Consider the following 43,422-nt stretch of genomic DNA (forward strand, 5'->3'; position numbering starts at 1 on the left):
TGGGGTGTGTGGTCAACGGTCCCGGTGAGGCGCGGGAGGCGGATCTCGGGGTGGCCTCGGGCAACGGCAAGGGGCAGATCTTCGTGAAGGGCGAGGTCATCGCGACCGTCCCGGAGTCGAAGATCGTGGAGACCTTGATCGAGGAGGCCATGAAGATCGCCGAGCAGATGGAAGCCGAGGGCATCCCCTCCGGCGAACCCGAGATCTCCGTCAGCTGACCCGCCCCGGGCGGTGGCCCCGGGCCGCCCGCCGATCGGGCGGCACCGGGGTTTTCCGGCGGGTACAGTGCCAAGACCAGCAACCGTATTGGTGAGGCCGCTCCGCACGTGTTGACGCAGACCGCCACCCGGGTCCTCGACCCGGGCGACCTCGACGCCGCCCTCGCGATACTCGACCGCGAGCCGGTGGCCAACGCCTTCGTGGCGTCCCGGGTGCATGTCGCGGGCCTCGACCCCTGGCGCCTCGGCGGCGAGATGTGGGGCTGGTACGAGGACGGCATGCTGGTCTCGCTGTGCTACGCGGGCGCCAACCTGGTCCCCATCTGCGCCACCCCCCAGGCCGTGCGCGCCTTCGCCGACCGGGCCCGCAGGGCCGGCCGCCGCTGCTCCTCGATCGTCGGCCCCGCCGAGCCCACCGCCCTGCTGTGGAAGCACCTCGAACCCCACTGGGGACCGGCCCGCGAGGTCCGCGCCCACCAGCCCCTGATGGTCACCGACCGGCTGCCCACCGAGGCCGAGCCCGATCCGTACGTCCGGCGCATCCGCAAGGACGAGATGGAGACGATCATGCCCGCCTGCGTGGCCATGTTCACCGAGGAGGTCGGCGTCTCCCCGCTGGCCGGGGACGGCGGACTGCTCTACCAGGCCCGGGTCGCCGAACTCGTGGCCGCCGGACGCTCCTTCGCCCGGATCGACGAGGACGGCCAGGTCCTCTTCAAGGCCGAGATCGGCGCCGCCACCCCGGGGGCCTGCCAGATCCAGGGCGTGTGGGTGGCCCCCGAACACCGCGGCAAGGGCCTCGCCGCCCCCGGCATGGCCGCCGTGCTGCGCTACGCCCTCGCCGAGGTCTCCCCGGTGGTCAGCCTCTATGTCAACGACTTCAACGAGGCCGCCCGCGCCACCTACCGCAGGACCGGCTTCCAGGAGACCGGCTCCTTCATGAGCGTGCTCTTCTGACCCGGCCCCCGCAGGTACCCCCGACCCCGGCGAAACCCCTGCTGGCCAGGGTTTTGGCGGGGTAGTCTCCCCGGCATGCTGCGCATCTGCACACCCGGACGGCCCTCCGACATCCTCATCGGACCGCTGGACCTCGCCGCCCGCGTGGACGAGGCGCTCGCGGTCCAGGCCGAGGCCTTCGGGCTCGGCCCGGAAGAGGTCAACGTGCGGCGCCAGATCGTGCTGCGCCACCTCACCTTCCCCGGCGCCCGCGCCCTCGGCGCCACCACCGAGGACGGCACCCTGGTCGGCTTCGTCTACGGGATGCCCAACGACCGCCTGCACTGGTGGTCCACCGTCGTCGAGCCCCACCTCAGCACCCAGGGCCACCAGGGCTGGCTCGACCACTCCTTCGTCATCACCGAGCTGCACGTCCACCCCGGCCACCAGAAGCGGGGCGCCGGACGTGCGCTGATCACCCGGATCACCGACACCGCGGACGAACCCCGCTCGATCCTCTCCGCCATCGACGTCGAGAGCCCGGCCCGCGCCCTGTACCGCTCCCTCGGCTACCAGGACCTCGCCCGGCGGGTGCACTTCCCGAGCGCGCCCCGGCCGTACGCGGTGATGGGCGCGCCGCTGCCGCTGCGCAGGCCCTGAGGCGCGAGGGCGGGCCACCGGGCGTACCGCGGGCGGGTTATGGATTTCCACCGGCCCCCGCCGCCCGGCTAACCTCTCGCCATCACCCTTTCGTAGCAGGAGATCACCATGGCCCAGGTCCAGCGCATGTCCCAGTTGATGATCAAGACGCTGCGCGACGACCCGGCGGACGCCGAGACGCTGAGCCACAAGCTGCTGGTCCGCGCGGGCTATGTGCGCCGGACCTCCGCCGGCATCTGGAGCTGGCTGCCGCTCGGCAAGCGGGTCCTGGACAACATCTCCCGCATCGTGCGCGAGGAGATGGACGCCATCGGCGCCCAGGAGGTGCTGCTCCCGGCCCTGCTGCCCAAGGAGCCCTACCAGGAGTCCGGCCGCTGGGAGGAGTACGGCGACCTGCTCTTCCGCCTCCAGGACCGCAAGGGCGCCGACTATCTGCTCGGCCCCACCCACGAGGAGATCTTCACCCTCGTGGTCAAGGACCAGTGCACGTCCTACAAGGACCTGCCGGTGATGCTCTACCAGATCCAGACCAAGTACCGCGACGAGGCCCGCCCCCGCTCCGGGGTGCTGCGCGGCCGCGAGTTCCAGATGAAGGACTCGTACTCCTTCGACGTCAGCGACGAGGGGCTCGAGGAGTCCTACCGCCTGCACCGCGAGGCCTACCAGAAGATCTTCGCCCGCCTCGGCCTCGACTACCGCATCGTCTCCGCGGTCTCCGGCGCGATGGGCGGCTCCGCCTCCGAGGAGTTCCTCGCCCCCGCGGCCGCCGGCGAGGACACCTTCGCGGACTGCCCGCACTGCGACTACGCCGCCAACACCGAGGCCGTCACCTTCGCGCTCACCCCGGCCGAGGGCGAGCACGGCGCGGTCGAGGAGCTGGACACCCCGGACACCCCGACCATCGAGACGCTCGCCGAGCACCTCGGGGTGCCCGCCGCGGCGACCCTGAAGAACCTCCTGGTCAAGGTGGACGGGGAGATCGTCGCCGTCGGCGTGCCCGGCAACCGCGAGGTCGACCTCGGCAAGCTCGGCGAGCACCTGGCGCCCGCCGAGGTCGAACTGGTCACCGCCGAGGACTTCGTGGGCCGCGAGGACCTGGTGCGCGGCTATGTCGGACCGCAGGGCCTGGAGAAGGTCCGCTACCTCGCCGACCCGCGCGTCGCCCCCGGCACCGCCTGGATCACCGGTGCCAACAAGGAGGGCAAGCACGCGAAGAACGTCGTCGCGGGCCGGGACTTCGAGGTGGACGAGTACGTAGACGTGGTCGTGGTCGAGGAGGGCGACCCCTGCCCCCAGTGCGGCACCGGCCTCGTCCTCGACCGCGCCATCGAGATCGGCCACATCTTCCAGCTCGGCCGCAAGTACGCCGACACCTTCCAGCTCGACGTCCTCGGCAAGGAGGGCAAGCCGGTCCGGGTCACCATGGGCTCGTACGGCATCGGCGTCTCGCGCGCGGTCGCCGCGCTCGCCGAGCAGAGCGCCGACGGGCAGGGCCTGTGCTGGCCCCGCGAGGTGGCCCCGGCCGAGGTGCACGTGGTCGCCGCGGGCAAGGCGCTGCAGACCGAACTCGCCCTGGAGGTCGGCGAACGGCTCGGCGCGGCCGGGCTGCGCGTCCTGGTCGACGACCGCGCGGGGGTCTCGCCCGGCGTGAAGTTCACCGACGCCGAACTGATCGGCGTGCCCACCATCCTGGTCGCCGGCCGCCGCTCCGCCGAGGGCATCGTCGAGCTCAAGGACCGCCGTACGGGGGAGCGGGAGGAGCTGACGGTGGAGGAGGCTGTGGGGCGGCTTACTGCTTGAGGGGTGGGTACGGGGGCGGGGTGCGTGGGGTGTGGAGTGCCGGGGGGTGTGGAGCGCCGGGGGGTGGGGGGAACGGGGCCGATGACAGGTGACAGCTGACGGATGACAGATAGTGAAATCCGTCATCTGTCATCCGTCACTTGATATCCGTCACCTGTGATCCGCCACCCGTCATCCGCCAACTGCCGGCTGTCACCCGTCGGCTGTCACCCGTCAGTTGCTCCCGCTCTCGCGCCCCCGACCCTCGCGCTCTCGCTCCCGCGCGCCCGACCCTCGCACCCCCGCCCCCGGCACCTCCCCGCCCTCGCACCCCGACTCACAACCACCCCGACTCACAACCACCCCGCGAACTCCATCAGCAACTCGCTGTCCTGCTCCCGCCCCACCCGCCGTGCCCGCACGCCCGACTCCACCGCGCGGAACAGGGTCCAGCCGCGCAGCCGTTCCTGGTCGAGCTCCAGGGACTCGGCGAGCCGCTTGACCCGGCGCCGGGTGGTCGCGGGGCCCGAGGGCGAGGCGATCAGGTCCTCCACCCGGTCGCGGACCAGCCGGGCCAGGTCGAAGGCGCACTCGCCGACCACAGGGTCGGGGCCGACCGCGAGCCAGGGGGAGCGTTCGGCGCCGAGTACCTTGCTCTGCCGGAAGGTGCCGTGCAGCAGGTGCTCCTGCGGCGGGGCGGTGAGCAGCTCCTGCCGGGCGCCCAGCGCGGCGTCCACCAGCGGGGCGAGGTCGGGATCCGCGCGGGCGTCCGCCGCCATGGCCTCGGCCTGCCGCCCGGTGCGCGCGGCCACCGTCTCGAAGCGGTGTCCCTCGGGCGGCGGCACCCACAGGCGGCGCAGGGTGCCCGCCGCCTCCAGCATCGACTTGGCCTCGGGCAGGGTCCGTACCGACACATCGGGGTGCAGCCGCTCCAGGAGCAGGGCGCCGTTCTCCTCGCCGCCGGGACCGTCGTCGAGGAGCCGTACCGCGCCGAGGCCGCCCCAGTGGGCGAGGGCGGCGCGTTCCGCCTCGGGGCGGGCGCGCGGGGGCGCCAGCTTCAGGACCGCGGGGGAGCCGTCGGCCCGGCGGACGAAGACCACCAGGCTGCTGCGGCCGCCCGGCACCTGCACCCGCTCGGCGGTCGACTCCCGTGCGGCGACGGCCTGTTCGGCCAGTGCGGGCAGGCGGTGGAGCCAGTCGGCGATCTCCCCGGCCCCGGAGGCCGGTGTCTCGCCCAGTGCTCTGACGAGGCGCTGCGGCGGTGCGAAAGCCATGCGCGAGTCGTTTCCTTCCCCTGCCGCCGCCCGGCGGTCCTACGTCTGCGGCGCCTGCCCGGCGGTCGCGGTGCCGTCCGACACCTTCTTCGCCGGCCGCTCGGAGAGACCAGGGAAGGCTACGCTCCCGTCCCGCCAGCGCGCTGCCCGCACCGCTGCCTCGCGCAGCGCGCGCGCCGCCTCCTTGCGCTCCTCGCCGGGCACGGCGCGCACCAGGTCCGAGTAGACGGCGGCCACCCGGTCCTCCAGCTCCGCGGCGAGCCGCCGGGCCGCGGCCGCGTCGGTGACCGGGAAGGGCAGCGCGTACCCCGCGGCGGCCGGCCGGGGCGCCGCGCCCAGGTCGCGCACGCTGCGGCGCAGCGCGTCCCGCCGGGCGCGATGGGCCTCGTAGCCCTCGCGGGCCTGCGCCTTGCCGTCCTTGCCGATGCGCCCGCCGACGACGCCGTAGCCGTACACCGCCGCGTGCTCGGCGGCGAGCGCGGCCTGCACGGCGCGCAGCCGGGCCTGCTCGGCCTTGTCGTCCGCGACCGCCCGCGCCCTCCGGTCCGCCGCCCCGGCCCTGCCGTCCGCCGCCTCCGTCCCGCCCGCCGAGGCGCGCTCCGCGATCACCGGCCCTTCGCCCGAGAGCCCGTCACGAGGCGCCATGGGGGTCACCGTCCCTTCGTCAGGAAGAAGTCCGCCGCGCGTCAGGAGGCGCGTGTCGTCAGGAAGCACGTGTCGTCAGGAAGTACGTGTGGACGGCGCCGCAGGCCGCCACCGAGGCGAGCAGCCGGGCGGTCTCGCCGGGGGCGGCGGTCAGCGCGGCCTCCCTGCGTTCGGTGAGGGTCTTCTCGTTCCGGGCGAGGAAGGCGAGCGCGTCCGCCTCCTTCTCCGGTACGCCGGCTTCCGGAGAAGGGGAGCCCATCGCGGCGGACGGGCGCGGGGTCGCGGCCTCGGCGCCCGCCTGCGCGCCGCCGCCGAACGCGGACACATGGCGGGCGACCTCGGTGCGCAGCGGGGTCAGCCGCGCGGTCAGCCGCGGATGGGCGGCGATCACCGCGTCGTACTGGTCGAGGAGGAGGGCGCTGTCGCGTGCCGCGCGGGCGCGGGCGCGCTGGTCGGCGTCGGCCGCGCGGCCCTTCTCGGTACCGGATCCGGTGGAGCAGCCCGCGAGCAGCAGGAGGCCCGTGCCGCCCGCGCAGACGAGGAGGGACCTTCGCCCCGGTCCGGGGCCGGTGGCTGACGGCTGCCCGGGACGGGCGGGTGGCGACTCGGGGTGCGGCACGGCGTACGTCCTCGGGAGTTCGCACAGCGGACTGCTGCTGGTGTGATTGCGTGATCACCGTACCGTCGGATTCGCGCCGCCACCGCCATCGGCTCGTCCATCCGGCGACACCCGCCCGAGCGGCCGAAGCGGCCCGGAGGATGGCCGCGACACCCCCGGCGAACCGATACCCTTGACCGACACGCGACCTTCCCACAACAGCACACGCGGCCGAGGAGTCACCCGGATGAGCACCACCCAGAGCGAGAGGCTGCGGGAACTCCTGGAGCCCCTCGTCACCTCCAAGGACCTGGATCTCGAGGAGATCACGGTGACCCCGGCGGGAAAGCGGCGTGTGCTGCGCATCGTGGTCGACTCCGACGAGGGCGTGCTCCTGGACACCTGCGCCGAGCTGAGCCGTGAGATCTCCGACCGGCTCGACGCGGACGACGCCATGGGACAGGGCGAGTACGTCCTGGAAGTGACCTCCCCCGGAGCCGACCGCCCGCTGACCGAGCACCGGCACTACGCCCGCGCGACCGGGCGCCTGGTGAAGTTCCAGCTGGCCGAGGGCGGCGAGCTGACCGCCCGGATCCTGACGGCGGACCGGGACGGTCTCGACCTGGAGGTGCCCGGCGTCAAGGGCCGCAGGCCCACCGCCCGCCGGCTCGCCTTCGAGGAGATCGCCAAGGCGCGCGTGGAGATCGAGTTCAACCGCAAGAGCAGCAGCGCAGCGGGCGCCACCGGCGCCGGGGACGCAGAGGCAGAGGAGGCGTAGCCGTGGATATCGACATGAGTGCTTTGAGGGGCTTGGTCCGGGAGAAGGAGATCTCCTTCGACCTGCTGGTCGAGGCGATCGAATCGGCCCTCCTGATCGCCTACCACCGGACCGAGGGCAGCCGCCGCCGCGCCCGCGTGGAGCTCGACCGCAGCACCGGGCATGTGACGGTCTGGGCCAAGGAGGAGGACGAGGAGCTCGAAGAGGGCCAGGAGCCCCGCGAGTTCGACGACACCCCCTCCGGCTTCGGCCGCATCGCCGCGACCACCGCCAAGCAGGTCATCCTGCAGCGGCTGCGCGACGCCGAGGACGACGCCACCCTCGGCGAGTACGCAGGCCGGGAGGGCGACATCGTCACCGGCGTGGTGCAGCAGGGCCGCGACCCGAAGAACATCCTGGTCGACATCGGCAAGCTGGAGGCCATCCTGCCCGTGCAGGAGCAGGTCCCCGGCGAGGACTACCAGCACGGCATGCGGCTGCGCTCGTACGTCGTCCGGGTGGCCAAGGGGGTGCGCGGGCCCTCGGTGACGCTCTCGCGGACCCACCCGAACCTGGTGAAGAAGCTCTTCGCGCTGGAGGTGCCGGAGATCGCCGACGGCTCCGTCGAGATCTCCGCCATCGCGCGCGAGGCGGGCCACCGCACCAAGATCGCGGTGCGCTCGGTGCGCTCCGGACTGAACGCCAAGGGCGCCTGCATCGGCCCGATGGGCGGGCGGGTGCGCAATGTCATGGCCGAGCTGAACGGTGAGAAGATCGACATCGTCGACTGGTCCGAGGACCCGGCCGACATGGTGGCCAACGCGCTCTCCCCGGCCCGGGTCTCCAAGGTCGAGATCGTCGACCTCGCGGCGCGTTCCGCCCGGGTGACGGTGCCGGACTACCAGCTGTCCCTCGCCATCGGCAAGGAGGGGCAGAACGCCCGCCTCGCCGCGCGGCTGACCGGCTGGCGCATCGACATCCGGCCGGACACCGAGCAGGCGGCGGCCCCGGAGGACGCCCGGTAATTCCCGGGCGGCAGGGCGCCCCGGCGCCGTATCGTGCCCCCGGATCGCAGAGATCCGGTCATGTTGCCGCAGACACCCGTTCGATTCTTCCCCCGATCGGGTGGGGTCGGTCCCAGGAGGTAGACTTAACGATGTCTGGCCGGACGCACACCCGGGCATGCCCCGAGCGCACCTGTCTGGGGTGCCGGGAGCGAGCGGCCAAGAGCGATCTGCTGCGGATCGTGCTGAGCGGGGAGCAATGCGTCCCCGATCATCGCGGTACGCTGCCCGGCCGGGGCGCGTATGTGCACCCCGCCCCGGTCTGTCTCGACTCGGCGATCCGTCGCCGGGCGTTCCCCCGGGCCTTCAGGGTCAAGGGGCCGCTCGACACCGCGGCCCTCCGCCGGGACATCGAGGACAGCAGCCGCTCGGCCGCCGAAGACGGTGGCTGACCGGCTACACCGCACGACGTGCCGTACGGAATCCCCTGTGCGGTCCGGTACCTCGCGAGTCGGAAGTAGGTCGAGATTGCGATGAGCACTCGATGAGTACGCGATGAGTACGCCCATGAAGTAGCGACGGTCCGGCGTAACCCGGACCTAAAAGGAGCGAAGTGGCTAAGGTCCGGGTATACGAACTCGCCAAGGAGTTCGGCGTGGAGAGCAAGGTCGTCATGGCCAAGCTCCAAGAACTCGGTGAATTCGTCCGTTCGGCGTCCTCGACGATCGAGGCGCCTGTCGTACGCAAACTGACCGACGCATTCGAGCAGGGCAGCGGTTCCGGCAAGTCCGGCAAGCCCGCCCCCCGCAAGACCTCCGCGCCCGCCGCCAAGCGCGCGGACAGCACCCCGACGCCCGCCGCGCCCTCCCCGGCGCAGGCGGCCCGTCCCGCTGCCCCGAAGCCGGCGGCAGCGCCCCAGCCTGCGGCGGCCGAGAAGCCGGCCCCCGGCCCCCGGCCGACGCCGGGTCCCAAGCCGCCCGCGGCGCCCAAGCCCGCGGCAGCCGCACCGGCCGCCTCGGCCGGTGCCCCGGAGTTCACGGCCCCGCCCGCCGCACCGTCCTCCGGTCCCGCGGCAGGTGCCCGTCCGGGCGCCCGCCCCGGTGCGCCGAAGCCCGGTGCCCGTCCGGCCGCTCCCGGCCAGGGCGGCGGTCAGGGCCAGGCGCCCGGCCGCGGTGAGCGTCCCGCCTCCGGCGGTGCCCCGCGTCCCGGTGGCCAGGGTGCCCGTCCGGGCGGCCAGGCCCCGCGTCCCGGCGGTGCCCGCCCCGCGGGTCCCCGTCCGGGCAACAACCCCTTCACCTCCGGCGGATCCACCGGCATGGCGCGCCCCCAGGCGCCCCGTCCCGGCGGTGCGCCGCGTCCCGGCGGCCAGGGTGCTCCCGGCGGAGCCCCCCGCCCGCAGGGCCAGGGCGGTCAGGGTGCGCCCCGTCCGCAGGCCGGCCCCGGTGCCGGTCGTCCGACCCCGGGCGGCATGCCCCGCCCGCAGGCCCCGCGTCCCGGCGCCGGCCCCGGCGGTCCCGGCCGTCCGAACCCCGGCATGATGCCGCAGCGTCCGGCTGCCGGTCCCCGCCCCGGCGGCGGTCCCGGTGGCGGTCGCGGTCCCGGCGGCGGTGGCCGTCCGGGCGGCGGTGGCGGTCGTCCCGGCGGCGGTGGCGGCTTCGCCGGCCGTCCCGGTGGCGGTGGCGGTGCCGGTCGTCCCGGTGGCGGCGGCGGTTTCGCCGGTCGTCCCGGTGGTGGCGGCGGCTTCGGCGGCGGCGGTGGCCGTCCCGGCTTCGGTGGCCGTCCCGGCGGTCCCGGTGGCCGCGGTGGCACGCAGGGCGCCTTCGGCCGTCCCGGCGGTCCGGCGCGTCGTGGCCGCAAGTCGAAGCGGCAGAGGCGCCAGGAGTACGAGGCCATGCAGGCCCCGTCGGTCGGCGGCGTGATGCTGCCCCGCGGCAACGGCGAGACCATTCGCCTGTCGCGCGGTGCCTCGCTCACCGACTTCGCCGAGAAGATCAACGCCAACCCGGCCTCGCTGGTCGCGGTGATGATGAACCTCGGCGAGATGGTCACGGCGACCCAGTCCGTCACGGACGACACGCTGGAGATGCTGGCGTCCGAGATGAACTACACCGTCCAGATCGTCAGCCCCGAGGAGGAGGACCGCGAGCTTCTCGAGTCCTTCGACCTGGAGTTCGGCGAGGACGAGGGCGGCGAGGCCGCGCTGGTCTCCCGTCCGCCGGTGGTGACCGTCATGGGTCACGTCGACCACGGCAAGACCCGCCTGCTCGACGCCATCCGCAAGACCAACGTCATCGCGGGCGAGGCCGGCGGCATCACCCAGCACATCGGTGCCTACCAGGTCACGACCGAGGTCAACGCGGAAGAGCGGAAGATCACCTTCATCGACACCCCGGGTCACGAGGCGTTCACCGCCATGCGTGCCCGCGGTGCCAAGTCGACCGACATCGCGATCCTCGTGGTGGCGGCCAACGACGGTGTGATGCCGCAGACGATCGAGGCCCTGAACCACGCCAAGGCGGCCGAGGTGCCGATCGTGGTCGCGGTCAACAAGATCGACGTCGAGGGCGCCGACCCGACCAAGGTGCGCGGTCAGCTGACCGAGTTCGGCCTGGTGGCCGAGGAGTACGGCGGCGAGACCATGTTCGTCGACATCTCCGCCAAGCAGGGTCTGCACATCGACAGCCTCCTGGAGGCCGTCGTCCTGACCGCGGACGCCTCGCTCGACCTGCGGGCCAACCCGGAGCAGGACGCGCAGGGCATCGCGATCGAGGCCCACCTGGACAAGGGCCGCGGTGCCACCGCGACCGTCCTGGTCCAGCGCGGCACCCTGCGGGTCGGCGAGACCATGGTCGTCGGCGACGCCTACGGCCGTGTCCGCGCCATGCTCGACGACCTCGGCAACAACGTCGACGAGGCCGGTCCGTCCACCCCGGTCCAGGTCCTGGGTCTGACCAACGTCCCGGGCGCCGGCGACAACTTCATCGTCGTCGACGAGGACCGTACGGCCCGTCAGATCGCCGAGAAGCGTGCCGCCCGTGAGCGCAACGCCGCGTTCGCCAAGCGCACCCGCCGGGTGTCCCTGGAGGACCTGGACAAGGTGCTCAAGGCGGGCGAGGTCCAGCAGCTCAACCTCATCATCAAGGGCGACGCCTCCGGTTCGGTCGAGGCCCTGGAGTCCTCGCTGCTCCAGCTGGACGTCGGCGAAGAGGTCGACATCAGGGTCCTGCACCGCGGTGTCGGTGCGGTCACCGAGTCGGACATCGACCTGGCCATGGGCTCCGACGCCATCGTCATCGGCTTCAACGTGCGCGCCGCCGGGCGTGCCACGCAGATGGCCGAGCGCGAGGGCGTGGACGTCCGGTACTACTCGGTCATCTACCAGGCGATCGAGGAGATCGAGGCGGCCCTCAAGGGCATGCTCAAGCCGGAGTACGAGGAGGTCGAGCTCGGCACGGCGGAGATCCGCGAGGTCTTCAAGTCGTCCAAGCTGGGCAACATCGCGGGTGTGCTCATCCGCTCCGGCGAGGTCAAGCGGAACACCAAGGCCCGCCTGGTCCGCGACGGCAAGGTCATCGCGGAGAACCTCAACATCGAGGGCCTGCGCCGCTTCAAGGACGACGTCACCGAGATCCGGGAAGGCTTCGAGGGCGGTATCAACCTCGGAAACTTCAACGACATCAAGGTCGACGACGTCATCGCGACGTACGAGATGCGCGAGAAGCCGCGCGTCTGACGCGGCCGGGCCCACCGCCCGGGACACGGTCCGCCCTCGTGGCGGCCGGGTCCGGGGCGGCGTCCGGGAGCGTGCTGCGTGAAGCGGTCCGGGGCCGGTCGGCGGGGAGGAAACTCCGTCGATCGGCCCCGGCCGCTGCGTGTACGGTTTGGCTGTCCCTGCCGAGGAAGGCAGGGCGCCGATCCCGTACCGGCGGGTCATCCGGGCTTCTATGTATGTGGGGACTCTGTCCTTCGATCTGCTGCTCGGCGACGTACGGTCGCTGAAGGAGAAGCGTTCCGTGGTCCGCCCGATCGTCGCCGAACTCATCCGCAAGTACGCGGTGAGCGCGGCCGAGGTCGACCACATGGATCTGCACCGCAGGGCCGTGATCGGCCTTGCCGCGGTGTCCGGTGACGCCGGACACCTGACCGAGGTACTCGACCGGTGCGAGCGACTTGTCGCGGGGCGCCCGGAGGTGGAACTGCTGTCCGTGCGGCGGCGCTTCCACGGCGAGGACGACTGAACCGGCCGCTCGGCCGGAGACCGGGGCGGGCGCGAGCCACCCGGTCGAAGACCCAGGAAAGAAGAGGGAGACGGACCAGTGGCCGACAACGCGCGGGCGAAGAGGCTGGCGGACCTCATCCGGGAGGTGGTGGCCAACAAGCTCCAGCGGGGCATCAAGGACCCTCGGCTCGGATCGCATGTGACCATCACGGACACCCGGGTGACCGGTGACCTGCGGGAGGCGACCGTCTTCTACACCGTGTACGGGGACGACGAGGAGCGGGCCGCCGCCGCGGCGGGCCTGGAGAGCGCCAAGGGCGTGCTGCGCAGCGAGGTGGGCAAGGCGGCCGGGGTGAAGTTCACCCCGACCCTCGCCTTCGTCGCCGACGCGCTGCCGGACAACGCCCGCACCATCGAGGACCTCCTCGACAAGGCCAGGGCCTCCGACGAGAAGGTCCGCGAGGCCTCCGCCGGAGCCCGGTACGCGGGGGAGGCGGACCCGTACCGCAAGCCCGGCGACGAAGACGCCGAGAACGCCGAGGACGGTGCCGCCACGGACGACGGGGACGGCGACAGCTCTTCATGAGGCAGCAGACCACCAGGACGCCCGACGGCCTTGTCATCGTCGACAAGCCGTCGGGCTTCACCTCGCACGACGTCGTGGCCAAGATGCGGGGCATCGCCCGCACCCGCCGCGTCGGGCACGCGGGCACCCTCGACCCGATGGCGACCGGCGTGCTGGTCCTCGGCGTGGAGCGGGCCACCAAGCTCCTCGGCCACCTCGCGCTGACCGAGAAGGAGTACCTGGGCACCATCAGGCTCGGCCAGGACACCGTCACCGACGACGCCGAGGGGGAGATCACCTCCGCCGCGGACGCCTCCGGGATCACCCGGGACGCGGTGGACGCCGAGGTGGCGAAGCTGACCGGGGAGCTGATGCAGGTCCCGTCCAAGGTCAGCGCCATCAAGATCGACGGCAAGCGCTCCTACAAGCGGGCCCGGGAGGGCGAGGAGTTCGAGATCCCGGCCCGTCCGGTGACCGTCTCCTCCTTCCTCGTCCACGACCTGCGCGAGGCCCGCGCCGAGGACGGCACCCCGGTCACCGACCTCGTCGTCTCGGTGACCTGCTCCTCGGGTACGTACATCCGCGCGCTCGCCCGCGACCTCGGCGCGGCGCTCGGCACCGGCGGGCACCTCACGGCGCTGCGGCGCACCCGGGTCGGGCCCTACCGCCTCGAGGCGGCGCGCACCCTGGACGCCCTCCAGGAGGAGCTGACCGTGATGCCGGTCGCCGAGGCCGCGGCCGCCGCCTTCCCGCGCTGGGACGTCGACGCCCGCCGCGCCGAACTCCTCGGCCACGGTGTCCGGCTGGACATGCCGGAGAGCTACGCGGGCCGCGGACCGGTCGCCGTCTTCGGGCCCGAGGGCCAATTCCTGGTCCTGGTCGAGGAGTTGAAGGGCAAGGCCAAGAGCCTCGCCGTCTTCTCCTGAACCGGTGGCCGCCGCCTGCCCGCCGCGGCGGGCGGCAACCCCGTTGAGCTGCCGGTTCACCCCATCGTGCAGGCGCTCGGAGCGAACCGGGGGAGCGCCGGGGGCGCGTTCGCCCGGATCCCTGTCCCGCTGATCATCCGCCGCCTACCGTCGAGGGCGTCGGGGGCGCACGGCGGGGAGGACATATGGCGGAACGGGACGCGCGGACGGCCGAGGAGAGCGATCTCGGCGGGGCCCTGGTGCGGATCTGCGACCTGGCGGGGCGGGTCCGCGGCATGGGCTTCGCCGCGGACGCCGACGGCACCGTGCTCACCAGCCACGAGGCGGTCGACGGACTGCCCCGGCTGGTGCTGCACGCCCCCGGCGACCGCGTCTGCGTGGTGACACCGGAGGCCGTCACCGAGGTCCCGGGTTCCGACCTCGCCCTCATCCGCACCGAGGGCCTCGACCTGCCCCCGCTCCCGGTGACCGTGCGCGACTCCATCCCCGCGGGCTCCTACGTGCGGATCGCCGCCGAGGGCTGGCGCGAGGCCCGGGTGCTGGGGCGGGCCCCGGTCACCTACACCTCCACCGACCGCTTCCACCTGGTCACCGGCGCCGTCGAACTGGCCGTCGGCACCGAGGGCAGCGACGCGCTCCGGCTCGGCGGGCACGCCGCCGGGGGCCCGGTCCTGGACGCCGCCACCGGCTCGGTGCTCGCCGTCCTCGGCAGCGCCCTGCAGGCCGGGCACGGCGCCGCGGGCTTCGCGGTCACCCCCCGGGACGCGGCCGCGGGCGAACCGGGCGGCCCGATCGCGCGGCTGCTGGCCCGCAACGCGGCCACCGTGCCCGGCTTCGGCGCCGACCTCAACCTCGCGGGCGTCCTCCAGCTGACCGCCACGGCCACCGGCTCGGACGGCCCCCGCCCCTGCCCGCTGCATGTCGAACGCCCCCTGGTGGCACAGGAGTTCCGGGACTTCCTGGCCGGTGACCGGGCCGTCCTCGGCCTGGTCGGCGCCCCCGGCAGCGGACGTACCACCGAGCTGGCCGCCCTCGCCGCGCAACGCGCCGGCGGCAGCAGCCCGGGCCCCACCCTGTGGCTGCGCGGCGCCGATCTGCGCGCCGACGACGAGTCGATCGCGGAGGCGGTCGCCCGCGCGCTGAACCGGGCGGCGCGCATCCTCGCCGCCTCCGCCGCAGCCGCCGCGTCCCCCGCACCCGGCGCGGAGGCCGACCACCCGGACCCCACCGGTACGGACCCCCAGGAGCGCGGCGCCCTCCGGCCCGCGACCGCCCCACGCGGCACCGAACCGACGGGCCCCGCCGCCCCGGGCCGGACGGCACGCACCGGCGCCCCGGGCGGCCGGGAGGACGGCCAGGGCAGAGCGCGGCCCCGCGCCGCCGCCCGGACGCCCGAGGCCGAGCGCGCCCCCGAGGGGCTGAGGGGGCCGACCGGGCACCGACGCGCCTTCGGGGACATCTCGCCGGACCGGGTGGCCCGGCTGGCCCGCGACGCCGGGCGCCCGCTGCTGCTCCTGCTCGACGGCCCCGAGGAGATGCCGGCCGCCCTGGCGCAGCGGCTCGCCGACTGGAGCGCGGCCGGCTCCGGCTGGCTGCGCGACACCGGCGCCCAACTCGTCGTCGCCTGCCGCGCCGAGCACTGGGAGCAGGCCGGTGCGCACTTCCCGGCCCGGCAGCTGTACGGCCGGGGCACCGGGCAACTCCCCGCCTGCGTACGGCTCGGCCCGCTCACCGGGACCGAGGCGAGCCGGCTGCGCGCCCTGCACGGGCTGGACGCCTCGGCCCTCGACCCGGCCGGGGCACGCCATCCGCTCGCCCTGCGGCTGCTCGCCGACGTACGCCGGGCCATGCCGGGACAGGCGCCCGGCAGACCCACCGGCGAGGAGATCCTCGGCGCCCACCTCGACCTGGTCTGCCTGCGGATCGCGGCCCGGCTCGCGCAGCGGCAGCAGCCCACCGGGGGCCGCGCGGTGGCCCGGCTCGCCGCCCGTGTCTCCGGGCAGGTGCACGAGGCCGCCCGCCGGTGCCTGGCCCCCGGGCAGGGCGAGCTGGACCGGGCCGGCTTCGAGGAGCTGTTCCCCTGGTCCACCGGCTGGGCCGCCGCCGTCCTCGCCGAGGGCCTGTTCGTCCCGGCGGGGGAGGGCTACCGCTTCGCCGACGAGGAGGTCGGCGACTGGATCCAGGGCACCCACCTCGACCTGGACGCCGCCCTGCGGGCCCTGGTCCACGCTCGCCGCACCCGGCCGGAGGAGGCCCCCGCGCCCAGGTCCGCCGTACCGCAGCAGCGCAGACGCCGGAGCCAGCGCAGGCGGCCCCCGCAGCCGGAGCCTCCGCTCCCGCTGCCCCGGCACCGGATCGGGCCCGTGGTGCAGGCCATGCTGCTGCTCGGCCGGGAGCGCGGCCCGGCCCGACTCGGCGCCCACCTCGCGGAGTTGATCGAGGCCACCGACGAGTTGACCCAGGTCGGCGAGCACGGCGAGGCGGCGGCGGGCGACGCCGTCTGGTGGTCCGCGCGGCTGCTCGCCGAGGCGCTGACCCGCTCCCCGGACGCCCGCCCCCATCTGAGCGTGCTGCGGATGCTCGCGGGCCGGGTGGTGGTCTGGCGCACCGAGGGCCGCCGGACGCCCGGCGACTTCGGGCCCGATTTCTGGGCCGCTCTCGCGCTGCCCGAGGAGGAGCGCTTCGACCTGCTGCGCCGCCTGGTCGTCGCGGACGGCGCGCCCGGCAGCGACACCCGCTACCTGGACGCCGTCGCCGCCCTGCTGCGCGCCGACCCCGTCTCCCGCCAGCGCAGGCTCACCGACTGGTTCGGCGACGAACGCAAGCTCGCCGCCACCCCCGCGGCCACCGTCGCCGCCGCGGCCCAGGCCCTGCTGCACACCCACCGCGGGCTCGCCCTGGACGAGCTGGTCGAGGCGCTGGTGGACTGCGCCCACGTCCGCGCGGACGAACTGCTCGCCACCCTCGCCCAGGAGGAACCCTCCGCCCTGTGCCGCGCCGTCGACCGCTGGGCGCACGACGAGCGCCCGGCCCGCCAGGTCGCCGCGTCCGCCTACGGCACCCTGGTGGCCCGGCACGCCCGCCTGGACGCCGACCGCGAGCTGCTGCGCCTCGCCGCGCTCGCCCTCCTGGAGCGCGCCGGCGACCGCACCCTGCACGGCAGCGCCCTCGCCCTGCTCGTCCGCGACCCGCTGACCCGCGGCCGGTATCTGCCCGAGGCGCTGCGGCACTTCGCCACCGGCCAGGCCCGGCTGCCCTTCGAGGCCCTGCTGCTCGCGCTGCCCACCGACCCGGAGGCGGTGCTCGCCTCCTGCCGCACCCGGCTGCTGCGCTCCGGCGGCCGGGCGGAGGCCACCGAACTGCTCACCGCGCTCGCCGAGGTGACCTCGCCCGCCTCCTCACGCCGGGTCGCCACCCTCGTCCGGGAGGTGCTGCGGCGCCGCCCCGAGCTGGCGCCCGCGGTCGCCGCCTATCTCGAACAGCGCCTGGAACAGGGCGACTCGGCACGCTCGGTGCTGCTGCCCCTGGTCACCGAGGTGCTCCGGGAGGAGCCCGCCGAGGTGCGGGCCGAGATCGCCGCGACGGCCGGCAGCCACGGCACCGCCGCCTCACGCGCCCTGCGCGCGGAGCTCCTGGAGTTCCTGATCGAGGGCGAGCACGACCCCGAGGTCCTGGTCCGGCTGCTCGGCGCGCTCGCCGAGAGCGCCGAGGACCGCGGCGATCCGGCCACCCGCGAGCTGGTGCACCGTACGGGGCTGCGGATGGCCCGCAGTCCCCAGGGCGCGGCCCGGCTCGACCGGGGGCTGGTGGAGCTGGCCCGCCGGGTGCCCGGTTTCGCCGCCCTGCTCGCCCGGTGGCTCGGCGAGGCCCCGGGCAACTGGTCGCCGCTGCTCGGCCCGGGCGCCCGCCGCACCATCGAGAACCTGGCGGCGGAGCCGGTCGCCGTCTGACCTCCCGGCCGGGGCCTCGCCGCCGTGGCCGGAGGTACCGGACATCGGCTGACACACCGGGCCCATCGCCGCCCGGCGGGGCGCCCGCTACCCGTATCCGCCGCTCGTCCCGTGTGCGGCGCGCCTCACCGCCCCATGCCGATGCGGGCCGTCACCCCTCGGCATGGCACTCTTAGAGCTGCGGAAAGGCAACCGCCACAACCACTGACACGGGTTCGAGGAGAGGTCACAGTGCAGCGCTGGCGTGGCTTGGAGGAGATCCCCGAGGACTGGGGGCGCAGCGTCGTCACCATCGGGTCCTACGACGGGGTGCACCGCGGTCACCAGCTGATCATCGGCCGCGCCGTGGAGCGCGCGCGGGAGCTGGGCGTGCCCTCGGTGGTCGTCACCTTCGACCCGCACCCGAGCGAGGTGGTGCGCCCCGGCAGCCACCCGCCGCTGCTCGCCCCGCACCACCGCCGTGCCGACCTGATGGCCCAGCTGGGCGTGGACGCCCTGCTGATCCTGCCGTTCACCACCGAGTTCTCCCGGCTGTCGGCCGCCGACTTCGTGGTCAAGGTGCTCATCGACCGGCTGCACGCCAAGTGCGTCGTGGAGGGCCCCAACTTCCGCTTCGGGCACAAGGCCGCGGGCAATGTCGACTTCCTGCGCGAACTCGGCGCCACCTACGACTACGAGGTCGAGGTCGTCGACCTCTTCGTCACCGGCGAGGCGGGCGGCGGCAAGCCCTTCTCCTCCACCATGACCCGGCGCCTGGTCGCCGAGGGCGAGGTGGCGGGCGCGGCCGAGATCCTGGGCCGCCCGCACCGCGTGGAGGGAGTGGTGGTCCGCGGCGCCCAGCGCGGCCGGGAACTCGGCTTCCCCACCGCCAATGTCGAGACCCTGCCGCACACCGCGATCCCCGCCGACGGGGTCTACGCGGGCTGGCTCCAGGTCGAGGGCGAGGCGATGCCCGCGGCCATCTCGGTGGGCACCAACCCGCAGTTCGACGGCACCGAGCGCACCGTGGAGGCGTATGCCATCGACCGCGTCGGCCTCGACCTGTACGGGCTGCACGTCGCCGTCGACTTCCTCGCCTTCGTACGCGGCCAGGCCAAGTTCGACTCGATCGGCGCCCTGCTCGAAGCGATCTCCGCCGATGTGCGGCGCTCCCGCGAACTCCTCGCGGGAGCGAGCGCGCCCCGGCACTGACCCCCGGGGCCCTGAGGGGGCGCCTCAGTCCGCCTTCCGCCCCGCGCCCTTCCCGCGGGCCGCGGCCCAGTGGCAGGCGACCTGCTCGGCGCTGCCGCCCGCGAGCACCGGCAGCTCCTCGGTACGGCAGGCTCCCGCCACCCCGGCCCGCTCGGCCTCCCCGCTCGCGAGGATCTGGCAGCGGGCGTGGAAGCGGCAGCCGCCGGGGATCCGGGAGGGGTCCGGCGGCTCCCCGGTGAGCACCACCGGCTCGCCGTCGGCCTCCGGGAGCACCGACAACAGCGCCTGGGTGTACGGGTGCTGAGGGGCCGTCAGGACCTGTTCGACGGCGCCGGTCTCCACGATGCGGCCCAGGTACATCACCGCCACCCGGTCCGCGATGTTCCAGGCGAGACCGAGGTCGTGCGTCACCACCAGTGCGGACAGGCCCAGTTCGTCCCGCAGGCTCAGCAGCAGGGCCAGGATCTCGCCGCGTACCGAGGCGTCCAGGGAGGCCACCGGCTCGTCGGCGACGAGGAGTTCGGGCTCCAGGACCAGCGCCCCGGCGATCACCACGCGCTGGCGCTGACCGCCGGACAGCTCGTGCGGATAACGCAGGAAGAACCGCTCCGGGGGACGCAGGCCCGCCCGGGACAACGCCCCCGCCACGGCGGCCTGTTCGTCGCCCCGGTAGCCGTGGATGCGCAGCCCCTCGGCCACCGCGTCGTACACCGTGTGCCGCGGATTGAGCGAGCCGCTCGGGTCCTGGAGGATCAACTGCACGCGTTTCCGGTAGGACTTGAGCGCGCGCCCCGAGTAGTCCAGGGCCTGCCCGGCGAAGGTGACCTGCCCGCCGGTCGGCGGCACCAGGCCGAGCAGCGAGCGCGCGAGGGTGGTCTTGCCGCAGCCGGACTCGCCGACCAGGGCGACGATCTCGCCGGGTGCGATGTCCAGGTCGACGCCGTCCACGGCGCGCGCCCGGGCCGCCCCGCGCCGCCCGGGGAAGGCGATGTGCAGCCCGGAGGCCGTGAGCAGGGGGCCGGTGGTGGTCGTCATGAACCGCTCCTCGCGTCCTCGGCGGCGCCCACGTGCACGCAGGCCGCCTGCCTGCCGGGTCCCGCGACCCGCAGTTCCTGGTCCTGGCCCGCGCAGACCTCCAGCGCCACCGGGCAGCGGGGGTGGAAGGTGCAGCCGCCGGGCAGCGCCGACGGGTCCGGCGGATCGCCCGGCAGTCCGCGCGGGGCGAACCGCGAGCCCGGGTCCCCGATGCGCGGGAAGGCCGCCGAGAGCGCCTTGCCGTAGGGGTGCTCGGCCGCCTCGTAGACCTCCCGGGCCGGGCCCTCCTCCACGATCCGGCCCGCGTACATCACCGCGAGCCGGTCGCAGGTGTCGGAGAGCACCGCCAGGTCGTGGCTGATCATGATCAGGCCGACGTCCTGCTCGCTGACCAACTGCTCGATCAGGCGCAGGATCTGGGCCTGGATCATCACGTCCAGGGCGGTGGTCGGCTCGTCCGCGATGATCAGCGCCGGATCGCAGGCCAGCGCCATCGCGATCATCACCCGCTGGCGCTGACCGCCGGAGAGCTCGTGCGGATAGGCCTGGGCGCGCGCGCCGGGCAGGCCCACCAGTTCCAGCAGTTCGCGCGCCTTGCGGCGGGCGCCCGCCGGGGTGGCCTGCTTGTGCAGCACGATCGGCTCGGCGATCTGGTCGCCGATCCTGTGCACCGCGTTGAGCGAGTGCATCGCCCCCTGGAAGACGATCGAGGCGCCCGCCCAGCGCACCGCGCGGACCCGGCCCCACTTCATGGCGAGCACGTCCTCGCCGCCGAGCAGCACCTGCCCGGTGGCCTTCGCGCCGGGCGGCAGCAGCCGCAGCAGGGCGAGCGCGAGGGTGGACTTCCCGCAGCCCGACTCGCCCGCGATGCCGAGCTTCTGGCCCGCGGCCAGGCTCAGATCGACCCCGCGGACCGCGGCCGCGCCGCCCGCGTACGTCACCTTCAGGTCCTTGACCTCCAGCAGCTGCCCGCCCTTGGTGAGCGTCATCGGGCCACCCCCAGCCGGGGATTGAGTACGGACTCCACGGCCCGGCCGCAGAGCGTGAAGGCCAGCGCGACCAGGGCGATGGCGAGGCCCGGCGGCACCAGGTACCACCAGTGACCCGAGCTGACCGCACCGGCCTGGCGGGCGTCCTGGAGCAGCCCGCCCCAGGAGGTGAGCGAGGGGTCGCCGAGGCCGAGGAAGGCGAGGGTGGCCTCGGTGAGGATCGCGCTGGAGATGCCGAGCGTGGTCTGCGCGAGCACCAGCGGCATCACATTGGGCAGGACGTGCCGGGACATGATGTGCCGGTGGCCGCCGCCGAGCGCCTTGGCGCGCTCGATGTAGGGCCGGGACTCCACGGCGAGCGTCTGCGCCCGGACAAGGCGCGCGGTGGTCGGCCAGGCCGTCACGCCGATGGCGACGATGACGGTGAGCAGCGAGCGCTCCATCACGGTGGCGAGGGCGACCGCGAAGACCAGCGCCGGCATCACCAGGAACCAGTCGGTGACCCGCATGATGACGGTCGCGTACCAGCCCTTGAAGTGGCCCGCGGTGATGCCCACCAGCGCGCCGATGGCGACCGAGAGTGCCGCCGCGAGCAGGCCCACCAGCAGCGAGACCCGGGAGCCCCAGAGCACGAGACCGAACAGGCTGCGCCCGAACTGGTCGGTGCCGAAGGGGAATTCGGCGCTGGGCTCCTCCATCGGGCGGCCCGGCGCGTCGGTGACGCTCTGCACGTCGGAGCCGACGGTCCAGGGCGCGGTGAGCGCGACGGCCGCGAAGAGCAGCAGCAGACCGAGTCCGGCGAGCCCGGCCCGGTGGCGGCGGTACTCCCGCCAGAAGCGCGCCGCCGACTGCCGCCTGCGCCGCCAGGCGAGCGCCCGCGCGCTGCCGAGGCGGGGCGGGGCGCTCTTCTCCTCCCCGAGCGGGGGCCCCTCGGGGACCCGCTCGTCGGGGGCGGTGGATTCGGTCGTCATCGGGCCACCCTCGGGTCGAGCAGCGGGTACAGGAGGTCGGCGAGGGTGTTCATGATGATCACCGCGGCCGCGAAGAAGAAGAACAGGCCCTGCACCAGCGGCAGATCGGGCACGCTGAGCGCCTGGTAGAAGAGGCCGCCGAGGCCGGGCCAGGAGAACACCGTCTCCACCAGGATGGTCCCGGCGACCACCCGGCCGAGGTTGACGAAGATCAGCGTCACCGTCGGCAGCAGCGCGTTCGGCACCGCGTGCCTGCGGCGCACCAGGTCGTCCCGCAGGCCCTTGGCCCGGGCGGTGGTCAGATAGTCGCTGCCCATCTCGTCGAGCAGCGCCGACCGCGTCACGAGCAGCGTCTGCCCGTACTCCACGGCCACCAGCGTGATCACCGGCAGCACCAGATGGTGCGCCACATCGAGGACGTACGCGAAGCCCTCCTCGTTCCCCGACTCCATGCCGCCGGTCGGGAAGAGGCCGGGCACCGGGCCCATGCCGACGCCGAAGACGATGATCAGGAGCAGGCCGAGCCAGAAGGCCGGCACCGAGAAGAGGAGCAGCGCCAGCCCGGTGTTCGCCCGGTCGCCGAGCCCTCCGCGGCGCCAGGCCGAGCGGGTGCCCAGGAAGACGCCGAGCGCGGTGTAGAGGACGAAGGAGGTCACGGTGAGCAGCAGCGTGTTCGGCAGCGCCTCCATGATCTTGTCGTTCACGGGGGCGCGGAACTGGTACGAGGTGCCCAGGTCCCCGGTGAGCGCCTGGCCGCAGTAGTGCGTGAACTGCTCCCACAGCGGCAGGTCGAGGCCGAACTCCTTGCGGTAGGAGGCCAGTTGCTCGGCGGAGACCTGCCTGCCGCCGGTCATGGTCTTGACCGGGTCGCCCGGGATCAGCCGGAACAGGAAGAAGCTGGTGACGAGGACGGCGAACAGCGAGACGACCGCCCCGCCCAGCTTGCCCGCCACATAACGCAGATACGCGGTGGTGCCGCGCCCGCGGGAGGCGCGGCCCGACGGCCCGGCCTTGACCGGACCGTCGGGCTTCACCTCCCCCACGAGCGCCGAAGTGCTGTCAGCTGCTGCCATACGGTCTTCCTCCGGCGGGCTCTTCGGGCCCCGTGGTTCGCTGGTCCTCGGTGCGGGCGGACGGGTCGCTACTCGCGGTCCTCGGCCGTGGAGCGGCGGCGGACCGCGAAGAAGGCCCCGGCAGCGCCGAGCACCACGACCGCCGCGACGATGCCGATCACGACACCCGTCGAGCTGGAGGAACCGGAGGAGTCGTCGGAGTCCGCGGGGGTCGCCGACCACCAGCTCCAGTAGCCGTCCTGGCCGTAGATGTTCCCGGCCTTCTCCGGCATCGTCGTGATCGACTTGATCTGGTCGGTGCGGTAGGCCTCCACGGCGTTCGGATACGCCATGACGCTCATATAGCCCGTGTCGTAGAGCCGCGACTCCATCTGCTTGACCAGCGTGGCCCGCTTCGCCTCGTCGTACTCGGCGAGCTGCTTGGCGTAGAGCTGGTCGTACTTCTTGTCGCAGATGAAGTTGTCGGTGGCCCCGGTGTCCTTGGGCGTCGCGGGCAGCGCGTCGCAGGTGTGGATGGACAGCACGAAGTCCGGGTCGGGGTTGACCGACCAGCCGTCGAAGGCGAGGTCGTACTCCCCGGCGAGCCAGGGGTCGGTGACGTTGTCCAGGCAGTTCAGCTTGAGGCCGATGCCCAGCTCGCCCCACCACTCCTTGAGGTACTTGCCGACCGCCGCGTCGTTCGGGTCGGTGGCGTGGCACAGCATGCGGTAGTTCAGCGGCTTGCCGTCCTTGCCGACGCGCTTGCCGTCACCGTTCTTCTTGTACCCGGCCTCGTCGAGGAGCCGGCCCGCCGCCTTCGGGTCGTAGGCCCACTCCTGGCTGTCCGAGGGCTCCCAGTAGTACGAGGTGAAGCGGGGCGGGATATAGCCCTTGCCCTCGACCGCGTGGCCCTGGAAGACCTTGTCCACGATGGTCTTGCGGTCCACCCCGAGGAAGAGCGCCTTGCGCACCTTCTGGTCGAGCAGCGAGGGGTGCCCGTTGCCGAACTTCTCGCCGTCCTTGGAGCGGGCGCCCGGGTTGGTGGCGATGGAGTAGAAGCGCCGGCCGGGGGCGTCGTTCACCTTGATGTCGCTCTGGCCCTCAAGCGCCGCCGCCTGGGCGGGAGTCAGGCCCTGGACGAAGGAGACCTCGCCCTTCTTCAGGGCGGCGACGGCGGCGTCCCCGTCCTTGTAGTACTTGAAGACCAGCTCGTCGAACTTGGGCGCGCCCCGCCAGAAGGACTTGTTCGGCTTCAGGCGCACATAGCTGTCGGCCTTGTAGTCGGTGACCACGTACGGACCGTTGCCGACGATCGGGAACTTCTTGTCGTTGTTGAACTTGGAGAAGTCCTCCACCGACTCCCACTCGTGCTTGGGCACGATCGGCACGTCGAGCGCCGCCATCGTCGCCTGCGGCTTCTTCAGCTTGATGACCAGCTCGGTCGCGCTCGGCGCCGTGACCTTCTCGAAGTTCCCGACGAAGCTGCCGTTCGCGGTGGCGGCGCCGTCGTCGGTCATCATCTTGTTGAAGGTCCAGGCCGCGTCCTCGGCGGTGACCTTCTTGCCGTCCGACCACTTCGAGTTGGAGCGGATCGTGTACGTCCAGGTCAGCTTGTCCGGGGAGGGCTTCCAGTCGGTGGCCAGACCCGGGATCGCGTGGTTGTCCTTCGGGTCGTAGTTCGTCAGGTACTCGTACATCAGCCGGTGCACGCTGGTGCTCACCAGGCGGGTGGCGAGGAAGGGGCTCAGCGAGTCGACGCTCTGCGCGACCGCGACCGTCAGCGTCTTCTTTCCGTCGTCCGCGGCTTGCGCCTGCTGCGGGGCGGGGCTGAGCGGAGTGGCCAGGGCGGCCGTGAGACCGAAGGCGGCGGCGCCGGAGGCGGCCAGCATCTTCAGGCGGCCACCGCGTCCGCGCCTCTGAAGCCGGGTCAGAAATCGGGCCGTGCCGTGTGGATCTTGTCTGTCCATGGGTCGTGACCTCGCGTCATCACTCGCGCAGGGTGGCTGGTCGATCATGAGACGCCAGCGGGTTGATGTGTGTGTCTATCAGCGGCAATCGGCAGTCGTCAACGGCGGGTGAACCCCATGTGGCCTGCGGAAATAACGAGTTGACCGGCATTTCACGCCCATTGGACCAGACCGGTGAAAGCTGCCAGGCCAGGACGTGGCGGTGGTCGGCGGGCTGGTGGGAGGCACTGGGCACCGGAGACGGGGCGGACGCGGTGGACTCGGGCTGCCGGACGGGATCTGACGCGGCATCGGCCACGGAGTGTGCCATGCGCGCCGAGGGCCCGCACCGCGAGAACGGTGCGGGCCCTCGTCAGGCCGTACGGATGAGGCCGGGGCGGGTGCGGGGACCTCGCCGGGGTGGGCACGGGGCGGGTGCGGCTGCCCCGGCCGGGCTGCGCGGGGCATCTCGGCCGCGGTGCGCGCGGGAGCCCCGGCCGCGGTGGCAGCCGGGGCGAGCGAGGTCGGCGGCGCCTCGCGCGGTGGTCGCCGCGTGCCCCGCGCCGGATCCGCTACTGCTGCGGCTGCCCGCCCGGCGGTATCGGCCCCTGGAGCCCATTCGGCTGCCCCGGCGCGCCCTGCCCCTGCTGCGGGTACCCCTGCCCCGACTGCCCGGGCGGCAACTGGTGCTGCGCCGGGGGCTGTTGGTAGGGCTGCCCCGGTCCCGGCTGCCCCCAGCCCTGGCCGGCGCCCGGCTGCTGCGGGTGGCCCCCCGGCGCGGGCTGGCCCTGGCCCTGGCCCGGATAAGGCTGCTGGCCCTGGTAGGGCTGCTGCGGGTAGCCCTGGCCCGGCTGCTGCGGCGCCTGCTGCCCGCCGGGCATCGGCGGCGCGACCTGCGGCGGCGGGTTGCCGTCCGAGGTCCAGAGCCCCTGCGCCTGCTGGGCCCGCGAGAAGTCCTCCGCGACCATCGCCGAGAGGTTGAAGTAGGCCTCACGCACCTTCGGGCGCATCATGTCGAGGTCGACCTCGGCACCGGCCGCCAGATGCTCGTCGAAGGGCACCACGACCACCCCGCGGCACCGGGTCTCGAAGTGGCTGACGATGTCGTCCACCTTGATCATCTTGCCGGTCTCGCGGACCCCCGAGATCACCGTGATCGAGCGCGAGACCAGGTCCGCGTACCCGTGGGCGGAGAGCCAGTCGAGCGTGGTCGAGGCGCTGCTCGCCCCGTCCACCGAGGGCGTGGAGATGATGATCAGCTGGTCGGCGAGGTCGAGCACCCCGCGCATCGCGCTGTACAGCAGGCCGGTACCGGAGTCGGTCAGGATCACCGGGTACTGCTTGCCGAGCACATCGATCGCCCGCCGGTAGTCCTCGTCGTTGAAGGTCGTCGACACCGCCGGGTCCACGTCGTTGGCGAGGATCTCCAGACCGGACGGCGCCTGCGAGGTGAAGCGCCGGATGTCCATGTACGAGTTCAGGTACGGGATCGCCTGGACCAGGTCGCGGATGGTTGCCCCGGTCTCCCGGCGCACCCGGCGGCCGAGCGTCCCCGCGTCCGGGTTGGCGTCGATCGCGAGGATCTTGTCCTGGCGCTCGCTGGCCAGCGTGGCACCGAGCGCGGTGGTGGTGGTCGTCTTGCCGACGCCGCCCTTGAGGCTGATCACCGCGATCCGGTAGCAGGAGAGCACCGGCGTACGGATCAGCTCCAGCTTCCGCGCCCGCTCCGCCTCCTCCTTCTTGTTGCCCAGCTTGAACCGGCTCGCCGCCGAGGGCTTCCCGCTCCTGGCCTTCTGCCGCTTGGCGTTGACCAGCCGGTCCGAGGACAACTCGGTCGCCGCCGTGTACCCGAGCGGCGTCCCCGGATTGGTGGGCTGCCGCTGCTCGTGCTGCACCGCCTGCGGATAGGTGGCACCGGTCCGCGGGTCGACTCCCGGCTGGCCCGGCCCGCCCTGCTGACCCGGCCCGGCTTGCTGACCCGGCACAACGGGCTGGCCGGGGGCGTAGGCGCCCGGGGCCTGGTGGGGCTGGGGCGCCTGCGGGTTCTGGGGTTGGTCGGGGTTCTGGGCCTGGTGGGGGTTCTGGGGCTGGGGCTGGTACTGGGACGGAGGCTGGCCCTGGGGGTGCTGACCCTGCGGGAAGGGCTGGGCCTGGCCGGGCTGGGCGCCCGGGGCCGGGTAGGGCTGGCCGGGGTACTGCTGGCCCGGCTGGGCGCCGGGGTAGGGCTGACCCGGTCCGGGCTGGCCGGGCTGGCCCGGTTGGCCCGCTTGTCCCTGCTGAGGTGCCTGTCCCTGCTGGGGTGCCTGGCCGGGCTGGTTCGGCCGGCCCGGGTACGGCTGCTGGCCCTGCCCCTGCGGGTAGCCCTGACCGGGCTGCTGGCCCGGCTGCTGGCCGTACGGGGGCTGCTGTCCCGGGAGTTGGTGGCCGGGGCCCGGCTGCTGCGGCGGGTACGGATGGCCGGGTTGCCCCGGCTGCTGCGGGAACTGACCCGGCTGCTCGGGGTGCCCCTGCCCCGGAGCCTCCTGCCCCGGGCCGCGCGGCGGTACGGCGGCGGGTCCCTGCCCCGGCTCCGCGGTCCGGTCGAGGGGTGCGGGCAGGTTCGCCCCGGGCACCGCGTCCTCGGCGCCCGGCCGGTTGGCTGCGGTCGGGAACGGGGCACGGCTGGTCGGCTGCGAGTGCACCGAGGCCGCGGGCTCCGAGGAGGCGAAGGGGCTAGGGGAGCCGGGGGGCTGTGCGGCACCGGGAGGCTGTGCGGCGTCGGTGGGCGCGGCCGGTCCGGAGGGCGCGGCACCGGGGCCCTGAGGGAAGCCGTAGCCACCCTGGGGGAAGCCGTACCCGCCCTGCGGCGGCTGGGCTCCCGGCTGCGCCGCGGCGGCGGGGTTCGGGAAGCCGTACCCGCCGGGCACGTCGGCCTGCGGGGGCTGGACCCCCGGTTGGGGCTGGGCGCCTGGCTGCGGCTGTTGTGCTGCGGGGTGGGGCTGGGGCTGGGCCCCCTGCTGCCCGGTGCCGAAGGGCTGGGGGAAGCCGTAACCGCCGTTCTGCGGGCCGGAGTCGGGGCCCGTACCGGCCGGTCGCGGGAAGCCGTAACCGTCGGGCTGACCCTGTGACGGTCCGTCAGGTGCCGCTGCCGCGCCGCCAGTTGGCTGCGGGAAGCCGTAACTGCCGCCCGGCTGCTGCTCGTTCCGTGCGGCCGGGGCCGCGCCCGGCGTGGGCATGCCGTAGCCGCCCGGACGCGAAGGGGCACCGGGGGCGAAAGGATTCCGTGGGACATCCTCGGCCGCGGGGTCACCTGCGGCGTTCGGGGCGCCCGACGCCGGGCCACCGGGAACACCGGGAGCGGGCGTCGGGGTGCCGGAGGCCGGGGTGGTGGGATGCACCGGGGGCACGGCGGCCGTCGGCGGCTGCCAGGCCTGCGGGGCGGGCTGCGGAGCCTGCGGCTGGTACGGCGCCGAGGGCGGCAGCTCACCCGGAGCCTGCGGCCCGGCGGCCGAATCCCCTTGCTCCGCCCGGGAGTCGGCGGGCCACTGCCCCGCGGTCGGCGGCGCCGCGGGCTGGAAGTCCGGCGGCAGCGGCGGCAGTCCCGCCTGCGGCACGGGCGGCGGTGTCCACGCCGGGGGCGCGTCCTGCCGAGCGCCCTCGGTGCCGAAGTCGGAGGGCACGGCGTCCTGCGGCTCGGGTGCCGCGGTCGGCGGTACGGAACCCTCCGGCCCCCCGGACCGCGACTTCGCGCGACCGCTCAGGCTGATGCGGATGGTGCTGGGGGAGGAGAGATCGCCTTCGTCCGACAGGTCGTCGTTCGACAGGTCGGCTTCGGCGGGCAGGTCGCCGGGGCCGCCGGACTGGTCACCCTGGTCGAGCGGGGCGTCCTGGCTCGACAGCCTGTCCTGGTCCGGCAGTTCGGCCTGATCGTCGTGGGTGCTGGTGCTGGTGCTGGTGCTGGTGCTGGTGTCGCTGTCCGGGTCGGCCGGTGCCGCCGCGGGGAGGACCGTGTCGTCGGTGGCGGCGCCGCCCTCGATGTCTGCGCCATCGGCGCCGCGTGCGGTGAACTCGTCATTCTCCAGAGCCTCTTGGCCGCTTGCCGACTCCGCCTCGGCCGCGTCCGTGGAAGCCTCGCTCTCCACAGCGGTGCCCGAGGCGCCAGTCGAATCCGGGGAAGCCTCGCCCCTGGACTCCTCATCCCCATCCCTGGACGCGTCCCCGGCGTCTTCCTGCCTCGGCAGGATCGCCCACTCGTCGCTGTCGCTCCGCTCGGCCTCCGGGCTTTCCGGATCTTCGGGCAGGGTGAAACTGTCCGGTCCCAGCGGCGGGGCGGAGGAGTACGGCTCGTCGCCGTTGTCGGCGCCGGTGCCGATAGAGGCGTCAGGGTCAGCGTCGGCGGCGGTCTCGGAACCGGCGTCCGTCGCGTACGCGGAGGCCGCACCGGAAGCAGCAGTCTCGCCCGCGAGGCTGGAAGCCTGCTCGCTGTCGCCGCCCTCCGCGTCGTCCGCGTCGTCCGCCTCCGTACCGGTGGCCCCATCGCTGAACCCAGAAGCAGCGGACCCGGATGCAGCGGACCCGGATGCAGCGGACTCAGAGGCACCGGACCCGGAGGTGCCGGGCAGGGCGGCTGAGGTACCGCCGACCCATCCTTCGGTCTCCGACTCCGACTCCGACTCCGACTCTGACTCCGACTTCGACTCCGCTTCCGTCCCGGCCTGAGCCTGGGCCTCGGTTCCGGCGGAGGCCTCCGCGGTCTCTGCGGCCGCCTCGCGTTCGGCGGCCTTGCGCTCGCCGATCTCGCGGAGTTCCTGCTGAAGGGCGGAGGAGCTGAAGCGCATGGTGGCGCCGCTCTCCAGGTCGCCGCTGCTGTCCGCCGCTCCGGACGAACCGGCCCCGAAAGCAGAGGCGTTGGCGGTACCGCCCTCGTCCGGCACCCCCGTACCGCTCCCCTCCGCGAACGGAGCCGGAGGAGCACTGGGAGGCGGCGGCACGAAGGGCGTCGGGAAGGGCGGCGCCTCGGGCGCGGCAGCGGAAGCCTCAGATACCGCCGGGGCCGAGGACGCTGAGGGCGCCGGGTATCCGGAGGCGTCCGTATATCCGGAGGGGTCGGAAGTCCCCCCGGTTCCAGCGGAGTTGCCGGACCCGAACCCCCCAGAACCCTCCGCAGCCCCGTACGAGCCGGAAGAAGGCGAACCGGAAGAAGACGAACCGGAAGAGGGTGAAGAAGACGGCGAACCGGAGGAACCGGCCGACTCGAAGCCGCCCGGCAGCGGGAAGCTCGGTACCGCGGTCGGGTCCGCGACGCTGCCGGGAACCTCCCCGGAGGAGGCGCCGCCGCTCCAGGGTCCGCTCACCGGGGTCCCGGAAGCTGCTCCGCCCCCGAGCACACTGGCGAAGCCGTAGCCGGAGGGGTCGGGGGAGGCACCGGGACCCGAGCCCTCGGCGTAACCGCCGCCGTCCGGAGATCCGGGCCCGCTCCCGTCCGCCTGACCGCTTCCCGGAGCCGGAGGGGGCGTACCCCAGCCCGGCCCGGCGTCCCGGCCGTACCCGTCCTGGGGCTGCTGCGGCACGGCGCCCGGACCGGCCGGCGGCGGGAGCGGAGCGCCCACGGGCGGCGGGGGAGGAGTGGCAGCGAACGGCGGAGGCGTCGGCGCGGAGGCCGAAGGCGAGGCGGCCGCGCCGCCCGTGGGTTCGTCGGCGGCGTCGGAGGCGTTCTGGGTGTACCAGGCAGGCGGGGCGTAGTCGATGGTGAACTCGCCCGTCGTCTCCATGGGGGACTCGGCGTCGGACTGGTCCTCGCCGGGCGTGGCCCAGCCCCCGCGGTTACCGTCCCGATCGCTGCTCACAATTCCTCCTGCTGATGTGGTCGAGCACCCTCGTGCGCCGTCGGCACACCGCGACTTCCGCTCTCCAGAAGCCGCCGCTACCGCCGGAATACCCCTCGGGCGCGAACGGCCCTTCCGCTCTCACCGCCGCCGGACACCCATGCCGCGCCCCACCCCAGCCTAATCACCGGCGGCGGCGGGCGGTCCGTTCCGCCCTGCGACCGGTACCGGGCTGGTACATGCGCCGCCCGGAGAAGGCCCAAGCCGCCAGCCATAGGGGATATTTCGGTACGTTCGGGTGTACCGCGTCAAAGCCTGCATGGCCGAAGTCACCCCCGCCCGAACGGCGTCGGCCCCTCGACGCGGACCACTTCCGTAGGACGCGTCCGTCCCGGAGGGAGAGGGGAAGGGGAGGGGCGTGTACGCACCCGCCCCGGACCCCGCCCCCCACGCCCCCATCGCCCCCGACCGCGTGGCCGAACAGGCCCGCCGGGGCCACGAGTTGCTGGTCGGGCTGGTGGGCGGCTGCGCGCTCGTCGGCGTGGGTGCGTCGATCGTCCTCGGGTTCTCCAGCGATGTCTGGGCCCAACTCCTCGCCCTGGCCACGGGGTTGGCCATGCTCATGCGGGCCCACCTCTTCCGCTACACCGCCCAGGTGGGGGCCACCCTCGCGGCGGGCCTGGCCGCGCTGGTCGCCCTCGGGCTCGGGCTCGCCCTGCATCCCCCGGCGGGATACGTCCGCGAGGCGCTGCTGAAGAGCGACACCACCGCGCTCGACATCCGCTCGGTCTGGATCATCGCCGCCATCGGCGCGACCGCCGCGCTGCTCACCGCGATCGGCCTGATCGTCCCCCGGCGCGGCCTGACCCCGTTCTGGGGCCGCTTCTTCGAGATCGCCGAGGCCTTCGTCCTGCTCACCCTGATCCCGCTGGCCCTCGCCGTCTTCGACGTGTACGCGAGCGCCCGTGCGATGACGAGTTGACGTCCCGTCAGGCCGCGCATCCCTGACGGGCGGCCGGGGCCCGGCCGCCCGGCCGCGCCCGGTCCCGCCCCGTCAGGCCAGGTCGAACTCCCCGTCCCGCGCGCCCAGCACGAAGGCGCGCCACTCCGCCTCGGTGTACCGGAGCACCGTCTCCGGGTCGGCGGAGGAGCGCATCGCGACCGCGCCGCCGGGCAGATGGGCGATCTCCACGCGCTCCTCGTCCTCGCTGGTGCCCGGAGCGCTCAGCCACTCGACCCCGGAGATGTCGAGTGCGTAGAGCTCGTCCTTCTCACGCTCCTTGCGCGCGGCGAGTTCCTGGTCCTGTGCTGCGTCCGACATCGTTGCGCGGCCCTTCCGCTGATTCCACTGAGTACGCGATGGGGGCGCCCAAGGGCGTGGTCCACCGTGCACCGAGCGTATATAAGGTGCACACGGTGCCGTACGGCTATCGCGGATTCACCGTGCGCGAGCGCGAGCAGGGTGGGACGGGCGGGCGTTGACACGGGCCTGCCGCGCACCGGCGGTGCCTCTTCCCCGGGGCGGAATACGCGGTCCTCACCCCCTGGTACCCTGTGTGACGACCCCCTGAGCAGTCGGCGCCGGAGCCTCCGGGCACCGCCGTGCGACGGCCGGCGGGGATCATCGCCTTCCGAGTCACCCAAGCCCTCCTGAGAAGCAGACCAGGAGCACTCGGGGCAACGACCTTTCCGAGGAGTACGCGTGTCGCTCGACGTCGCAACGAAGAAGCAGATCATCTCCGAGTTCGCCACCAAGGACGGTGACACCGGCTCCCCCGAGGTGCAGGTCGCGCTGCTTTCGCGCCGGATCTCCGACCTGACCGAGCACCTCAAGACCCACAAGCACGACCACCACTCCCGTCGTGGTCTGCTCATCCTGGTGGGTCAGCGCCGCCGCCTGCTGCAGTACCTGGCCAAGAAGGACATCCAGCGCTTCCGTGCGCTGGTCGACCGCCTCGGCATCCGCCGCGGTGCGGCGGGCGCCCGATAAGACGCCGTGAAGGGAGCGGTTCCCACTCCAGGGGACCGCTCCCTTTGCTGTACGTGCGAGAAGTCACTCCCGCTTTGTAGTCTGGTCGCACGTGGCCGTACACATGCCCGCAACAACCGGGGCGTGGGCGCGGTCCCCGGTCCGTACCACCGCCGCCGGGAAGCCCTTCACGAGGGCTCGCCCGGCCGGGTAGGGACAAAGCGGAAACACACAACGCCATACTGGACGAGGAGAGCGCACCCCGCCGCCGGTCCTCGGTAGTGGCCCCCGGGGCAGGAACCCCGGGTGCTTCGATCGAAGACCGGCCGAGCACCACTGAGGGGCGCTGCTCCGATCGTCCGCCCGCCACACGGGCGGCGCGGACGAAAAGACGCCACAGACGCACGCGTGAAACGCGTAGACACAGAAGAACACGGAGACAGCACTGGTGGAGAACGAGACCCACTACGCCGAGGCCGTAATCGACAACGGCTCCTTCGGCACCCGCACGATCCGCTTCGAGACGGGCCGCCTGGCCCGCCAGGCCGCCGGCTCCGCCGTGGCCTACCTGGACGACGACACCATGGTCCTCTCGGCGACCACCGCGTCCAAGAACCCCAAGGACCAGCTCGACTTCTTCCCGCTCACGGTGGACGTCGAGGAGCGGATGTACGCCGCCGGCAAGATCCCCGGCAGCTTCTTCCGCCGCGAGGGCCGCCCCTCCGAGGACGCCATCCTCACCTGCCGCCTGATCGACCGCCCGCTGCGCCCCTCCTTCAAGAAGGGCCTGCGCAACGAGATCCAGGTCGTCGCCACGATCATGGCGCTCAACCCCGACCACCTGTACGACGTCGTCGCGATCAACGCCGCGTCCGCGTCCACCCAGCTGGCCGGTCTGCCCTTCTCCGGCCCGATCGGCGGCGTCCGCGTCGCGCTGATCAAGGGCCAGTGGGTCGCCTTCCCGACGCACACCGAGCTCGAGGACGCCGTCTTCGACATGGTGGTCGCGGGCCGCACCCTGGAGGACGGCGACGTCGCGATCATGATGGTCGAGGCCGAGGCCACCGAGAAGACCATCAAGCTGGTCGAGGGCGGCGCCGAGGCGCCGACCGAGGAGATCGTCGCCGCCGGTCTGGACGCCGCGAAGCCCTTCATCAAGGTGCTGTGCCGCGCGCAGGCCGACCTTGCCGCCAAGGCCGCCAAGGAGACCGGCGAGTTCCCGATCTTCCTGGACTACCAGGACGACGTGCTCGAGGCCCTGACCACCGCGGTCCGCGGCGAGCTGGCGCAGGCGCTGACCATCGCGGGCAAGCAGGAGCGCGAGGCCGAGCTGGACCGCGTCAAGGCGCTGGCCGCCGAGAAGCTGCTCCCGCAGTTCGAGGGACGCGAGAAGGAGATCTCCGCCGCGTACCGCTCGCTGACCAAGACCCTGGTCCGTGAGCGCGTCATCAAGGAGAAGAAGCGCATCGACGGCCGCGGCGTCACGGACATCCGTACGCTGGCCGCCGAGGTCGAGGCCATCCCGCGGGTGCACGGCAGCGCCCTGTTCGAGCGCGGCGAGACCCAGATCCTGGGCGTCACCACCCTGAACATGCTCCGCATGGAGCAGCAGCTGGACACCCTCTCCCCGGTGACCCGCAAGCGCTACATGCACAACTACAACTTCCCGCCCTACTCCACCGGCGAGACCGGCCGCGTCGGCTCCCCGAAGCGCCGCGAGATCGGCCACGGCGCGCTCGCCGAGCGCGCCCTGGTGCCGGTGCTGCCGACGCGCGAGGAGTTCCCGTACGCGATCCGCCAGGTCTCCGAGGCGCTGAGCTCCAACGGCTCCACCTCGATGGGCTCGGTCTGCGCCTCCACCATGTCGCTGCTGAACGCCGGTGTGCCGCTGAAGGCCCCGGTCGCCGGTATCGCCATGGGCCTGATCTCCCAGGAGATCGAGGGCGAGACGCACTACGTCACCCTCACCGACATCCTCGGTGCGGAGGACGCCTTCGGCGACATGGACTTCAAGGTCGCCGGCACCAAGCAGTTCGTGACCGCCCTCCAGCTCGACACCAAGCTGGACGGCATCCCGGCCTCCGTCCTGGGCGCGGCCCTCAAGCAGGCCCGCGACGCCCGCCTCCACATCCTCGACGTGATGATGGAAGCGATCGACACCCCGGACGAGATGTCCCCGAACGCCCCGCGGATCATCACCGTCAAGATCCCGGTGGACAAGATCGGTGAGGTCATCGGCCCCAAGGGCAAGATGATCAACCAGATCCAGGAGGACACCGGCGCCGACATCACGATCGAGGACGACGGCACCATCTACATCGGTGCCCAGCAGGGCTCGCAGGCCGAGGCCGCTCGCGCCACGATCAACGGCATCGCCAACCCGACCATGCCGGAGGTCGGCGAGCGCTACCTGGGCACCGTCGTGAAGACGACGACCTTCGGTGCGTTCGTGTCGCTGCTGCCGGGCAAGGACGGTCTGCTGCACATCTCGCAGATCCGCAAGCTCGCCGGCGGCAAGCGCGTGGAGAACGTCGAGGACGTCCTCGGTGTGGGCCACAAGGTCCAGGTCGAGATCGCCGAGATCGACTCCCGCGGCAAGCTCTCCCTGATCCCCGTGATCGAGGGCGAGGACGACAGCGCGGAGAAGAAGGACGACGCCGACAAGTGACGTCCCGTAGTCCCGAGACGACGGCCCGCACCTCCCCGGAGGCGCGGGCCGTCGCCCGTACCCAAACCCTCCTCGAAGGCCGCGACGGCATCGGCACGGTACGCCGTACGACGCTGCCCGGCGGCCTGCGCGTGGTCACCGAGACCCTGCCGACGGTGCGCTCCGCGACCTTCGGCATCTGGGCGCACGTCGGCTCCCGCGACGAGACCCCCAGCCTGAACGGCGCCACCCACTACCTGGAGCACCTGCTCTTCAAGGGCACGAAGAAGCGTTCCGCCCTCGACATCTCCGCGGCGATCGACGCGGTCGGCGGCGAGATGAACGCCTTCACCGCCAAGGAGTTCACGTGCTACTACGCGCGTGTCCTCGACAACGACCTGCCGCTCGCCATCGACGTGGTCTGCGACATGCTCACCGGCTCGCTGATCCGGCAGGAGGACGTCGACGCCGAGCGCGGCGTCATCCTCGAGGAGATCGCGATGACCGAGGACGACCCCGGCGACTGCGTGCACGACCTCTTCGCGCACACCATGCTCGGCGACACCCCGCTGGGCCGCCCCGTCCTCGGCACCGTCGACACGATCAACGCCCTGACCGCCGACCGCATCCGCCGCTTCCACAAGCGGCACTACGACCCGACGCACCTGGTCGTCGCCGCGGCCGGGAACGTCGACCACCACCAGGTCGTACGCCAGGTCCGCGCCGCCTTCGAGAAGGCGGGAGCCCTCGGGAGCCCCGGCGCCGAGCCGGTCGCCCCCCGGGCCGGCCGCCGCGCGGTGCGCGCCGCGGGCAAGGTCGAGCTGCTGCACCGCCGCACCGAGCAGGCCCACGTCATCCTCGGCATGCCCGGGCTGGCCCGCACCGACGAACGCCGCTGGGCGCTCAGCGTGCTGAACACCGCGCTCGGCGGCGGCATGTCCTCCCGGCTCTTCCAGGAGGTCCGGGAGAAGCGCGGCCTCGCGTACAGCGTCTACTCCTACACCTCCGGCTTCGCCGACTGCGGCCTCTTCGGCGTCTACGCGGGCTGCCGCCCGAGCCAGGTGCACGACGTACTGAAGATCTGCCACGAGGAGCTCGACCGGGTCGCCCGCGGCGGACTGCCCGAGGAGGAGATCGGCCGGGCCATCGGCCAGCTCTCCGGCTCGACCGTCCTCGGCGTCGAGGACACGGGTGCGCTCATGCACCGCATCGGCAAGAGTGAGCTGTGCTGGGGCGAGCAGATGTCCGTGGACGACATGCTGGCCAGGATCGCGGCGGTCACCCCGGACGACGTACGCGAGGTCGCGCGCGAGGTCCTGGGGCAGCGGCCGTCCCTGTCGGTCATCGGCCCGCTGAAGGACAAGCAGGCGGACCGCCTGCACGAGGTGGTCTCCTAGACCGGGAGAACACCTGGACGGTCCAGGAGAACACCTGGCGGAGCGGTCTTCGGAGAAGCGCGTCTCGGAAGAAGCCGTCTCCCGGAACGGAAGCGGTCACCCGGCCCCGGGCACTCCCGGGGCCGGACCGCCGGCTGCGAAGGAACGAAGACATGAGCAAGCTGCGTGTGGCCGTGCTCGGTGCGAAGGGCCGCATCGGCTCCGAGGCGGTACGGGCCGTCGAGGCGGCCGAGGACCTGGAACTCGTCGCCGCCCTCGGCCGGGGCGACAAGCTGGAGACCCTCGCCGAGCAGGGCGCCCAGGTGGCGGTCGAACTCACCACCCCCGCCTCGGTCATGGGCAACCTCGACTTCTGCGTACGGCACGGCATCCACGCCGTGGTCGGCACCACCGGCTGGACCGAGGACCGCCTCGGCCAACTGCGCGGCTGGCTCGCCGACTTCCCCGGCACCGGGGTGCTCATCGCCCCCAACTTCTCCCTCGGCGCCGTCCTGACCATGAAGTTCGCCCAGCTCGCCGCCCCGTACTTCGAGTCCGTCGAGGTCGTCGAACTGCACCACCCGAACAAGGCGGACGCCCCCAGCGGCACCGCCACCCGCACCGCCCAGCTCATCGCCGCCGCGCGCGAGCAGGCGGGCAGCGCACCCCAGCCGGACGCCACCGCCACCGCCCTCGACGGCGCCCGGGGCGCGGACGTCGACGGAATCCCCGTGCACTCGGTGCGGCTGCGCGGGCTCCTCGCCCACCAGGAGGTCCTGCTCGGCGGCGAGGGCGAGACCCTCACGGTGCGCCACGACTCGCTGCACCACAGCAGCTTCATGCCGGGCATCCTGCTCGCGGCCCGGCGCGTGCCCACCGTGCCCGGTCTCACCTTCGGCCTGGAACACTTCCTGGACCTCGGCTGAGCATGCGCGCCAAGCTCGCCTACACCGTCACGGCCGCCGCCCTCCTGGTCTACTTCGTCCTGGCCGGCAGCCGCGGGGTGCTGCTGCTCCGGCACGGCTCGGCCCTCAGCGTCGCCCTCGGCGCCGCCGTGCTCGTACTGCCGCTGATCGGCCTCTGGTTCCTGTGGCAGAGCACCCGCTTCGCGATCCGGGCGGGCCGGCTCGCCGCCGTACTCGAAGCCGAGGGCGGGCTGCCCGTCGACGAACTCCGGCGCACGCCCAGCGGCCGCGTCGACCGGGATTCCGCGGACGCCGTCTTCGCCCGGCGCAAGGCGGAGGCGGAGCGGGCACCCGAGGACTGGCGGTGCTGGTTCCGGCTGGCGGTCGCCTACCGCGACGCCCGCGACACCCCGCGCGCCCGCAGGGCGATACAGCGCGCGATCACCCTGCACGAGCAGGACGGGAAATCCGCCGCAGCCTGAGCCCGGCCGTGATGCGGGTGTGGTGCAGTTGTGGTGCGAGCGCCGCCCTCAGCGGCGGCCGTGCTCCTGTGCCCAGGCCTCGATCCGGTCGGCGGCCCGCTCGAAGGCGGTGGGCCGCGCGAGGAAGTCCGCGTCGTGGGTGGTCAGCAGGGCCCGCCGCGGCTCGCTGCCCTGGGTGAGCCGTTCCAGTACGAGCGCCTGGCCCTGCACGGTGCGCGGCAGGCCGAGCCAGCGCACCGGCTGCTGCCGGGTGCGCACCGAGACGACATGCGCCCAGGACACCGTGCGGGTGCGGAACATGCCCACATGACGCAGGCCGCGGCTGCCCACCCAGGTGCCCATCCGCAGCATCCGCAGCGCCGCCGCGATGATGACCACGGCGAGGGCGCCGCAGACCAGCATCTCGACCGGGGATCCCGCGAAGGCGATGATCACCGCGGAGAGCAGCACGAAGGCGGAGAGCAGCAGCAGGGAGGCGGCGAGGCCCACCCGCCAGGGGCCCGGGCGGTACGGGCGGCGCCAGCGCTCCGGATCCTCGGGGAAGAGCTGGTCCTCCGCGTCCCGCGACTCGTCGAAAGCACGGTCGGCCGTGAGAAAGGTCAAGGGCACGGACGGTTCCTCACTCAAAAGCGGCTGGGGCTGCCCGGTGAGGCTATCGAGACAGGACCGCGCCCACCAGCCTGGGTGCCCTCGGCTCAGCGCCCGTGGGAGGCCTCGGAGTGCTGGGTGACCTTGGGCGACTGCTCCGGCGAGAGGGCGGGCATGCCCACGATCACGGACCCGACCAGGCCCGCGAGCACGGTGGCACCCAGCAGGACCTGGCCGGCTATGCGCCGTGCCGAGGCCCGCTCGCGGGGCGGGGGAGCGATATTGCTGCGGAAGGTGTCGGCTTCGGCGATGAAGGCGAACGGTACGGGCTCACGCCGACGGAACATGGGTGCTGCTTCTCCTTGCGGGGTTGCGGGGCCGGACCTCGAAGAACCCGGAGAGCGCGAGAACACGGTGGCGGCGACCGAGGTGACGGACGCGACCGGTGCGCAGAACTCTGCGGGCGGGGCGAGGAAGAACGACTGTCACCAGGACAGACGTACGAGAAGGCCGGAAGGTGCCCGTATACGCCGAGTTCGCCGAAATTCGTTGTGCTTCGGTGACCTCGGGGCCTTGGTGATCTTCGCCGGGTTCGGGCACCGCCCGGCGGTGCGGCCGATTGTCGGAGGCGAGTCGTAGAGTTGGCGCCGCCCGAGAGCCGTGATGGGAAGGACCCCGCGACGTGACCGACACCCCCGCCGAAGACACCAAGCCCGCTTTCCGCAGCGAGGTCGCCGTGGAGCTGGTGAAACACGCGGCGAGTGACTCCGACGTGCTGTGGGCGGCCCGTGTCTCCACCGTCGGCGAGCAGTCCCTGGACGAGCTGAAGAAGGACCCCGAGCGCTCCAAGGGCCTCATCAACTACCTCATGCGGGACCGGCACGGCAGCCCCTTCGAGCACAACTCGATGACCTTCTTCATCAGTGCCCCGATCTTCGTCTTCCGCGAGTTCATGCGGCACCGGGTCGGCTGGAGCTACAACGAGGAGTCCGGCCGGTACCGGCAGCTCCAGCCCGTCTTCTACGTCCCGGGCGAGGAGCGCAAGCTTGTCCAGGAGGGCAGGCCGGGCAAGTACGTCTTCGTCGAGGGCTCCGCGGAGCAGCAGGCGCTCACCGGCCGCGTGATGGAGGAGTCCTACCGCCACTCCTACGAGGCGTACCAGGAGATGCTGGCCGCCGGGGTGGCCCGCGAGGTGGCCAGGGCGGTGCTGCCCGTCGGGCTCTACTCGTCCATGTACGCCACCTGCAACGCGCGCTCCCTGATGCACTTCCTCGGCCTGCGCACCCAGCACGAGCTGGCCAGGACCCCCTCCTTCCCGCAGCGCGAGATCGAGATGGTCGGCGAGCAGATGGAGGCCCACTGGGCGACGCTGATGCCGCTCACCTACGCGGCGTTCAACGCCAACGGCCGGGTCGCCCCGTGAGGCACTGATGTACGGGTCAGTCCTACGAGGCGTCCGGATTGCGGGGGTTCGAGAAGTTCATCTAGCCTGATCGAACGGACCCGGCACTGCTTGAACCCCCGAGCAGGCAGTGCCGGGCTCCGTCTACGTCATCCCCGCTCGTCCCCCGAGGGACGACCGCGTGCTGAGCAGCGAGTAGCGTGTTACCCATGGCTCCGATCTCCACTCCGCAGACGCCCTTCGGGCGCGTCCTGACCGCCATGGTCACGCCGTTCACGGCGAACGGCACCCTCGACCTCGAAGGCGCGCAGCTGCTGGCCCGCCACCTGGTCGACGCAGGCAACGACGGCCTGATCGTCAACGGCACCACCGGCGAGTCCCCGACCACCAGCAATGCGGAGAAGGAAGCCCTCGTACGCGCGGTGGTGGAGGCGGTCGGCGACCGCGCCCACATCGTCGCCGGAGTCGGCACCAACGACACCCGGCACAGCATCGAGCTGGCCGAGGCCGCGGAGCGGGCCGGGGCGCACGGCCTGCTCACCGTGACGCCCTACTACAACAAGCCCCCTCAGGAGGGCCTGCTCCGCCACTTCACCGCGGTGGCCGATTCCACCGGACTTCCCGTGATGCTCTACGACATCCCGGGCCGCAGCGGAGTGCCGATCAACACCGAAACCCTGATGCGCCTGGCGGAGCACCCCCGTATCGTCGCCAACAAGGACGCCAAGGGGGACCTGGGCCGCGCCAGCTGGGTCATCGCCCGCTCCGATCTCGCCTGGTACTCGGGCGACGACATGCTGAACCTCCCCCTCCTCTCGGTCGGCGCCATCGGCTTCGTCTCGGTCGTCAGCCATGTCGTGACCCCGGAGCTGCGCGCCCTGGTCGACGCCTACACCGCGGGTGACGTGCACAAGGCGACCGAGATCCACCAGAAGCTGCTGCCCGTGTTCACCGGCATGTTCCGCACCCAGGGCGTCATCACCTGCAAGGCCGCCCTCGCCCTGCAGGGACTGCCCGGCGGACCGCTGCGCCTGCCCCTGGTGGAACTCTCACCCGAGGAGACCGCCCAGCTCAAGATCGATCTCGCCGCCGGCGGGGTACAGATCTGATAAGCGGAACGCCCACCCCCCGGGTGCCCCGGTCTCCGGCCGGGGCCGCGCTCCGCGCACAGACCTCACAACTGAATAGGCGGGGACTCACCGTCCCCGCCATCCCTGCACACAGCCATACGCACGAACGTCATACGCGCCACGTGCCCGCGGGGTACGTGGCGCGCGTGGTCAGGAGAGTCTTTTGAGTCATCCGCATCCCGAACTCGGCCCGCCCCCGAAGCTCGCCAAGGGGGCCCTCCGGGTCACCCCGCTCGGCGGCCTCGGCGAAATCGGCCGCAACATGACCGTCTTCGAGTACGACGGCCGTCTGCTGATCGTCGACTGCGGGGTGCTCTTCCCCGAGGAGGAGCAGCCCGGAATCGACCTGATCCTGCCGGACTTCACGTCCATCAGGGACCGCCTCGACGACATCGAGGGCATCGTCCTCACGCACGGCCACGAGGACCACATCGGTGGCGTACCGTTCCTTCTCCGCGAGAAGCCCGATATTCCGCTGATCGGCTCGAAGCTCACCCTCGCTCTCATTGAGGCGAAGCTTCAGGAGCACCGCATCCGCCCCTACACGCTCGAAGTGGCCGAAGGCCATCGCGAGCGCGTCGGACCCTTCGAATGCGAGTTCGTCGCGGTCAACCACTCCATCCCGGACGCCCTCGCCGTAGCCATCCGCACCCCCGCGGGCATGGTCGTGCACACGGGCGACTTCAAGATGGACCAGCTACCGCTGGACAACCGCCTCACGGACCTGCACGCCTTCGCGCGGCTGAGCGAGGAGGGCATCGACCTTCTTCTCTCCGACTCGACGAACGCCGAGGTCCCCGGCTTCACCCCGCACGAGCGCGACATCTCCAATGTGCTGCGCCAGGTCTTCGCCGGGGCCCGCAAGCGGATCATCGTGGCCAGCTTCGCCAGCCATGTGCACCGCATCCAGCAGATCCTGGACGCCGCCCACGAGTACGGCCGCCGGGTCGCCTTCGTCGGCCGCTCGATGGTCCGCAACATGGGCATCGCCCGCGACCTCGGCTATCTGAAGGTCCCGCCGGGGCTCGTCGTGGACGTCAAGACCCTCGACGACCTGCCGGACCACGAGGTCGTCCTCGTCTGCACCGGCTCCCAGGGCGAACCCATGGCCGCGCTGTCCCGGATGGCCAACCGCGACCACCAGATCCGGATCGTCCAGGGCGACACCGTGATCCTGGCCTCCTCGCTCATCCCGGGCAACGAGAACGCGGTGTACCGCGTGATCAACGGCCTGACCCGCTGGGGCGCCAACGTCGTCCACAAGGGCAACGCCAAGGTGCACGTCTCCGGGCACGCCTCCGCCGGCGAGCTGCTGTACTTCTACAACATCTGCAAGCCGCGGAACCTCATGCCGGTCCACGGTGAGTGGCGCCACCTCAGAGCCAACGCCGAACTGGGCGCGCTCACCGGTGTCCCGCACGACCGGATCGTCATCGCCGAGGACGGCGTCGCCGTCGACCTCGTCGAGGGCAAGGCCCGCATCTCCGGCAAGGTCCAGGCCGGTTACGTGTACGTCGACGGCCTCTCGGTCGGCGATGTCACCGAGTCCTCGCTGAAGGACCGCAGGATCCTCGGCGACGAGGGGATCATCTCGGTCTTCGTGGTGATCGACTCCAGCACCGGCAAGATCACGGGCGGTCCGCACATCCACGCCCGTGGCTCCGGCATCGAGGACGCCGCCTTCGGCGCGGTGGTCCCCAAGGTCCAGGAGGTGCTGGAGCGCTCCGCGCAGGACGGGGTCGTCGAGCCCCACCAGATGCAGCAGTTGGTGCGCCGCACGCTGGGCAAGTGGGTCTCCGACACCTACCGCCGGCGCCCGATGATCCTGCCCGTCGTGGTCGAGGTCTGACCCTCGGCAGGGGCCCGCAGGAGCCGTACCGGAGCGGAGGCTCCCCGATTTGCCTCGGGGGACTCCGCTCCAGTACGTTTACGGCTCCGCCAGCGAGGGAACGGCAGCCGCTCATACGGTTGTTGGGCCCGAAGCGGGTGGAAAATCCGACTCAGAACCTCTGATAAAGTCGGGTCCACCGAAAGGGAGCCGGAAGGCGACTGAATAGGTATGGCTCTCCAACGGCCACTGGATGAAATACGGACCGGAAATCGGGACGGAAAGCGTCTGGTAAGGTTGGAAACACCGAAGGGAAACGCCCGGAGGAAAGCTTCGGCTGAATGGTCGGGGTGAGTACGAAGGAAGTGTCCGTTCCTTGAGAACTCAACAGCGTGCCAAAAGTCAACGCCAGATATGTTGATACCCCTGACTCTCGGCAGTCCTTGTGGCTGCCTGAGGGTTTGGGTTCCTTTGAAGAAACACACAGCGAGGATGCTGTGGACCGGGGGGATTATTCCTCTTCCTGGTTCCGCTCTCGTGTGTGTGACCGGATTACCGGTACACATTCACGGAGAG

General features: G+C 72.6%; 31 protein-coding genes and 4 pseudogenes. 22 read left to right on the forward strand and 13 right to left on the reverse strand.

The genetic code is table 11. The annotated features are described in order from the left end of the window. The 4 genes and pseudogenes from HFV08_RS30135 to HFV08_RS30150 all read left to right on the forward strand — a co-directional run. Window positions 1-218: pseudogene (locus HFV08_RS30135) on the forward strand (flavodoxin-dependent (E)-4-hydroxy-3-methylbut-2-enyl-diphosphate synthase); the annotation flags it as partial. A gap of 108 nt (window positions 219-326) precedes the next feature. Further along, the gene (locus HFV08_RS30140; protein ID WP_168543745.1) at window positions 327-1,175 is read left to right on the forward strand and encodes a GNAT family N-acetyltransferase; all 849 of its coding nucleotides are present in this window, start codon (window positions 327-329) and stop codon (window positions 1,173-1,175) included. Between the two features lie 75 nt (window positions 1,176-1,250). After that, window positions 1,251-1,814, forward strand: coding sequence for a GNAT family N-acetyltransferase (locus HFV08_RS30145; RefSeq protein WP_168543746.1), 564 nt, complete (start codon window positions 1,251-1,253; stop codon window positions 1,812-1,814). Window positions 1,815-1,922: 108 nt separating this feature from the next. Next, on the forward strand, window positions 1,923-3,614 hold the full coding sequence (locus tag HFV08_RS30150; protein WP_168543747.1) for a proline--tRNA ligase: 1,692 nt from the start codon (window positions 1,923-1,925) through the stop codon (window positions 3,612-3,614). A gap of 332 nt (window positions 3,615-3,946) precedes the next feature. Here HFV08_RS30150 and HFV08_RS30155 read toward each other — a convergent pair whose 3' ends face one another. Genes HFV08_RS30155 through HFV08_RS30165 form a run of 3 tightly spaced genes read right to left on the reverse strand, consistent with a single transcriptional unit; the run spans window position 3,947 to window position 6,131 of the window. Beyond that, the gene (locus tag HFV08_RS30155; RefSeq protein WP_168543748.1) at window positions 3,947-4,867 is read right to left on the reverse strand and encodes an aminoglycoside phosphotransferase family protein; all 921 of its coding nucleotides are present in this window, start codon (window positions 4,865-4,867) and stop codon (window positions 3,947-3,949) included. A 39-nt stretch (window positions 4,868-4,906) separates the two neighbouring features. After that, a complete protein-coding gene (locus HFV08_RS30160; protein ID WP_168543749.1) occupies window positions 4,907-5,512 on the reverse strand; it encodes a DUF4439 domain-containing protein in 606 nt (201 codons plus the stop codon). A 58-nt stretch (window positions 5,513-5,570) separates the two neighbouring features. Continuing rightward, window positions 5,571-6,131 (reverse strand): hypothetical protein, encoded by a 561-nt coding sequence (locus HFV08_RS30165; protein ID WP_312885890.1) that lies wholly within the window; start codon window positions 6,129-6,131, stop codon window positions 5,571-5,573. A 226-nt stretch (window positions 6,132-6,357) separates the two neighbouring features. Between HFV08_RS30165 and rimP the strand changes: the two genes are divergently transcribed. The 9 genes from rimP (at window position 6,358) to HFV08_RS30210 (ending at window position 18,722) form a co-directional block, all read left to right on the forward strand. Then, window positions 6,358-6,888 (forward strand): ribosome maturation factor RimP, encoded by a 531-nt coding sequence (gene rimP, locus HFV08_RS30170; RefSeq protein ID WP_168543750.1) that lies wholly within the window; start codon window positions 6,358-6,360, stop codon window positions 6,886-6,888. Window positions 6,889-6,890: 2 nt separating this feature from the next. Further along, window positions 6,891-7,892 carry a transcription termination factor NusA gene (gene nusA, locus HFV08_RS30175; RefSeq protein ID WP_168543751.1) on the forward strand — a complete coding sequence of 334 codons (1,002 nt, stop codon included), beginning with the start codon at window positions 6,891-6,893 and terminating at the stop codon, window positions 7,890-7,892. A 131-nt stretch (window positions 7,893-8,023) separates the two neighbouring features. Then, the gene (locus HFV08_RS30180; RefSeq protein WP_168543752.1) at window positions 8,024-8,323 is read left to right on the forward strand and encodes a YlxR family protein; all 300 of its coding nucleotides are present in this window, start codon (window positions 8,024-8,026) and stop codon (window positions 8,321-8,323) included. 161 nt (window positions 8,324-8,484) lie between these two features. Then, a complete protein-coding gene (gene infB / locus HFV08_RS32445) occupies window positions 8,485-11,604 on the forward strand; it encodes a translation initiation factor IF-2 (RefSeq protein ID WP_168543753.1) in 3,120 nt (1,039 codons plus the stop codon). 211 nt (window positions 11,605-11,815) lie between these two features. After that, on the forward strand, window positions 11,816-12,109 hold the full coding sequence (locus HFV08_RS30190; RefSeq protein ID WP_040247645.1) for a DUF503 domain-containing protein: 294 nt from the start codon (window positions 11,816-11,818) through the stop codon (window positions 12,107-12,109). Window positions 12,110-12,187: 78 nt separating this feature from the next. Beyond that, the gene (gene rbfA, locus HFV08_RS30195; RefSeq protein ID WP_168543754.1) at window positions 12,188-12,676 is read left to right on the forward strand and encodes a 30S ribosome-binding factor RbfA; all 489 of its coding nucleotides are present in this window, start codon (window positions 12,188-12,190) and stop codon (window positions 12,674-12,676) included. Beyond that, window positions 12,673-13,581 (forward strand): tRNA pseudouridine(55) synthase TruB, encoded by a 909-nt coding sequence (gene truB / locus HFV08_RS30200; RefSeq protein WP_168543755.1) that lies wholly within the window; start codon window positions 12,673-12,675, stop codon window positions 13,579-13,581. The genes rbfA and truB overlap by 4 nt, the downstream gene beginning before the upstream one ends. 185 nt (window positions 13,582-13,766) lie before the next feature. Further along, window positions 13,767-17,531 carry a trypsin-like peptidase domain-containing protein gene (locus HFV08_RS30205; RefSeq protein WP_168543756.1) on the forward strand — a complete coding sequence of 1,255 codons (3,765 nt, stop codon included), beginning with the start codon at window positions 13,767-13,769 and terminating at the stop codon, window positions 17,529-17,531. Window positions 17,532-17,762: 231 nt separating this feature from the next. Continuing rightward, window positions 17,763-18,722, forward strand: a complete 960-nt coding sequence (locus HFV08_RS30210; protein ID WP_078844773.1) for a bifunctional riboflavin kinase/FAD synthetase — start codon at window positions 17,763-17,765, stop codon at window positions 18,720-18,722. A 24-nt stretch (window positions 18,723-18,746) separates the two neighbouring features. On the opposite strand, the gene HFV08_RS30215 is transcribed toward HFV08_RS30210, so the two are convergent. The 7 genes and pseudogenes from HFV08_RS30215 to HFV08_RS32220 all read right to left on the reverse strand — a co-directional run. Beyond that, entirely contained in the window at window positions 18,747-19,757 is a 1,011-nt protein-coding gene (locus HFV08_RS30215; protein ID WP_168543757.1) for an ABC transporter ATP-binding protein, read from the reverse strand. After that, window positions 19,754-20,746, reverse strand: coding sequence for an ABC transporter ATP-binding protein (locus HFV08_RS30220; RefSeq protein ID WP_040247629.1), 993 nt, complete (start codon window positions 20,744-20,746; stop codon window positions 19,754-19,756). The genes HFV08_RS30215 and HFV08_RS30220 overlap by 4 nt, the downstream gene beginning before the upstream one ends. Further along, window positions 20,743-21,717 carry an ABC transporter permease gene (locus tag HFV08_RS30225; RefSeq protein ID WP_168543758.1) on the reverse strand — a complete coding sequence of 325 codons (975 nt, stop codon included), beginning with the start codon at window positions 21,715-21,717 and terminating at the stop codon, window positions 20,743-20,745. Before HFV08_RS30225 ends, HFV08_RS30220 begins: the two co-directional genes overlap by 4 nt. Further along, window positions 21,714-22,790, reverse strand: coding sequence for an ABC transporter permease (locus HFV08_RS30230; RefSeq protein ID WP_168543759.1), 1,077 nt, complete (start codon window positions 22,788-22,790; stop codon window positions 21,714-21,716). The genes HFV08_RS30225 and HFV08_RS30230 overlap by 4 nt, the downstream gene beginning before the upstream one ends. Before the next feature lie 68 nt (window positions 22,791-22,858). Then, window positions 22,859-24,736 (reverse strand): ABC transporter substrate-binding protein, encoded by a 1,878-nt coding sequence (locus tag HFV08_RS30235; RefSeq protein ID WP_168543760.1) that lies wholly within the window; start codon window positions 24,734-24,736, stop codon window positions 22,859-22,861. 551 nt (window positions 24,737-25,287) lie between these two features. Further along, window positions 25,288-27,159, reverse strand: a pseudogene (locus HFV08_RS32655) (MinD/ParA family ATP-binding protein); the annotation flags it as partial. 3,252 nt (window positions 27,160-30,411) lie between these two features. After that, window positions 30,412-30,540: pseudogene (locus HFV08_RS32220) on the reverse strand (SCO5717 family growth-regulating ATPase); the annotation flags it as partial. A 391-nt stretch (window positions 30,541-30,931) separates the two neighbouring features. On the opposite strand from HFV08_RS32220, the pseudogene HFV08_RS30245 reads away from it, so the two are divergent. Further along, a pseudogene (locus tag HFV08_RS30245) lies at window positions 30,932-31,501 on the forward strand (type VII secretion integral membrane protein EccD); the annotation flags it as partial. A gap of 72 nt (window positions 31,502-31,573) precedes the next feature. Here HFV08_RS30245 and HFV08_RS30250 read toward each other — a convergent pair. Continuing rightward, on the reverse strand, window positions 31,574-31,840 hold the full coding sequence (locus HFV08_RS30250) for a DUF397 domain-containing protein (protein WP_040247617.1): 267 nt from the start codon (window positions 31,838-31,840) through the stop codon (window positions 31,574-31,576). Window positions 31,841-32,221: 381 nt separating this feature from the next. Between HFV08_RS30250 and rpsO the strand changes: the two genes are divergently transcribed. The 5 genes from rpsO (at window position 32,222) to HFV08_RS30275 (ending at window position 37,898) form a co-directional block, all read left to right on the forward strand. After that, on the forward strand, window positions 32,222-32,509 hold the full coding sequence (gene rpsO, locus HFV08_RS30255) for a 30S ribosomal protein S15 (RefSeq protein WP_040247614.1): 288 nt from the start codon (window positions 32,222-32,224) through the stop codon (window positions 32,507-32,509). 427 nt (window positions 32,510-32,936) lie between these two features. Continuing rightward, window positions 32,937-35,156 carry a polyribonucleotide nucleotidyltransferase gene (locus HFV08_RS30260; protein WP_168543761.1) on the forward strand — a complete coding sequence of 740 codons (2,220 nt, stop codon included), beginning with the start codon at window positions 32,937-32,939 and terminating at the stop codon, window positions 35,154-35,156. Then, complete coding sequence (locus HFV08_RS30265; protein ID WP_168543762.1) at window positions 35,153-36,532, forward strand: M16 family metallopeptidase; 1,380 nt, start codon at window positions 35,153-35,155, stop codon at window positions 36,530-36,532. The genes HFV08_RS30260 and HFV08_RS30265 overlap by 4 nt, the downstream gene beginning before the upstream one ends. 152 nt (window positions 36,533-36,684) lie before the next feature. Then, window positions 36,685-37,437 (forward strand): 4-hydroxy-tetrahydrodipicolinate reductase, encoded by a 753-nt coding sequence (dapB, locus tag HFV08_RS30270; protein ID WP_168543763.1) that lies wholly within the window; start codon window positions 36,685-36,687, stop codon window positions 37,435-37,437. Between the two features lie 2 nt (window positions 37,438-37,439). After that, window positions 37,440-37,898: a hypothetical protein gene (locus tag HFV08_RS30275; RefSeq protein WP_168543764.1), complete on the forward strand. Its 459-nt coding sequence runs from the start codon at window positions 37,440-37,442 to the stop codon at window positions 37,896-37,898. A gap of 48 nt (window positions 37,899-37,946) precedes the next feature. Here the strand turns inward: HFV08_RS30275 and HFV08_RS30280 are convergent, their stop codons facing one another. Together HFV08_RS30280 and HFV08_RS30285 are read right to left on the reverse strand one after the other, a co-directional pair. Further along, window positions 37,947-38,507, reverse strand: a complete 561-nt coding sequence (locus HFV08_RS30280; RefSeq protein ID WP_168543765.1) for an SCO5741 family PH domain-containing membrane protein — start codon at window positions 38,505-38,507, stop codon at window positions 37,947-37,949. Window positions 38,508-38,593: 86 nt separating this feature from the next. Then, window positions 38,594-38,833 (reverse strand): hypothetical protein, encoded by a 240-nt coding sequence (locus HFV08_RS30285; protein ID WP_168543766.1) that lies wholly within the window; start codon window positions 38,831-38,833, stop codon window positions 38,594-38,596. A gap of 335 nt (window positions 38,834-39,168) precedes the next feature. Between HFV08_RS30285 and thyX the strand changes: the two genes are divergently transcribed. The 3 genes from thyX (at window position 39,169) to HFV08_RS30300 (ending at window position 42,867) form a co-directional block, all read left to right on the forward strand. Beyond that, window positions 39,169-39,909, forward strand: a complete 741-nt coding sequence (gene thyX / locus HFV08_RS30290; protein WP_168543767.1) for an FAD-dependent thymidylate synthase — start codon at window positions 39,169-39,171, stop codon at window positions 39,907-39,909. A gap of 188 nt (window positions 39,910-40,097) precedes the next feature. Further along, a complete protein-coding gene (gene dapA, locus HFV08_RS30295) occupies window positions 40,098-40,997 on the forward strand; it encodes a 4-hydroxy-tetrahydrodipicolinate synthase (protein WP_168543768.1) in 900 nt (299 codons plus the stop codon). Window positions 40,998-41,181: 184 nt separating this feature from the next. Next, window positions 41,182-42,867 (forward strand): ribonuclease J, encoded by a 1,686-nt coding sequence (locus HFV08_RS30300; protein ID WP_168543769.1) that lies wholly within the window; start codon window positions 41,182-41,184, stop codon window positions 42,865-42,867. Window positions 42,868-43,422: the final 555 nt, after the last annotated feature.

Source organism: Streptomyces physcomitrii (assembly GCF_012273655.1).
GTDB classification, from domain to species: Bacteria; Actinomycetota; Actinomycetes; order Streptomycetales; family Streptomycetaceae; genus Streptomyces; species Streptomyces physcomitrii.

Bases quoted from the DNA above. Each gene is read 5' to 3' on its own strand.
- HFV08_RS30230 (WP_168543759.1), bottom strand. From the start codon at position 22,790: ATGGCAGCAGCTGACAGCACTTCGGCGCTCGTGGGGGAGGTGAAGCCC.
- HFV08_RS30215 (WP_168543757.1), bottom strand. From the start codon at position 19,757: ATGACGACCACCACCGGCCCCCTGCTCACGGCCTCCGGGCTGCACATC.
- HFV08_RS30220 (WP_040247629.1), bottom strand. From the start codon at position 20,746: ATGACGCTCACCAAGGGCGGGCAGCTGCTGGAGGTCAAGGACCTGAAG.
- HFV08_RS30180 (WP_168543752.1), top strand. From the start codon at position 8,024: ATGTCTGGCCGGACGCACACCCGGGCATGCCCCGAGCGCACCTGTCTG.
- HFV08_RS30205 (WP_168543756.1), top strand. From the start codon at position 13,767: ATGGCGGAACGGGACGCGCGGACGGCCGAGGAGAGCGATCTCGGCGGG.
- HFV08_RS30235 (WP_168543760.1), bottom strand. From the start codon at position 24,736: ATGGACAGACAAGATCCACACGGCACGGCCCGATTTCTGACCCGGCTT.
- dapB (WP_168543763.1), top strand. From the start codon at position 36,685: ATGAGCAAGCTGCGTGTGGCCGTGCTCGGTGCGAAGGGCCGCATCGGC.
- HFV08_RS30150 (WP_168543747.1), top strand. From the start codon at position 1,923: ATGGCCCAGGTCCAGCGCATGTCCCAGTTGATGATCAAGACGCTGCGC.
- rimP (WP_168543750.1), top strand. From the start codon at position 6,358: ATGAGCACCACCCAGAGCGAGAGGCTGCGGGAACTCCTGGAGCCCCTC.
- HFV08_RS30190 (WP_040247645.1), top strand. From the start codon at position 11,816: ATGTATGTGGGGACTCTGTCCTTCGATCTGCTGCTCGGCGACGTACGG.
- HFV08_RS30225 (WP_168543758.1), bottom strand. From the start codon at position 21,717: ATGACGACCGAATCCACCGCCCCCGACGAGCGGGTCCCCGAGGGGCCC.
- HFV08_RS30155 (WP_168543748.1), bottom strand. From the start codon at position 4,867: ATGGCTTTCGCACCGCCGCAGCGCCTCGTCAGAGCACTGGGCGAGACA.
- HFV08_RS30160 (WP_168543749.1), bottom strand. From the start codon at position 5,512: ATGGCGCCTCGTGACGGGCTCTCGGGCGAAGGGCCGGTGATCGCGGAG.
- truB (WP_168543755.1), top strand. From the start codon at position 12,673: ATGAGGCAGCAGACCACCAGGACGCCCGACGGCCTTGTCATCGTCGAC.
- dapA (WP_168543768.1), top strand. From the start codon at position 40,098: ATGGCTCCGATCTCCACTCCGCAGACGCCCTTCGGGCGCGTCCTGACC.
- HFV08_RS30145 (WP_168543746.1), top strand. From the start codon at position 1,251: ATGCTGCGCATCTGCACACCCGGACGGCCCTCCGACATCCTCATCGGA.
- HFV08_RS30250 (WP_040247617.1), bottom strand. From the start codon at position 31,840: ATGTCGGACGCAGCACAGGACCAGGAACTCGCCGCGCGCAAGGAGCGT.
- HFV08_RS30275 (WP_168543764.1), top strand. From the start codon at position 37,440: ATGCGCGCCAAGCTCGCCTACACCGTCACGGCCGCCGCCCTCCTGGTC.
- HFV08_RS30285 (WP_168543766.1), bottom strand. From the start codon at position 38,833: ATGTTCCGTCGGCGTGAGCCCGTACCGTTCGCCTTCATCGCCGAAGCC.